This is a genomic window from Streptomyces sp. ATCC 21386 (assembly GCF_018728545.1).
Lineage (GTDB): Bacteria > Actinomycetota > Actinomycetes > Streptomycetales > Streptomycetaceae > Streptomyces.
The window spans coordinates 8485470-8541863 of record NZ_JAAVVL010000001.1; the positions used below are offsets into that span (position 1 = coordinate 8485470).

Consider the following 56394-nt stretch of genomic DNA (forward strand, 5'->3'; position numbering starts at 1 on the left):
TCCCAGCTCGCGACGGTCTCGGTGATCAGGGAGGTGATCTCGGCGCGGTAGGTGGTGACGACGTGCACGGCCGCGCCCTCGACCCACTTGTCCACCTTCGCCTGCGCGCTCGGCTCGGTGGCCATCCGCGTCCCCAGCGACAGCAGGGACGCGCGCACCCGCAGCCGCAGCTCGCTGCGCTCGTCCTCGGCGGCGGACACGATCATCGCCCGTACGGCCGTCCACGCGGAGGCGATCAGATCCTGGACCTCGCCCCGGCCCAGCACCTCGCCCTTCAGCCGCTCCACCCGCGCCCGGGTCTCCGTGTCGGACTGCAGGTCGGTGGCGAAGTCGGTGAGGAAACGGTCCAGGGCGCCGCGCGCCGGGTGCGTGGGCGAGTCGCGCATCTCGGTGGCGAAGCGCAGCAGTTCCTTGTAGACGCGCTCGCCGACCTTGCGGTCCACGAACCGGGGGGTCCAGCCCGGGGCGCCGCCCTCGACGGCGTCCATGACCTGGGTGTCGTGCAGGACCAGCCAGTCGTGGGCGCGGGTGCAGATCAGGTCGACGACCCGGCGGTGGCCGCCGTCGGTGACGACCCGCTCCAGCATCTTGCCGATGCCGGGCGCGATCTCCTGGGCGCCCGCCCGCCGGGTGATCGCCTCCCCGACCACGGCCTGGACGTCCGAGTCGCGCAGCACGGTCAGCGCGCCACGCAGGGCGGTCGCCAGTTCGGCCGTCACCCGGTCGGCGTTCTGCGGCTCGGCGAGCCACGCGCCGAGCCGGCTGCCGATGCCGACGGCCCGCAGCCGCTGCCGTACGACGTCCTGGGAGAGGAAGTTCTCGCCGACGAACTCACCCAGGGACACGCCCAGTTGGTCCTTCTTGGTGGGGATGATCGCGGTGTGCGGGATGGGCAGCCCGAGCGGATGCCGGAACAGCGCGGTCACGGCGAACCAGTCGGCCAGCGCGCCCACCATGCCCGCCTCGGCCGCCGCCGCGACATAGCCGGCCCAGGCGCCCGCGCCCTCGTGCGCGGCCCACTTGGCCAGCACGTAGACCAGCGCCACGAAGAGCAGCAGTCCGGCCGCGATGAGCTTCATCTGCCGGACGCCGCGCTGCTTCTCCTCGTCGGCGGCGCTGAACGTGGTCATGGTGCGGTGCGAGGCGCGCGGCCCGGCGCCCGCCGCCGCCCCGGGTCGCGCTTCTTCCGCTTTCGTACGGTCCATTCACTCCACCCGTTCCCTGTCCCCCGTACACATTGTCCCGTTTCCCGTCTCTTCACCGCTCGGTGACGTGACGTGGACTACTCCAAGACCGACTCCCGGAACGGAACAGGAGTTCCCCGCGTCTGTCCGGGCGGGGGAACCGATGGGGGTTCTCGCAAGCAGCCCCCATCCCATGACGCATCATGGGGTGATCACATCGGAGCCCTGGGGCTCCACAGCCCGAGGAGTCACACACCGCATGACCAAGCAGCACGGTTATGCACTTCTGGCGGCCATCGCCGCCCTGATCGTGGCCGTCTCGGCCGCGATATACGTCGGCGTCGGCATCGACGACGGCACCCCGCGGCAGGAGACCTTCGCCCGCGCGCCCCACAACAGCGCCGCCCCCGCCTCCACCGGCGTCTGGGTCGGCGCCTGGGCCGCGTCGCCGAGCGGGTCGGAGCCGGGCACCGAGCGGGACGGACTCGCCGGCCGCTCGGTGCGCAACGTGGTGCACACGACCGCCGCCGGTACGAGTGCCCGCGTCACCCTGTCCAATCTCTACAGCCAGCAGCCGCTGACCATCAGTCACGCCTCGCTCGCCGTCGCCGCTTCGAGCGACACCCCGGCCGCGGCGGCCGAGACCATGCGCCGCCTCACCTTCGCCGGCAACCCGACGGTCGTCATCGCGGCCGGCCGGCAGGTGGTGAGCGACGCCGTACGGGTGCCGATCCCGCACGACAGCGACGTACTGATCACCACCTACTCCCCGACCCCCTCCGGCCCGGCGACCTACCACGCGCACGCGCGGCAGATCTCCTACACCGCCGAGGGCGACCAGGTCGCGGACGTCACCGGTGAGCCGTACACCACACAGACACTGCACTGGCGGTACGTCACCGCCCTGGACGTGCTGAGCAACGAGTCCGAGGGCACGGTCGTGGTCCTCGGCGACTCGCTCACCGACGGGGTCAGCTCCACCGTCAACGAGAACCGGCGCTGGACGGACGTCCTCTCCGGACGGATCCGCGCGGCCGCCGGCTCCTCCGACACGCCCCGCTACAGCGTCGTCAACGAGGGCATCAGCGGCAACCGCGTCCTGACCGACGGCAACGGACGGCCCGCCGAGAACCCCAGCGGCCTCTCCCGCTTCCAGCGCGACGTGCTCGGCCGTACGGGTGTCAGGGCCGTCGTCATCGACCTCGGCGTCAACGACATCCTGAGGAACCCCGGCCGGGCCGACCCCGTGGCCATCACCGACGGCCTCCGCCGGCTCGTCGAGCAGGCGCACGCGCGGGGCCTGCGCGTCGTCGGCGCCACCCTCATGCCGTTCCACGGCCACCGCGGCTACACCGACCAGCGCGAGTCCGTCCGCCAGGCCGTCAACGCCACCATCCGCTCCGGCGACGTGTACGACGCCTACGTCGACTTCGACAAGGCCCTGCGCGACCCGTACGACCCCCGCAGCCTGCGCCCCGACTACGACTCGGGCGACCACCTGCACCCCAGCGACAAGGGCTACGAGCGCATGGCGGAGGTCTTCGACCTGGAACAACTGAAGGGGTCGGCACCGGCGAAGCTGTGACTGTCACAGCGATACGGGAGGGGGCGCCCCGTCAGGGGCGCGGGGAACTGCGCGAGCGGCCACGGCGCGCCCGCACCCGGCAGGCGGCCTAGTCCCGTCTGCCCCGCCGCCGCTCCCGCTCCGCGTCCCGACGGTCTCGCAGGGCGTCCCGCACCTGCTCCATCGCCTCCCGATGCGCCTCACGCATCGCATGCGTGTGATCGTGATGCGACGCGTGCAACTCCCGGCGCGCCTCCCGGCGTTCCAGCCGCTCCTGCCGCCGCGCCTCCTTCAACCGCTGGCGCTCGGCCTTGGGCACCTTGCGTTCCACCCCCCTCCGTCCCCTTCCCCACCCGCTCCGCCTGCTGCGCGTACATCTGGGCGATGACCGCCTCGATGTCCGGCTCCCGCACGGAGAGATCCACCAGCGGATACGCGGACGCTATCCGGGCCACCAGCGGGGCCGCCGACTCCGAGGCCGGGAACGCCAGCCACTGCCGGGGCCCCTCCACCCGGACGACCCGGGCGGGCGCGGCCTCGATCGGCGGCAGCTCCCTCTCCAGGTCCACGACGAGCGTCCGCTCGCTCTCGCCCACCTCGTGCAGCCCGGTCAGCGGGCCGTCGTACATCAGACGCCCGTGGTCGATGACCATCACCCGGCGGCACAGCTGCTCGATGTCCTGGAGGTCGTGCGTGGTGAGCAGCACGGTCGTGCCCCGCTCGGTGTTGAGGTCCTTGAGGAACTCGCGGACCTTGGCCTTGCTGATGACGTCGAGCCCGATCGTCGGCTCGTCCAGGTACAGCACCTCCGGGTCGTGCAGCAGGGCCGCCGCGATGTCCCCGCGCATCCGCTGCCCGAGCGAGAGCTGCCGTACGGGCACGTCGAGGAGCTCGCCCAGTTCGAGGAGTTCGACACACCGGTCGAGGTTCTCGCGGTAACGGGCGTCCGGGATGCGGTACATGCGGTGCATCAGCGCGTACGAGTCGATGAGGGGCAGGTCCCACCACAGGGTCGTCCGCTGCCCGAACACCACCCCGATCCGCCGGGCCAGCCGCGTCCGTTCCCGGGACGGGTCGATCCCGGCGACCCGCAGCCGCCCCCCGCTCGGCGTCAGGATCCCCGTCAGCATCTTGATGGTGGTGGACTTCCCGGCACCGTTCGGCCCGATGTAGCCGACCATCTCGCCGCGCGCCACCGTGAACGAGATCGAGTCGACCGCCCGCACCTCACGCCGCTCCCGGCGCAGGAACCCGGTTTTCCGGCGGACGTCGAAGACCTTCTCGACGCGGTCGAGTTCGATGAACGCGCTGTCCGCCGCGAACGCGCCGTCCGTCACCAACGCACTGTCTGCCACGCTCAGCTCCCTGTACTTCGATACGAACGCAGCCCCGCCCGCCAGGCGACCCCCGCCAGGGCGCAGCAGGCCACGCCGACCAGCGGGGGCGCGAAGGCCAGCCAGGCCGGCAGGTCGAGGGGGTAGGGGCGGCCCAGGACGTACAGTCCGGGCACCCAGTTGACGAAGGCGAGCGGCAGGACGAAGGTCACCCCGCGCACCAGGTCCTTGGCGAAGAGCGTCGGCGGGTACTGCAGGAGGGTCACGCCCCCGTACGTGAAGGCGTTCTGCACCTCGGAGGCGTCCTGTGCGACGAACTGGAAGGCCGCGCCCGCGACGAACACCGCGCCGAAGATCAGCCCGCCGCTGGCCACCATCAGCGGGATCATCAGCACCTTGGCCGGGGTCCAGGCGATGTCGAGCGTGGTCAGTGCGTAGCCGAGGACGAACAGGCCCTGGGTGATCCGGCCGAGGCGGCGCAGCGCGAACTTGTCGGCAGCGACCTGGGCGAGCACGGGCACGGGGCGGACGAGCAGGGTGTCCAGCGTGCCGTCGCGGACCCGGCGCCCGAGCCGGTCCATCGAGCCGATCATCAGATCCGCGAGGCCGAACGCGACGGCGGAGGTGCCGTACAGCAGGGCGATCTCGGGCAGGCTGAACCCGCCCAGCTCGTCGACCTGGGAGAACATCAGCAGGATCGCGACGAAGTCGAAGGAGGTCGCCGCGAAGTTCCCGAAGGTCGTCATGGCGAAGGACGCGCGGTAGGCCATCGTGGAGCGGATCCACATGGCGGCGATCATGCGGTAGGCCCGCAGCCCGTCGCGGACGCGGCTGTACGTGCCGTACTCGGCGAACGGGTGCTCCCGCTCGGCGCCCGTGACGGGGCGCTCGTCCAGGTCAGCCACCCTGGACCACCACCTTCCGGGTCGCCGCCGACTGGATCAGCCGGCCGACCGCGAGCAGGGCCGCGGCCCAGGCGAGCTGGAAGGCGTACGTCCCCAGCGGGTCGGCCTCGCCGAGAAGGACGTCCGCCGGGGCCTGGAGCAGCGCGGACCAGGGCAGGACGCGGGCGAGGTCGCCGAGCGCGCCGGGGAAGACGTTCAGCGGGAGGAGCATCCCGGAGAAGAAGACTCCGGTGAGCCAGGTGATCTGCATCGCTCCGGCGCCGTCGAGGAGCCAGAAGGCCCACAGCGCGACGATGTAACGGATCGCGAAGCTGACCAGAGCGCCGAGGGCGACCGCGACGAGACAGGCCACCCACGGCAGCGGGCCGGAGGGCAGGGCCAGGTCGAAGAAGAGGGCGCCGCACAGCATGGGCACGACACCGCGTCCCAGCAGCTGGAACAGGGCGCGGCCCATGTCGGCGGCGAGCCACCACAGCTGGAGGTCGACGGGCCGGTACAGGTCGACCGCGATGTCACCCGTCCGGATCCGCTCGATCAACTCCTCCTCGAAGCCGACGCTTCCCAGCACCATGACCGCGAACATCGCCTGGCCGACCCATACATAGGTGAGGGCCTGTGCTTGGTCGTAGCCGCCGAGGTCGGGCTTCTCCTGCCAGAGGGCCAGGTAGGTGTATGCGAGGATGAAGCCGAAGACGGTGTTGGTGAACACCCCCGCGGCGGTGGCCACCCGATATGTCGCGTACCGCCTGAAACCACCGGCGGCGACGGCGGCGTACAACCGCCCTGTGCCCACGAGGAAACCCCCATCCGCTGCGAAGAGTTAGGCGAAAGGCCGAGGCCTGGACCGATTCGGGCCGAAGCGAAGAAGCCTAGTCCGCGGCCGGAGGGTCCTGCTACGCGTTTTCGGGGCGGACAGCGGGGCGGACGGTGGCGCTCATGAGGCGTGCGGGGCACGTGCCGGGATCCGGGAACGGATCGCATGGTGCGAGAGTCTTCACTCAGGGGCACAGAACCGGCCCGGAGTGGGCGCAAAGCGTACGAGTCCGTACGGAAATGAACGTACGACGCGGAAACAGGAGCACGGCAGCACGATGAGCGACGAGCCGCAGCCGAAGCGGAACGGCCCGGGCTGGGCACCGAGAGACCCGGAGCCACGCACTCCGGGCACACCTCAGGGACCCGGTGCCGACGCCGACGCCGCCAGGAAAACGCCCACCGGCGACGCCGGCCCGGCCTCCGGCAAGGGAGCCGCGTCCGACGGACAACCGAACGGCCGTCCTCCGGCGACCGGCGTTTGCGGTCCCGATCTTCCTCCAGGCCAAGAACGGCACCGATACCGGTTCCGGCCCGCGGAACACCCAGGGCCACCCTGGGGATCACACCGGCCGCCCGGAAGCCGGCCCCCGCGCCCTCCCGGCCCGGCGCCGACACGCCCACCCAGGCGCTCGGCGTCATCTCCGCCGAGAAGGCGGGCCCCAGGACCGGCCCCACGGCCGCGACCGCTCCCGCCGCCGCGACCGCGTCCGCCGCCGCACCCGCCGCCGTGCCCGACATCACCCCGGCCCCCGCGGGCGACGGCAAGGGCAAGAAGCCCAAGCGGCCCAAGCGCACCGGCTTCAGGCGCCTGATCCCGACCTGGCGCATGGTGCTCGGCGCCTTCGTGGTCGGCGTCATGCTGATCGTCGGCGCCTTCGTGCTGGGCTACAACATGGTCCACATCCCCAAGCCGCAGGACGCCGCGACCAAGCAGAGCAACGTCTACCTCTACGCGGACGGCACCCAGATCGCCCGCGACGGTGAGGTCAACCGCGAGAACGTCCCGCTGTCGAAGGTCTCCAAGGCCGCCCAGCACGCCGTACTGGCCGCCGAGGACCGCGACTTCTACTCCGAGCCGGCCATCGACCTCAAGGCGATGGTCCGCGCGGCCTGGAACACCGCGACCGGCAAGGGCAAGCAGTCCGGCTCCACCATCACCCAGCAGTACGTGAAGAACTACTACCTGGCCCAGGACCAGACCGTCACCCGCAAGGTGAAGGAGTTCTTCATCGCGATCAAGCTGGACCGCGAGGTCACCAAGGACGAGATCCTGGAGGGCTACCTCAACACCAGCTTCTTCGGCCGCAACGCCTACGGCATCCAGGCCGCCGCCCAGGCCTACTACGGCGTCGACGCCGACGAACTCACCGCCGAGCAGGGCGCGTACCTCGCCGCGCTCGTCAACGCGCCGAGCATGTACGACGTCGTCGCCCACCCGGAGAACAAGGACGCGGCGGTCGCCCGCTGGAACTACGTCCTCGACGGCATGGTGAAGGAAGGCTGGCTCAAGCAGTCCGAGCGCACCGGCGCGAAGTTCCCGATGCCGAAGCAGGCCACCACCTCCACCGCCTTCTCCGGCCAGCGCGGCTACCTCGTCGAGGCCATCAAGTCGTACCTCTACGACCACAAGATCATCGACGAGGAGGCGCTGGAGAACGGCGGTGGCTACCGCATCACCACCACCATCCAGCCCAAGATGCAGAACGCCTTCATCAAGGCCGTCGACGACCAGCTGATGGACAAGCTCGACAAGAAGAACCGCAAGGTCGACAACTACGTCCGCGCCGGCGGTGTCTCCATCGACCCGAAGACCGGCAAGGTCATCGCGATGTACGGCGGCATCGACTACACCAAGCAGTACGTCAACAACGCGACCCGCCGTGACTTCCAGGTCGGCTCCACCTTCAAGCCGTTCGTGTTCACCGCCGCCGTGGAGAACGCCTCCAACACCCAGAGCGGCCAGGCGATCACCCCGAACACCGTCTACGACGGCACCAACAAGCGCCCCGTGACGGGCTGGCCCGGCCCGGCGTACGCCCCCGAGAACGAGGACTACGTCAACTACGGCAACATCTCCGTCCGTCAGGCCACCGAGAGTTCCGTGAACTCGGTGTACGCGCAGATGGCCGTGGACGTCGGCCCCGAGAAGATCGAGAAGACCGCGATCGACCTCGGGCTGCCCAAGAACACGCCGGACATGAACCCGTACCCGTCCATCGCCCTGGGCACCGCCACCGCGAGCATCCTCGACATGACGGAGGCGTACGCCACGCTCGCCAACCACGGCAAGCACGGCACGTACACGATGATCGAGAAGATCAGCAAGGACGGCGAGGTGATCAAGCTCCCGACCACGGAGTCCACCCAGGCCGTCAGCCGCAAGGCCGCCGACACCACGACCTCCGTCCTGCAGAGCGTCGTCCAGAACGGCACCGCCACCGCCGCGCAGGCCTCCGGGCACCCGGTCGCCGGCAAGACGGGCACCGCCGAGGAGGACAAGGCGGCCTGGTTCGCGGGCTACACCCCCGATCTCGCCACCGTCGTCTCCGTGATGGGCCAGGACCCCAAGACGGGCGTCCACAAGCCGCTCTACGGCGCGATGGGCCTGCCCCGCATCAACGGCGGTGGGGCGCCCACCCAGATCTGGGCGCAGTTCACCAAGGCCGCCCTGAAGGGCAAGAAGGTCAAGGAGTTCGACCTCGACCTCCAGGTCGGCGCGGACGTCGTGATCACCCCGCCCAGCACCCCGGCCGACGAGCCCGGCGCCACCGGCGACGAGGAGACCGGCGGCCCCACGGGCGAGGAGGAGACCGGCGGCCCGACGGACGACAGCACCGACACCGGCACCACCACCGGCGGTGGCGGCACCCCGACGACCGACGGCGGCGCGAGTTCCACGGGCGGGGCGACGACGGACGGAGGCACAGCCACCACCGGCGGCACCTCGACCGACGGCGGAGCGACCTCCACCGGCGGAGGGACGGCCGACGGAGGAGCCTCCTCCACCGGCGGAGCCACAGCCGACGGAGGAACGGGCGACGGCGGAGCGAACTCGGGAGGCGATACCTCGGTGGGACCGTTCGGGTAGCGCCGGCCGCGCGTAGGACAACGGCACCAAGCCGGCGACGGTGCCGGCGCAAGCAGAAGGCGGTGGGGGCTGGTGACCATGGTCACCAGCCCCCACCGCCTGTCACAGCAGGCGAATCAGAGACGTATCTCAGAGATACAGGCCCGTGGAGTCCTCCGACCCCTCGAACCGGTCCGCGGCCACGGCGTGCAGATCGCGCTCCCGCATCAGGACGTACGCCACGCCCCGCACCTCCACCTCGGCACGGTCCTCGGGGTCGTAGAGGACCCGGTCGCCGGGCTCGACGGTCCGGACGTTCTGGCCGACCGCGACGACCTCGGCCCAGGCGAGACGCCGGCCGACGGCCGCCGTCGCGGGGATCAGGATGCCGCCTCCGGAACGCCGCTCGCCCTCGGCGGTGTCCTGCCGCACGAGCACACGGTCGTGCAGCATCCGAATGGGCAACTTGTCGTCGTGCTGGGTCTTCTCGCTCACACCCCGAACCTACCTGTCCCCGTCAGACCCGACGACGCCGAGTGCCGAGGGCGAGGAGCCCCACCACCGCGACGACCACGAGGGCGACGGGCACGATGCGCTCGACCCGGGGCGCGCCGTCCTCGTCGACGAACTGGCCCCTGACGTCACCGACCACACGGTTGACCGAGACGTACGCCGCGCCGAGGGTGTGGTCGATGTTGGAGACGACCTTGGCCTTGGCGTCGCCCACGATGGTCCTGGGATGCACCCGCACGCCGATCTCGTCGAGCGTCTCGGCGAGGTTCTCGCGGCGGCGCTTGATGTCCGCCTCGATCTCGGCCGGGGTCCTGATGTCCGAGCTCTCCGCCACCGCGCGGCCTCCCGTAGTCGGTTGTCCCTGAAATCCCTTGGTTCCGCACAGTCTGTCAGCTCCACCCGGCACGGGACCGGCAGGGCCCGCCATTACGCTGGACCGATGAGCGAGCGACTCCAGCCCGGGGACGTGGCCCCCGCCTTCACCCTCCCGGACGCCGACGGCAACGAGGTGTCCCTGTCCGACCACAAGGGCCGCAAGGTCATCGTCTACTTCTACCCGGCCGCCCTGACCCCGGGCTGCACCAAGCAGGCCTGTGACTTCACCGACAACCTGGAGCTCCTCGCGGACGCCGGGTACGACGTGATCGGCATCTCCCCCGACAAGCCCGAGAAACTCGCCAAGTTCCGCGAGAAGGAGTCCCTGAAGGTCACCCTTCTCGGCGACCCCGACAAGACGGTGCTGGAGGCGTACGCGGCCTTCGGCGAGAAGAAGAACTACGGCAAGACCTACATGGGCGTCATCCGCTCCACGATCATCGTCGACGAGGAGGGCAAGGTGGCCCACGCCCTCTACAACGTCCGGGCGACGGGCCACGTGGCCAAACTCATCAAGGACCTGGGCATCTGACCCCGCCCCCCTCTCCACCCGAGAACGGCCCGCACCGCTTCCCCGGTACGGGCCGTTCCGCATTCCGGGCGTGACTGTCCGACTATCGGCTCGTTACTCCGTACGAGGGCACGAACGGATGACCGGAACGGAGGGGTTCGATGGGGGCCAGCGTGTACACAAAGGAGCGCCTGGAGGAGGCGGCTCGGGGGGCACGGACACTGTCGGAGGCCCTGGGGAGGCTGAGGGTGGATCCGAGAGGCTGGAAGCGCCGATACATCCACGAGCGGATGAAGAAGCTCGGAGTGGACGTCTCGCACTTCGAGCGCGAGGGCGCCAAGTGGACACGGGACATCCTTGAGCCGGTGGTCGCCCGCTCAACGAGCGTCAACGATGTGCTGCGGCAGTTGGGGCTCGACCCGGTAGGCGGCCACCACACGAACATCTCCCGCCGCATCAAGGCGTACGGACTGGACACCTCGCACTTCACACCGGTGGCCCGGACGGAGCGGCAGCGGTACAACCAGCGACGCCGCACAGCCGAGGAGATCCTCGTCGAGGACACCTCGGCGCATGCCAGGCGGGTACCGGGCAGCCGTCTCAAGCGGGCGCTGCGCGAGCAGGGCGTGGAGGAGCGTTGCGCCCTGTGCGGTATCGAACCGGTGTGGCTCGGAGAAGCGCTCCCCATCGAGGTCGACCACATCGACGGCGATTGGCGGAACAACCGGATCGAGAACCTGAGACTGCTATGCCCCAACTGCCACTCGACGACCGACAGTTACCGGGGACGCGGCAAACGGCACGGCACGGGCCGAGTGTCATGACCAAGGGCACGCGGTATACCAGGGAGCGGCTAGCGGAAGCAGCCCGTCTATGCGCCGACATCGACGAGGTCATCGCCTTTCTCGGCACACAGCCGTACGAGCGACTCCGAAGCTACCTCACCGGACGGTTCGCTCACTTCGGCATCGACATCTCGCACTTCCGTCCTCACGGCAGACGTCCCCGCCCCACCGAGAGCGAACTGCGAGCGGCGGTAGCGGAGTCGGCATCCCTCGCAGAGGTGCTGCGCCGCTTGGACCGCCCGGGCAACGGCTCGCAGCGCACTCAACTGCGCGGATGGATTGCTGAGCACAAGATCGCCACCTCACACTTTCTAGGGCAGGCCCATCAACGGGGCAAACCCGCCGCCAACGCCAGGCGCCCCGAGGAAGTGCTGGTGCGGCAGAGCGGAACACACCGGACGCAGACCAGGCGCATACGACGCGCCCTTCTAGCAGTCGGCGCACCCGAGGAATGCGCACGATGCGGAGTCGGGCCCGAGTGGCTCGGCAAGCCGATGACACTGGAGGTCGATCACATCAACGGGGACTGGAGCGATAACCGGCGCGAGAACCTGCGGTTGCTGTGCCCCAACTGCCACGCGATCACGAGCACGTGGTGCAGGGGAGGCGGCCGACGCAGTCGCGATGCCCAGTAGAGTAGGCACCGCGTTGCGGGCCCGTATCCCAGCAGGCTAGAGGACGCCGCCTTAGAAGCGGTGCGTCGTGGGTTCAAGTCCCACCGGGCCCACAGAAAAAGGAAGCCCCGCACCTTCGATTCAAAGGTGCGGGGCTCTTCCGTGAAGTCAGCCCAACAGCTCCCGCAGCACCGGCACCAACCCCCGGAACGCCTTGCCCCGGTGGCTGATCGCGTTCTTCTCCTCCGCCGTCAGCTGGGCGCAGCTCCTCGTGTCGCCGTCCGGCTGGAGGATCGGGTCGTAGCCGAAGCCGTTCGTGCCGACGGGGGCATGGCGCAGGGTGCCCCGCAGCTGCCCCTCGACCACCCGCTCCGTGCCGTCCGGCAGGGCCAGGGCCGCCGCGCAGTTGAAGTGGGCGCCGCGGTGTTCGTCGGCGATGTCGCCGAGCTGGGCGAGGAGCAGTTCCAGGTTGGCCTTGTCGTCGCCGTGGCGGCCGGCCCAGCGGGCGGAGAAGATTCCGGGGGCGCCGCCCAGGACGTCGACGCAGAGGCCGGAGTCGTCGGCGATGGCGGGGAAGCCGGTGGCGCGGGCGAGGGCGTGGGCCTTCAGCAGGGCGTTCTCGGCGAAGGTGACGCCGGTCTCCTTGACGTCGGGGACGTCAGGGTAGGCGTCCGCGCCGACGAGGTCGTGGGTCAGACCGGCGTCGGCGAGGATGGCCTTCAGTTCGGTGAGCTTGCCGGCATTGCGGGTGGCGAGGATCAGGCGGGTCATGCCCACCAGTATCGCGATCCCCGCCGCCCGGCTCCGCCGAGTTCGGCCGAGCCCGCCTCCACCGAGTTCCGTGGGGTTACGACGTGCAGACCTTCGTCAGTTCGCCCGCCGCGTCGGTGATGCCGCTGATGTCGGGGGTGGTGTCCCCGTTCTCCACGGCGGTCTGGGTGTCGGTGACGGCCTTCTGGAGCGAGTCGACGGCCTTGTTGACGTCGGCGTTGTCGGTCTTGTCGCCGATGTCGTCGAGGTTCTTGTCGATCGAGGCGAGGGACTCCTCCAGCTGCGTGGGGTCGTCCGCCGCGGTCTGGACGGCCTGCTGGAGGTCGTCCACGCTCTGGGCGATGGCCTCGGCGGTCTGGACGCAGTCCAGGGCCTTGTTCACGGCGTCGCAGCCGGTGGTGAGCCCTACCGTCAGGGCGACGGCGGCTATGGCTCCGGCGATGGTGGTCGTACGACGTCGGCGACTCGCGGCCATGGAACGGTCCTCCCGAGGAACTGGGTGCAGGCCTGACGGCCCCCTGTGTGGTGCATGTACGGCTACTGCTGTGTGGCCGGGTGCACGGTGGTGTGCCGTGCACCCGTATGTGCAAGGACGCCGGCGGGGCCGCCACGGTTGCCGGCGGCGGCTCTCGCTCTTGGCGCGTCCTTTACTTTTCGAGGACCGTATCAAGCGCCTTGCGCTGCAGGAGCGCCAGCTCCGTGCAGCCGGAGACGGCGAGGTCCAGCAAGGAGTTGAGCTCCTCGCGGGCGAACGGCTCGGCCTCGGCGGTGCCCTGGACCTCGACGAAGCGGCCGTCGCCGGTGCAGACGACGTTCATGTCGGTGTCGGCCTTCACGTCCTCCTCGTAGCGGAGGTCGAGGAGGGGGACGCCGCCGACGATGCCGACGGAGACGGCCGAGACGGTGCCGGTGAGCGGCTGGCGGTTGGCCTTGATCAGCTTCTTGCCCTGGGCCCAGGACACGGCGTCGGCCAGTGCGACGTACGCGCCGGTGATGGCCGCCGTGCGGGTGCCGCCGTCGGCCTGGAGGACGTCGCAGTCGAGGACGATGGTGTTCTCGCCGAGCGCCTTGTAGTCGATGACGGCGCGCAGGGAGCGTCCGATGAGGCGGGAGATCTCGTGGGTGCGGCCGCCGATCCTGCCGCGTACGGACTCACGGTCGCCGCGGGTGTTGGTGGCGCGGGGGAGCATCGAGTACTCGGCGGTCACCCAGCCCTCGCCGCTGCCCTTGCGCCAGCGGGGGACGCCTTCGGTGACGGAGGCGGTGCAGAAGACCTTCGTGTCGCCGAAGGAGATGAGGACGGAGCCCTCGGCATGCTTGCTCCACCCGCGTTCGATGGTGACCGGGCGGAGCTGTTCGGGCGTGCGGCCGTCGATTCGAGACATGCCGCTGAGCTTAGGGGGTGTCGTGCGACACCCCCTCATCGCGTTCGGGGCCTCGGGGCCCTACATCATGTCCTCGATCTCCGCGGCGATGGGGTCGGCGTCGGTGCCGATGACGACCTGGATGGCGGTGCCCATCTTGACGACGCCGTGGGCGCCGGCGGCCTTGAGGGCGGCCTCGTCGACGAGGGAGGCGTCATGGACCTCGGTGCGCAGGCGGGTGATGCAGCCCTCGACCTCGTCGATGTTGTCGAGGCCGCCGAGCCCGGCGACGATCTTCTCAGCCTTGGTGGCCATGGCGTCTCTCCCTGATGACCGTGTGGAGCGTGGAGTGCGGAGCGCTTGCGAAGCGTTGCGAATCGTTCGCGACTGGTCTACACCACGCGGGGCATGCCCGCCAAGCGGGCCGGGGAACGCGGTGCGAAGTCCCGGCGACATCACGAAGGCATAAAACGGGAATCGCGGGTTCCTTGGCCGCCCTCCGCCGTGCTACAACAGGTCTACACCACTGAATGGTGTAGACCTCTCCGTGCTGCCCCTCCCCCACACTCCCGTCCCCGGGCGGCGCCCTGCCTTATGGAGGAAGTTGTGACCACGGCCAGCGCCGCTCCCGCGGCCGCAGACAACAAGGGCCCCGGCTGGGGCTCCCGCACGATGGCTGTCATGCAGCGTATCGGCCGCAGCCTGATGCTGCCGGTCGCCGTCCTGCCGGCCGCAGCCCTGCTCGTCCGACTCGGCAGCGCGGACACGTTCGGCAGCGACTCGTTCCCCGGGTTCGTCACCAAGTTCGCGAGCTTCATGGCGGCCGGCGGCGGTGCCATCCTCGACAACATGCCGCTGCTGTTCGCCGTCGGCATCGCGATCGGCTTCGCGAAGAAGTCGGACGGCTCGACCGCCCTGGCCGCGGTCGTCGGTTACCTCGTCTTCCAGAAGGTGCTGGGCACCTTCACCGACTCCAACCTCCCTCAGAAGGCCACGGTCGTCGACGGCAAGGTCGTGATGGTGGACGCGGCGGTCAACGCCGGTGTCCTCGGCGGTGTCGTGATGGGCCTGGTCGTCGCCCTGCTCTACCAGCGCTTCTACCGCACCAAGCTGCCCGACTGGGCCGGCTTCTTCGGCGGTCGCCGCCTCGTGCCGATCCTGGCTGCCCTCGCGGGCCTGTTCATCGGCATCGTCTTCGGGTACATCTGGCCGGTCCTCGGCGCGGGTCTGCACAACTTCGGCGAGTGGCTGGTCGGCTCCGGCGCGGTCGGCGCGGGCATCTTCGGTGTCGCCAACCGCGCGCTGATCCCGGTCGGCATGCACCACCTGCTGAACTCGTTCCCGTGGTTCCAGGCCGGTTCGTACGAGGGCAAGAGCGGTGACATCGCGCGCTTCCTGGCCGGTGACCCGACCGCCGGACAGTTCATGACCGGCTTCTTCCCGATCATGATGTTCGGCCTGCCGGCCGTCTGTCTCGCGATCTACCACGCGGCCCGCCCGGAGCGCCGCGCGGTGGTCGGCGGCATGATGTTCTCCATGGCGCTGACCTCGTTCGTCACCGGTGTCACCGAGCCGATCGAGTTCACGTTCATGTTCATCGCCCCGGTCCTGTACGCCATCCACGCCGTGCTCACCGGTGTCTCCATGGCCCTGACCTGGGCGCTCGGCATGAAGGACGGCTTCGGCTTCTCGGCCGGCGTGATCGACTTCGGCCTCAACCTGGGCATCGCCACCAAGCCCTGGGCCCTGCTCCTGGTGGGTCTGTGCTTCGGCGTCCTCTACTACGTGATCTTCCGGTTCGCGATCGTCCGCTTCAACCTGCCGACCCCCGGCCGGGAGTCGGACGAGGAGCTCGCCGAGCTCCAGAAGGCGGAGGCCAAGTAGCCGCCACGGCTCCCCCTCAGCACGAGGAAGGCCCCCGGAGTCCGCTCCGGGGGCCTTCGCGTACGTCGTGCCGGGCGCCTCGCGGCTCCTCGCGTACGTCGTGCTCGGATCACGCGTATCGCCTACGGCGTACCTCAGACCTCGTACGACACCCTGGGCACCGCCAGCTCCACCGGGCCGTCGTACACCGCGCGGGCGTCGACGAGGTTGACCTGGGGGTCCGTCCACGGCGGGACGTGGGTGAGGACGAGACGGCGGGCGCCCGCCCGTGCGGCCGTCTCACCGGCCTCGCGGCCGTTGAGATGGAGGTCCGGGATGTTCTCCTTGCCGTGTGTGAAGGCGGCCTCGCACAGGAACAGGTCGGCGTCGCGTGCCAGTTCGTCCAGGGTGTCGGTGACGCCGGTGTCCCCGGAGTACGTCAGGACCCGGCCGCCGTGTTCGATGCGGATGCCGTACGCCTCGACGGGGTGGGCGACCCGTTCCGTGTGGACGGTGAACGGGCCGATCTCGAACGTGCTCGGCTTGACCGTGTGGAAGTCGAAGACCTCGCTCATGGAGGAGGCGGACGGGGTGTCGGCGTAGGCCGTGGTCAGGCGCTGCTCGGTGCCTTCGGGTCCGTAGACCGGGATGGGGTCGCAGCGGCCGCCGTCGTGGCGGTAGTACCGTGCGACGAAATACGCGCACATGTCGATGCAGTGGTCGGCGTGCAGATGGCTGAGGAAGATCGCGTCGAGGTCGTAGAGACCGCAGTGGCGCTGCAGCTCGCCCAGGGCACCGTTGCCCATGTCGAGGAGCAGCCGGAAGCCGTCGGCCTCTACGAGGTAGCTCGAACAGGCCGATTCCGCGGAAGGGAACGACCCCGAGCAGCCGACGACGGTGAGCTTCATGAGAGCTGGAACCTCCGCGCTGGCGTGAAGTCGTGACAGTCGTGTCAGTCGTGACGTGCAGACGGGTTGCGTATTGCGGGTGGCGGGGTTGCGAAGGACGGACATGGGTGCAACACGGTTGGTGCGGTCCGTTGAGCGTAAGGCGCAAAAGGGCCGGTCGCTCCTCCGCCAGGGGCCGTTGTGGGCGAACTCACCTGTGCTGTCACCGGTTCGGCTGGTGGTGGGGCCGTCCCGGGGGAGCGGAAGGGGGCGCGTTGTCGGGTGCGGGGGCGTGGGGGCTTGTCGCGCAGTTCCCCACGCCCCGGAAAAGCAGGGGCTGCGCCCCGTGCTTTTCATCCAGCCGCCCCATCGCCTTTCGGGCCCGCAGCCCCGTGGTCTTTCAGGCCCGCAGGGCCTGATCTTTTAGGGGCGCGGGGAACTGCGCGAGAAGCCCCACCGGAGCCGCACCCGCCGACGCACCCCGCGCCCCCACCCGGGAACGCTCCCCTACGCCCAGAGCTGGCCCTGCAGCGTCTCGATGGCCTCTTCCGTCGTCGCGGCGGTGTAGACGCCCGTCGACAGGTACTTCCAGCCGCCGTCGGCGACCACGAAGACGATGTCGGCCGGCTCGCCGGACCTGACCGCCTTGTTGCCGACTCCGATGGCGGCGTGCAGCGCGGCCCCCGTGGAGACGCCCGCGAAGATGCCCTCCTGCTGGAGCAGTTCCCGTGTGCGCGTCACCGCGTCGGCGGAGCCGACGGAGAAGCGGGTGGTGAGGACCGACGCGTCGTAGAGCTCCGGCACGAACCCCTCGTCGAGGTTGCGCAGGCCGTAGACGAGGTCGTCGTAGCGCGGCTCGGCTGCGACGATCCGCACCTCCGGCTTGTGCTCGCGCAGGAAACGGCCCACGCCCATCAGCGTCCCCGTCGTACCGAGGCCGGCGACGAAATGGGTGATGGAGGGGAGGTCCGCCAGGATCTCCGGGCCCGTCGTCGCGTAGTGGGCGCCCGCGTTGTCGGGGTTGCCGTACTGGTAGAGCATCACCCAGTCGGGGTGCTCGGCGGAGAGTTCCTTGGCGACGCGTACGGCCGTGTTGGAGCCGCCTGCGGCCGGGGACGAGATGATCTCGGCGCCCCACATGCCGAGCAGGTCACGCCGTTCCTGCGAGGTGTTCTCGGGCATGACGCAGACCATGCGGTAGCCCTTGAGCTTGGCCGCCATGGCGAGGGAGATGCCCGTGTTGCCCGAGGTGGGCTCCAGGATCGTGCAGCCGGGGGTCAGCCGCCCGTCCTTCTCCGCCTGTTCGATCATGTACAGGGCGGGCCGGTCCTTGACCGAACCCGTCGGGTTGCGGTCCTCCAGCTTCGCCCAGATCCGGACGTCGGCGGACGGCGACAGCCGCGGCAGGCACACCAGAGGGGTGTTGCCCACCGCGGCCAGCGGGGAGTCGTAGCGCATGGGTGATCAGGCCATGCCGCCGGCCACGGCCGGCAGGATCGTCACGTTGTCGCCGTCGGACAGCTTGGTGTTGATGCCCTCCAGGAAGCGGACGTCCTCGTCGTTCAGGTAGACGTTGACGAAGCGGCGCAGTTCACCGCCGTCCACGATGCGCGCCTGGATGCCCGCGTGACGGCTCTCGAGGTCGGTGAACAGCTCGGCGAGGGTGGCACCGGCCCCCTCCACCGCCTTCTGACCGTCGGTGTACTGGCGGAGGATCGTGGGGATGCGGACCTCGATGGCCATGGTGTGCGGCTCCTGTCGGGAGTGGTGGGTCGGTGGCGCGCGGCAGCGCGGAGTGCGTGGTCACACAGGTGTCGGCGCCGCGGCTCACGGCCGTACGGCGGCAGGGGTCGGCGTCAACAGATGGCGCTGGCAAGCCTGCACAGGTCGACGTGCAGCCGCGCCACGAGCAGTGCGCCCGGCGTCTTCTCGCTCACGTCGTCAAAAACCATGCGCTCATCGTATCGATTCCCGGTCCGGGTCCCGGAATGTGATCCCACATTCCGGACGGTTTCGGGCCGGGGAGTGAGACCACGCACCTCAGCGACGGTCCGGTCACCCGCTCGCCCCACCGCTCGGCGACTGTTCGAACGCCGCTCGACCACTGCTCGCCGCCTCCCCTGCGCCGCCCGTACGCCTGTCAGGCGGACTGCCGTACGACGAGTCTCCGGGGCGTTCGACTGAGCATGAGACCTGGCAACAGGACTCACTCCCGCCCAGTCCCTGGGGAACGGTCGATGAAGAGCCGCTTCTGCGGCCGGCCGGCGACGACCGCGATGACGTTGTTGCGGCGGGTGACCAGCTGGCGGGCGGCGGAGTTCGGGACGTAGCCGGGTTCGGCGATGACCTCCCGGACCGCGCGCCTGTTGTGTCAACACCGTCTCCGTCACGGGCAGTTGGTGCGTGCGCGTGCCTACGCCTGGTCAGCACCACCGTAGCCGCGATCGTGCCCGCCGACGGTTCAGTACGCGTCGACGATCCGCACGTCCTCCTCGGTGACCTCGCCCTCGACGATCCGGTACGAGCGGAACTGGAAGTCGCCGAGGCCGTCGGTGTCGGCGGTGGAGACGAGGACGTAGTGGGCGCCGGGCTCGTTCGCGTAGGAGATGTCGGTGCGCGAGGGGAAGGCCTCGGTGGCGGTGTGGGAGTGGTAGATGACCACGGGCTCCTCGTCGCGGTCGTCCATCTCGCGGTAGAGCTTGAGCAGGTCGCCGGAGTCGAACTCGTAGAACGTGGGCGACATGGCCGCGTTCAGCATCGGGATGAAGCGCTCGGGGCGGTCCGAGCCCGCCGGTCCGGCGACGACGCCGCACGCCTCGTCGGGGTGGTCCTTGCGCGCGTGGGCGACGATCTGGTCGACGAGGGCCTGGGTGATGGTCAGCATGTTCGTCAGGATAAGCAGAGGGCCGTCCCGTACCGAAGAGTGGTACGGGACGGCCCACATGCTGGGCGGGGAGGCTCAGTCGAGCGCCTTGACGGCTTCCTGGGCCTCGTCGGCTTCCGGCAAGCCGGCCTTGCGGCGGTTGACGAACTCCAGGAAGGAGTTCAGCTCGCGCTTGACGACCGGGGCCAGCAGATACAGGCCGATGATGTTGAAGACCGAGAGCAGGAACAGGGCCGAGTCGGCCAGGCTGATCAGCGAGTCGAGGGACATCAGGGCGCCGAGGACGACGAACGCGCTCCACAGCGCCTTGAAGGTGACCTCGCTGGCCTTGCTCCGGCCGAAGAGGTACGACCATGCCTTGAGGCCGTAGTAGCCCCAGGTCAGGATCGTGGAGAAGGCGAACAGCAGCACAGCGACGGTCAGCAGGTGCGGGAACCAGGGCAGCACGGTCGCGAAGGCGTCGGAGGTGATGGTGACGCCGCCGATGTCCCCGTTGCCCGCGGCGCGCTCGGCCCAGCTGTCCGGCTTGGCGATGACGATGGTCAGCGCGGTCATGGTGCAGATGACGACCGTGTCGATGAACGGCTCCAGCAGCGCGACCAGGCCCTCGCTCGCGGGGTGCTTGGTCTTGACCGCGGAGTGGGCGATCGGGGCGGAGCCGAGGCCGGCCTCGTTGGAGAAGGCGGCTCGCTGGAAGCCGACGATCAGGGCGCCGATCACACCACCGACGACACCTTCGGGCTCGAACGCACGCCGGAAGATCTCCATGACGGCGTCCGGCACCGCGGTGACGTTGCCGATGATGACGACCAGGCAGGCCACGATGTACATGGCGGCCATCGCCGGGACCAGCTTGCTGGTGACGGAGCCGATGGAGCGGATGCCGCCGAGCAGCACCAGGCCGACCAACGCGGCGACGACCAGACCGAAGAGGACGGCACCGGCGGAGGAGGCCATGAAGCCGTCCTCGCCGCCGAGGGTCCCGGCGACCTGGGCGTAGCTCTGGTTGGCCTGGAAGAGGTTGCCGCCGAACAGGCCGAAGAAGAGGATCATGACCGAGGCGAGGATGGCGAGCACCTTGCCGAGCTTGGCGCCGCCGCTGCCGAAGCGCTCGGCGAGGCCCTTGGGCAGGTAGTGCATCGGACCGCCGGAGACGGTGCCGTCGGCGTGCTCCTCGCGGTACTTCACACCGAGGGTGACCTCGACGAACTTGCTGGCCATGCCGAGCAGACCGCACAGGATCATCCAGAACGTGGCGCCGGCGCCGCCGATGGAGACGGCGATGGCGACACCGGCGATGTTACCGAGGCCGACGGTGCCGGAGACGGCGGCGGTCAGGGCCTGGAAGTGGTTGATCTCGCCGGGCGAGCCGTCCTCGTCATACTTGCCTCGTACGACGTCCACGGCGAGCTTGAACTTACGTACCTGGACCAGCCCGAACCAGGCGGTGAAGATCAGGCCCGCGATCACGAGCCAGCCGACGATGAGCGGGAGCTCGGTGTCCCCTACGGGAACGGTGTAGAAGACGACCTCGCCGACTTCTCTCGCTACCGGTTCGAAGAAATCACTGACGGCGTCGTCAATGGAGTTGGTGATCGAGTCGAGTGACATCTAGCTACCTCGGTGGCGCGGGGACGCGCTGGCGGGTTCGCGCAGCGGTACAGGTGCGGTCGTGAAGCGGACGCCGTTGTCCGCTCGGCGACCGCGGAGTGGTACGGCCCGCGGACCGGGGCCGGGCTTACTCCTGGTCATGCACACCGGCTGTGGCCGGACGATCCGGACGGGGCAGGGGTGTCGTCGCGTCCGGATCCGGGAAGTCTTATCAGGGTTTTACTGATTCTTGGGTGACCCGCATCACGCAGAACGGCCCCAGGAGGCGAAGCCCCTGGGGCGGTGACAGGATCGTTATCCGGTTTTGAGCGTCCTCTGAGCGAACACAGAATCCGCACAATACGGCGGATCTCCGGGCAGCGATGTGCCGGTATCGGCGGCTCGCCGACTCACGCCGTCACCGACATGGCATCCCGGTGTCACGTCACGGCATCAACGTCTCGACGAGCGAGTCCTGGAGACCGCCCAGCCACAGGTACGCCATCACCATCGGCTTGCGCGGGTCCTCGTCCGGGAGCCGGTAGAGGAGGTCGGTGTCCTCCTCGTCGACGACGTCGAGGCGGGAGCCGATGGCCAGCCGCAGGTCGTTGAGGCAGCCGAGCCACTGCCGGGACTCCTGGGTCGACAGCTTGAGCACGGCCCCGCCCTCACCGGTCGCGGCCAGCGCGTCCAGGGAGTGGATCACCGCGAGGGCGTTGTCGCGCTTGCCGGCCCGCAGATCGTTCTCGGTGAAGCGGCGGAACTCCGAGGAGTACGCCCGCTGTTCCTCTGCCTCCCGGGCCGTCGGGGTGCCCTCGGGGTCGCTGTAGGCGTCCGGGAACAGTCGGAGCAGGACGGGGTCCTTGGGCGGTTCGCTCGGGCCCTCGGCGAAGAGTTCGGCGAGCGGGTCGTCGGGTGCGTCCTCGGCGGGCCCCGGCCCGATCAGCTCCAGGAGCTGCACCGCCAGCGAGCGGATGATGGAGATCTCGACCTCGTCGAGCGCGACGGCCGCGCCGCCGCCGGGGAGCGATTCGAATTGTCCTGGCATCAGGTGCGTCGCTACTTCCGGTCCTGCTGGAGGGTGGCCCACAGACCGTAGCCGTGCATGGCCTGCACGTCGCGTTCCATCTCCTCGCGTGTTCCGCTGGAGACGACCGCGCGGCCCTTGTGGTGGACGTCGAGCATGAGCTTGGTGGCCTTGTCCTTCGGGTACCCGAAGTACGTCTGGAAGACATAGGTGACGTAGCTCATGAGGTTCACCGGGTCGTTGTGGACGATCGTCACCCACGGCACGTCGGGTTCAGGTACGGCGAAGACCTCCTCCGCCGACTCGGTCTTCTCGATCTCCATGGGTACGGCTGCCGTCACACGGCCCATGCTGCCACCACAGGGGGGTGCCCGCACAAATGCGGCCCTCCGACCTGGGGCTACGAGAAACGATCCGGCGCGGATCGGCCGGAGACCGACCGGAGACCGACCGGAGAGCGACTGGAAATCGTCAGACTGACGAAATGGGAGTACGATCCCTTGCCATGAACACAGCGGACCTTGGTTTGCCGGTCGACGTCCCCTCGACCGCGCTCTTCACGGACCACTACGAACTCACGATGCTGCAGGCCGCCCTGAAGGCGGGCACGGCCGAGCGGCGATCGGTGTTCGAGGTCTTCACCAGGCGGCTTCCGGAGGGACGCCGGTACGGCGTGGTCGCCGGCACCGGACGGGTGCTGGACGCCGTGGAGAACTTCCGTTTCGACCCGGGCGTCCTCGGCTTCCTGCGCGAGCGCTCCATCGTCAACGCCGAGACCCTCGACTGGCTCGCCGGCTACCGCTTCGGCGGGGACGTGTGGGGCTACCAGGAGGGCGAGGTCTACTTCCCTGGCTCGCCGATCATGCGGGTCGAGGGCACCTTCGCGGAGTGCGTGCTTCTGGAGACCGTGGTCCTGTCCATCCTCAACCACGACTCGGCGATCGCGGCCGCCGCGTCCCGGATGTCCAGCGCCGCAGGCGGGCGCCCGCTGATCGAGATGGGCGCCCGGCGCACGCACGAGCTGGCCGCCGTGGCCGCCTCGCGCGCGGCGTACGTCGGCGGTTTCACCTCCACGTCGGACCTGGCCGCCGGCTTCCGCTACGGCATCCCGACGGTGGGCACCAGCGCCCACGCCTTCACCCTGCTGCACGACCGCGAGCGGGACGCCTTCCAGGCCCAGGTGGACTCGCTGGGCCGGAACACCACGCTGCTCGTCGACACCTACGACGTCACCGAGGCCGTACGGACCGCCGTGGAGATCGCCGGGCCCGAGCTCGGCGCCGTGCGCATCGACTCCGGCGACCTGCTGCTCGTCGCCCACCGGGTGCGGCAGCAGCTGGACGAGCTGGGCGCGACGGACACCCGGATCATCGTGACCTCGGACCTCGACGAGTACGCCATCGCCTCGCTGGCCGCGGCGCCCGTGGACGCGTACGGCGTCGGGACGCAGCTGGTGACCGGCTCGGGGCACCCCACCTGCTCGATGGTCTACAAGCTCGTCGCCCGGGCGGACTCGGCGGACCCCACGGACCCGCTGGTGCCGGTGGCGAAGAAGTCCAGCGGCGGGAAGACCTCCGTCGGGGGCCGCAAGTGGGCGGCCCGGCGGCTGGACGAGCACGGGGTGGCGGAGGCCGAGGTGATCGGCACCGGGCCGGTGCCGGACGACCTCCAGGACCGTCAGCTGCTGGTCCCGCTGGTCAAGGACGGGCGGGTGCTCTCCCGGGAGCCCCTGGACGTCGTCCGCGAACGGCACGTGACCGCGCGGGCCAATCTGCCCCTGTCGGCGACGCAGCTGTCGCGCGGCGAGCCGGTCATCCCGACGGAGTACGTCTGAGGCGCTCGGGTACGTGAGGGGCGGCGGGCGGGCGCACGCTGGGGGTGGGCCGGAGTGAACGTGTCCGGTGCGCTCTCTTGCGAGCCCCCTGGCGCCCGCGTAGTGGGCCCGTGCTCCGGCCCACGCATCGGGCGAGCGCCGGATGCCCCCTCCCGAACAGCTCTCGAAGTCTCTAGGCTCGGAAGTTCGCAGTTTCCCATCGCACCCGTACCCGCGCTCACACCCACACCCGAGAACCGAAGAGTCGTAAGGACACCGACACCATGCGCCGCGCCTTGATCGTCGTCGACGTGCAGAACGACTTCTGCGAGGGGGGCAGCCTCGCGGTGGCCGGCGGTGCCGATGTGGCCGCCGCCATCACCGAGCTGATCGGCCAGGCGGCCGGCCCCGGCTACCAGCACGTGGTGGCCACCCGTGACCACCACATCGCCCCCGGTGGCCACTTCTCCGACAACCCCGACTACGCGCACTCCTGGCCGGCGCACTGTGTCGCCGGCACGGAGGGGGTGGGCTTCCACCCGAACTTCGCCCCGGCGATCGCCTCCGGCGCGGTGGACGCCGTGTTCGACAAGGGGGCGTACGCGGCGGCGTACAGCGGTTTCGAGGGCGCCGACGAGAACGGCGCGTCCCTCGCCGACTGGCTCCGGGCCCGTGACATCACCGAGGTCGACGTCGTCGGCATCGCCACGGACCACTGCGTGCGCGCGACCGCCCTGGACGCCGCCCGCGAGGGCTTCCGCACCCAGGTCCTCCTGGACCTGACGGCAGGAGTCGCCGAGGAGACGACCGAGCGCGCCCTGGAGGAACTCCGCGAGGCGGGCGTGGAACTGTCGGGCAAGCCGGTGGTGTAGCGGCCGGTCCGCTCTGCGGGGCCGGGGCGCACCCCGGCCGCCGGGTGACTCCGCGGCCGCCGGGTGACTCCGCGGCCACAGGCCGGCCCGGCACCGCCGAGATACACCATCGTGGCTGATCACCGCTGCGGCGGACAGGAGTGGCCGAGGAACCCGCTGGAACGACGGTGGCCGTGGTGCCCCGTCGGCAGAGCGTGGCCGTGAGATGCCGCTGGCCGCGCTTCGCGCTGCGGTCGGCGGCGGCGACGGCGACGGCGGTCACACCCGTACCGTCGGCCTCCTCAGGAGCGCTCTGATCGGGTGCCACAGCTCCGGGGTCGTGGAGGCCGGGCACACCGGGGACGTGCGCCATATGAGGCCGTCCGGGTGGTGCAGGACGGCCGTGATCTCGTCCAGGGTCGGAGGCGCCGCGTTGCCGCGGAGGTAGACCGCTCGCATGCCCAGATTGCGGAGCCGGGTCAGGGCCCGGGCCCGGTTCGCGGCGAGGACCAGGACCCGTACGGAGCCGTCGTCCGCCGGGGCCCAGCTGGTGCCCGGAGTGTCCGGCGCCGTCGCCCCCGGCAGGTTCAGGGCGACGACGACATTGCCGTCCGGCAGTTTGCAGAAACCTCCTGCGGCCATGCAGGTCACACCCCCGTGAGCGTCAGAGTCGATGTCGGTGTCAATAAGAAGACCACACCCCGCACCTAAACACGTCCGGCCGCGACCCGCCAAGAGGGTCACGGCCGAACATGCTCTGACCTGCGCAAATGCTGTTTACTTCACCGCGGGGCCCACCTGGACCGAGATCGTGGAGCCATCCTTGGCCTCCTTGACGATCTTGATCTTGGTGTTGGTGTCAGTGATCTTGACACCGGCGAGCGGGGCCGCCTCGTCGTAGTAGGTGTTGGTCCGGTCGTTGAACGTGGACACACCCTTCGACGACGGGATCTTCGTCAGCACGTCCGCGTTGTGCAGCTTCAGACCGTCCGTGCGGTAGAGGCTGAAGGGCGAGTCGTAGGACTGGATCCGGCTGCGCATCACCGTGCCGTCGGCCCACTTCAGCGCCGCCGGGTGCGAGTCGACCGGCAGGAGCAGACCCGTACCGGGGTGCACGCTGGTGTTGTTGTCCGCCTGCGAGGTGTCCCACTTCCAGATCAACAGGCCGTTCTGGTACGGGAAGTGCTCCACCCAGGACGGACGCGTGGTCGAGAAGCCGAAGTTGTACGGGCCGACCTTCAGCGTCTTGTCGTACGACACGTACTGACGGTTCTCGGCGATGTAGTACTGCGCGTAGTCGTCCGTGATCGACGCGCCGATGCGGGAGAAGCCCTTGGCGGTCCAGCCGGCGTCCGCGCTCTCCGCGTCGTCCGAGAAGACGGCGGAACCGTCGGCGGTCACCGTGATCGAGTCGGCCGCGAAGCCCTTCGGGGCCACACCGCCGTCGGTCTGGTAGCGGAAGCGGAGGTCGAACTTCTTGCCCGCGTAGGCGTCCAGGGAGTACGACAGCTTCTTGTACGCGGCCGAGGAGCCGGTCAGTGCGGGCTTGCCGCTGGCGTCGCGCGGGATCGCCGTGCCGTCCACCGTGCCGTCGACGGCGGTCCAGTTGGCGCCGCCGTCGGTCGACACCTCGGTGTAGAGGTAGTCGTACTCGGCCTCGATGTCGTACCAGCCGTCCAGGGTCAGCGCGGCCGAGGACTTGCCCGTGAGGTCCACGGAACGGGTCAGCGTGTTGGCGAGGTTGTCACCGCTGCCGCTCCACCACTGGGTCGAACCCTGCGCGGGCTCGACGATCTCGGTGGTGACCTTCTTCTTCGGCAGCTCGACCACGAGGGCCTGCTTGTCCTTGGTGTTGTACTCCGCCACACCCAGCTTGTGCTTCGACTTCGTCGCGGCCTTCGCCGTGTCGTAGTTGAGCCAGCCGAGCTGGAGCTTGTCCCAGGCGGTCATGTCGCCGGGGAGGTCGCCGATGGCGTCCTTGCCGGTGCCGAGCCAGGAACCGGAGGACATCAGGGTCCAGAAGCCGGTGGAGTTGTCGCCGCCCTGGGTGTCGTAGTGGTCCGGCAGACCGAGGTCGTGGCCGTACTCGTGGGCGAAGACACCGAGTCCGCCGTTCTCCGGCTGGATGGTGTAGTCGCCGACCCAGATGCCGGTGTCACCGATCTTGGCGCCGCCGAGCTTGTTGCCCTCGGGGCCCGTCGCGCCGGCGTCCGAGCCGAACGCGTACCAGCGGTGCGCCCAGATGGCGTCCTCGCCCTGCGCGCCGCCGCCCGCGGACTCGTCCTCACCGGCGTGCACGATCTGGAAGTGGTCGATGTAGCCGTCGGACTCGTTGAAGTCGCCGTCGCCGTCGAAGTCGTAACGGTCCCACTGGTCGAACTCGGCGACGTCCGCCTTGATCTCCGCGTCGGTGCGCCCCGCTGCCTTCTGCTGGGCGACCCAGGACGTGAGACCGTCGCTGACCACGTTCCACACGCTGGAGCAGGTGCTCTGGCCGCAGGCGTTGTTGCCGTAGCGGGCCTCGTTGTAGGGGACCTTGACCCAGTCCGAGACCTCGCCCTCGATCGAGTAGCGGCCCGAGGACTGCTTCTCGTAGTACTTCTTCATCGACTCGGTCTTCTTGCCGGTGCCGAAGTACAGGTCCTGGAAGTGCTTCTGGTCGTAGTCCGCCTGCCAGGCCGTGGAGTTGTCCTGGTTGCGGTCCGGCTTGGCTATCTGGTTGTGCAGCGGGCCGGGGGTGCCGCCGTAGCGGCTGTCGATCTCGTCGCCGAACTCGACCAGGATCGTGAAGATCTTGTCGGTCTTCTCGCGGCCGAGCTCGACGTACTTGCTCTTGCCCTTCTTGCTCTTCAGCTGCACGACCTGCGAGCCCTCGCGGTCCTTGACCGTGGCGTCGCCGGATATGACCTGCTGCAGGGCCTCCTCGCGCTGGGCCTCCTGGGTCTTGCTCAGGGGGCCTTCGAGGTCGTGGTCGTCGGCGTGCTCGTGGTCCGCCGGGTCGTGCCGGTCGACGGACGCCGCCGGAGCGGTGTCCGCGGCCTGCGCCACGGTGAACGCGGACATGGTCGCCGCCGCCGTGGCGACCGCGACGCCGATCGCCGCCGCTCTGTACGTCCAGGGTCTACTGGTCACTTGAGTTCCTCCCCCGCGTACCGTTCGCGCGGAAGGGGGATGGCCCCGATCGTGGAGGAGTCCGCGCGCGGTATACGCGTGTAGTCAAGTGGCGCCATTCGACCGGAGTTTCGACTTAAAAAACAGATCTTGACTTGGTCAGGTCAAGTGGATTATCGGCGTCCAGGGGAAGCGCTTGTTCGTTATCCGGTCGTTACGCGTGCGGCCGTCCGTCGCTCGTCCACCGCTCGCCCGCGCTCTCGTCGGCCTCTCGAACCGGCGCGCATATGCGTCCACTTGCCGGACCCCATGAACCCGTGCGCCCCCTGTGCACCCGGCACCGTGTGTCAGGTCACGCTTACCCGTCGTTCCACTCGGGCACCCTGGCGAATAGAGTCGATTGGCGGAACGCCGGAGGTCGGCAGAAGCCAAGCCGACTGCACCGCTTCGCCTTTGATTCCCACCCGAGGACACGATTGCCATGCCTCGTCCGACGACCGCACAGCTCGCCTACGGCTCCTGCACCGTGATCTTGTCCACCCTCGCCATGCTGCTGCTGTCACAGACGAGTTCCGGCGCGGGCATCACGGTGATCGCCCTGTCCGCCCTGGCCCTGGGCCTGCTCGTCGCGCTGACGGTGCCGTTGCCCAAGTCCGCGCCAGGCGCCTCCGTCCGCCCTGCGGCACGCTCCAGGGCCTCCGCCGCCGCCCCGGCCCGAAGCCGGGTGACCGCGCGGTCCGAGGCCGTACGGGAGCCCGTGCACGAACGGATGGGTTCCTGAACCGGCACTCGGTGACAGCTTGATGAAACGCTTCGGCGGGCCCGTGGTCCACGGACCCGCCGTCGTCGTGCGCCCTCCGTGCCCGCTCGCGCCGCTCAACCGGTGCTGACCACCACCGTCTTGGCCGCCTTGTCGTGCAGGCCCTGCTTGTAGGGCTTGTCGAAGAAGCTCCAGCCGCCCGCGATCGCCGTCCAGATGCAGGCGCAGCAGAAGGCGAAGGGGATCCACAGCACGGCAGCGCGCGTCAGCGCGGTCTGCACGGAGGGCGTGGAGCCGTCGTCGAGGTTCGCCACCCGCAGGCGCAGCAGCTTCTTGCCGAGGGTCTGGCCGTTCCGGACGGTGAAGTACGTGTCGTAGGCGATGTAGAGGACCGCCGCCAGCGCCTCCTGGGCCAGGGACTTGCCGAACTCGAAGTCGTCCGAGTCCACGGTGTACTGGCTGATCCTGAACGCCCAGGCGAGCAGCCCCACCACGATGCCCACCAGGATCATGTCGAGGATGCGCGCGAGCACCCGCTTCCCGCCGTCGGCGAGCGGCGGCATGCCGGAGAGCGGGTCGTTGGAGTACGGCCCGCCGCCATAGGGGTCACCGCCGTACGGACCGCCGCCGTAGGGGGGCGGCTGACTGCCGTACGGCGGTTGCCCGGCGCCTCCCCCGGACGGCGGCTGCTGGGGCGGCGGGTCGTACGGGGAGCCGCCGCCCTGCCGCGGCGGGGGCTGCTGCTTCCTGAACGGGTCGTCGTCCGGGGACTGACCGGAGCCGAAGGGCGGCGGTTCGGTACTCATAGCCCGAGTCGACCGCGAACCCCCCGCCTCCGCATCCGGCACGGGGCCGTCCGGAGTACGGCTCCGGCGAGGAGGTCGGGGGGCGGAGAGGCAGGCGGTGGAGTGGCCGGGGTGCCGGGGTGGAGTGGCCCGGCTAGTCGCCAGCCACGAACGTGTGGGCCGCCTTGTCGTGCCAGCACTGGCGCCACGGCTTGTCCCACACGCACCACAGCAGACCGATCACACCGATGCCCAGCAACCCGGAGACGGTGTGGACGAGCCAGCGCCGCAGTGAGCCCATGAAGGACGGTGGCTCGTGGCCCTCGATGTCCCGGACCTCGATGCCGAACACCCTCTTGCCGAGGGTGCGGCCCCACTTGGCGGTGGGCAGCACCTCGTAGAGGGCGCTGACGAGGAACAGGACGCCCAGGACGATGCCCAGGTAGACGGAGGTCGTGCCGTCGACCAGCCAGACGGTGACCCTCTCGCCGGAGAGCCGGGCCGCGTCGATCTTCTCGTCGATGTGGTCGACCGCCTTGGTGCCGAACGGCACGGCGGCCACGGCCGTGACACCGCCGACGACCAGGCTGTCCACCAGCCGGGCGGCCAGCCGTCTGCCGAGCCCCGCCGGTCTGGCCTCGGCCTGCCGCCGCGCGGCCGCCTGGAAGGGGTCCTCGACGACCGGCTTCCACGGCGCGACCGGCTGCTCCGCGTCGCCCCCGGCCAGCTGGTGCACCTGCTGGGCCCAGGAGGGCTGCCCGCCGCCGAGGCCCACGGCCATCGGGGTGTCGGCGGACTGGGGGGCGGTGGACTGCGGGGGCACACCCGGCGCGAGGTTCGGGGCCGGGGCCGCCTGCGGGGACTGCGGGGCCGGGGGGAAGGCGCCGCCGAACGGGGGATGCTGCGGACCCGGGACGGCAGGGGCGGCCGGGGCCGCCGGAGCGGTCGCCGAGGGAGCCGGGGCCGGGGCGGAGGCCGCTGCCGCCGGGACCGCGGGACCCGACCGCGGACCTTGCGGCGGCACCGACGGGTCCTGCGCGGCGGGCGGCGTCTGCGGGCCCTGCTGAGGACCGGTCGGTGCCGGCGAGGGCGACGAGGACTGCGGGGCGAGGCCCAGGGCCTGCTGGGCGGCGACCTGCGCCGGGGTCAGGGGCGCGCCGAAGGCGGCGGGGGCCACGGGGGCGGCCCCGTCCTGCTGACCCGCGGGCGAGGACGGACGGATCGTCATGGTCCCCTCCGACAGCGCGGATTCCGCGCTGTCCGCCGGATCCGGACGCCCGGGGCCGTTCGGGCGCCGGAAGACCACCGTGCCCGGTGTGGCCCCGGCCTCGTCGTCGTCCGCCGGCGGGATGGTCGCCGTGCCGTCCGTGCTCGCCGTCCGCCCGGGGTCGCCGAAGCCCGGGGAGACGGCGGGCGCGGCCGAGCCGTCGGCGGCGCCGTCCGTGTCCCCCGTGCCGGCCGTACCACCCGCGCCGGCCGAGAGGGAGAGACGGGGGTCGGCGCCGCGGGCGGAACCCCAGGACACCCGACGGTCGTTGTCGCCGCCGAAGCCGGTCTGGCGGGAGCGGTCGGCGCCCCACGCGGAGGCGGGCTCGGGGCGGGAGCCGTGCAGGGCGTTGGGGTCGGCGGCCGCCCTGGCCGCGTCGCCGTCGCCCGCGGGGTCCTCGTCGAAGAAGTGCGGGCCCGTCTCCTCCACGGCGCCGGACGAGCCGGAGCCGGGCGGCGGGGCGAGTGGCTCACCGCCCGAGGGCGCCGGACGGCTCGTACCCGGCACCCAGGCCGCGCCGTTCCAGTACCGGACATATCCAGGAATGGACGGGTCCGGGTAATACCCTTCGCGGGGCCTGTCGTCGCCGGGGGCCGGGGTTGGGGCGCTCATGTCCGTCGTCCCGTATCTGCTCGTGGGTCGGGTGGAGGCATCCAGATCTACCAGACGCCGGCCCGGTCCATGACCGCTGCCTCCGGACCCGCCCCATTCGCCCACGGATCTGCTACGGGCGGAGCGGGAGGCACGGGCGTCCGCGGGCGGTCGGTGGAGTCGTCGGAAAAAAGTTTCGCGAACCCGCGTAATGCCTGGGGGTCCACGCCCCTCTCACTCGTACGGGCCCGCCCACGGGCCCTCCGACGAGAGAGGAACGATCACCATGCGGCACACCGTCGTGGAGCGCGAACTGGAGCTCAGACTCGTCCTGTCGCCCGAGCGCAGCATCCCCGTGCCGGCCAAGCTGGCCTACCGTGGCGACGACCCGTACGCCGTCCACATCACCTTCCACGTCAACTCCGACCGGCCGGTGCACTGGACGTTCGCGCGGGAGCTGCTGGTCGAGGGGGTGTTCCGGCCGTGCGGGCACGGGGACGTGCGGGTGTGGCCGACGAAGGTGTCGGGCCGCAGCGTCGTCCTGATGGCGCTCAGTTCGCCGGACGGGGACGCCCTGCTCGAAGCGCCGGCCGCCGCGGTGTCGGCCTGGCTGGAGCGGACCCTGCGGATGGTCCCGCCGGGCTCGGAGTTCGACATGCTGGGCATCGACGACGGCCTGGCCGAACTCCTCGCCCAGTGAGGCGTGGACCCGAGGAGGGAGAGCGGCGTCAGAACAGCTTGCCCGGGTTGAGGATGTTCAGCGGGTCGAAGACGGACTTCACCGCCCGCTGCATCTCCATGCCCACCGGGCCGATCTCCCGGGCCAGCCACTCCTTCTTGAGGATGCCCACGCCGTGCTCGCCGGTGATCGTGCCACCGAGTTCCAGGCCGAGGGCCATGATCTCGTCGAAGGACTCGCGGGCGCGCCGGGACTCGTCGGGGTCCCCCGCGTCGAAGCAGACGGTGGGGTGCGTGTTGCCGTCGCCGGCGTGTGCGCAGACCCCGATGGTCAGGTCGTACTTCTCGGCGATGCGGTCGACGCCGTCGAGCAGCTCGCCGAGCCTGGAGCGCGGCACGCACACGTCGTCGATCATCGTCGTGCCCTTCACCGCCTCCAGCGCGGTGAGCGACAACCGCCGTGCCTGGAGCAGCAGTTCGGACTCCGCCGCGTCGTCCGCCGGGACGACCTGGGTGGCACCGGCGGCCTCGCACAGCGCGCCGACGGCGGCGAGGTCGGCGGTCGGGTCCGGGGTGTCGAAGGCGGCGAGCAGCAGCGCCTCGGTGGTCTCCGGCAGTCCCATGTGCGCCAGGTCGTTGACGGCCTTCACCGTCGTACGGTCCATGAGTTCGAGCAGTGAGGGGACGTGCCCGCCGGCCATGATCCGGCACACCGCGTCGCAGGCGGCGGCCGCCGACGCGAACTCCGCCGCCAGCACCAGCTGCCGGGGCGGGCGGGGCTTGAGGGCGAGGGTCGCGCGCACGACGATGCCGAGCGAGCCCTCCGAGCCGACGAAGAGCCGCGTGAGGTCGTAACCGGCGACGCCCTTCGCGGTGCGCCTGCCGGTGGACATCAGCCGGCCGTCGGCGAGCACCACGTCCAGGCCGAGGACGTACTCGGCGGTCACCCCGTACTTCACACAGCACAGGCCGCCGGAGGCCGTGCCGATGTTGCCGCCGATGGTGCACATCTCCCAGCTGGAGGGGTCCGGCGGGTAGGAGAGTCCGTGCTCGTCGACCGCGCGGGAGAGGGCCGCGTTGATGACACCGGGTTCGACGACGGCGATGCGGTCGACCGGGTTGATCTCCAGGATGCGGTCCATCTTCGTCAGGGACAGCACGATGCAGCCCTCGGAGGCGTTGGCGCCGCCGGACAGGCCGGTACGGGCGCCCTGCGGGACCACCGGGACGCGCAGTTCGGTGGCGGTGCGCATGACGTGCTGCACCTGTTCGACGGTCCGGGGCAGGACGACGACCGCCGGGGCACCGGCCTCGCAGAAGCTCGCCATGTCGTGTCCGTAGGACGTGGTGACGTCCGGGTCGACGAGGACCGCCTCCGGCGGCAGGCCTCTGAGCAGTCGGTCGACGAGGTTGCCGGTCGTCTCGTCGGGCGGGGCTTGGATACGGCTCATGATCACAGGTTCGCACTCGCGGCCATCGGTGTGAACCCGTCGGCGCGAGCGTTCGGGTGCGGGATGTGGTCGTCGTATTGACGCACAGTGACGGCATGTCTGTGGAGAACGAGGAGCGGGCGGGCCGGGCTGGTGGTGCGTGGCGGGCGGTGCGTGCGGTGCCGTGGCCGGGGTGGGTGTCCGACCGGGGGCAGGCGTGGGGGCGGGCCCGGGGGCGGGGTGGAGGCGTGGTGGGGGCCGTCGTCGGGTGTTTCGTGCTCGGGGGTGTGCTGATGGTGGTGCCGCCGGACGGGGGTGACCGGCGTGACGGGGGCGGCGGCCGGGAGGCGCGGGTCGTGGGCGCGGCCGGGGCCGAGGGCCGGCGGGCCGGGGCCGGCGCGGCTGCCGGGGTGCCCGCCGCGCTGCCCGACGTGGTCGCGACCGTGCGGGAGCGGGAGGCCCGGGTGCGGGCCCGTCCGGGGGACCACGTCTCCTGGGCGATGCTCGGCGTGGCGTACGTCGAGCGGGCGCGCCGGACCGGTGGCGTCACCGACTACCCCCGCGCCGAACGCGCCCTGCGCACCTCGTTGCGGCTCCGGCCGGACGGCAACGCGGACGCCCTCGAAGGTCTCGCCGCCCTCGCGGTGGCCCGGCGTGACTTCCGGGCGGCGGAGCGGTGGGGCGAGGAGGCCGTACGGGTGGCGCCGGGGCGCTGGACCTCGTACGCCCTGCTCATCGACGCGTACGACGGCCTCGGCCGGTACAAGGCGGCCCGTGCGACCCGGGACAGGATGCTCGCCGTCGACTCCGGGCCGGCGGCCAGGGTGCGGGCCGCGAGGGTCTCCTGGGATCAGGGGGCGCGTGAGGACGCGGCGGCGGCGCTCTCGGACGCGGCGGCCGCCGAGACCTCGGCGGCGGGCCCGTCGGCCGCGGGGGCGGCGTGGTGGGTACGGGCCGGGGAACTGGCCTGGGAGCGGGGGGACGCGGAGCATTCCTTGCGCTACTGCGAGGCCGGCGGGTCCGCCGTCGCGGGAAGGGAGCGCGATCCCGTCCCGGAGGCCGGGGCGTGCCGGGCGCGGGCGCTGGCCGCGCTGGGGCGTACGGCGGAGGGGCTACGCGCGTACCGGGCGTCGCTGGCGCGGCGGCCGTCCGCCGAGGTCGCGCTGCGGCTGGGGAAGTTGTACGAGTCGCTGGGGCGGCCGAGGGAGGCGCGGAAGCAGTGGGGCGTGGTGCGGGCGCTGGTGGCGCGGTCCGCCGCGGCCGGGGTCAACGAATCGCTCGTCCTCGGGGCGCTGGAGGCGGATCACGGGGATCCGGCGGAGGCGGTGCGGGTGCTGCGGACGGAGTGGGAGCGACAGCCGGGGTTGCGGGTGGCCGACGCGCTGGGGTGGGCGTTGCACCGGGCCGGGCGGGACGGGGAGGCGCTGGGGTTCGCGCGGCGGGCGACGGACCGGGCGCGGGGTGGGGAGGTGCGGAGTGCGGCCTACGCGTATCACCGGGGGGTGATCGAGCGGGCGGTGGGGTTGGAGGCGGCGGGGCGGCGGCATCTGGAGGAGGCGCGGCGGTTGAATCCGTATGTCGGGGAGGGGGGGAGGTTCGCGTAACGGGGCGGGGGGGCGGGTTCGTTGGCGGGTGCGGGTGCGGGTGCGTGGGGCTTCTCGCGCAGTTCCCCGCGCCCCTGAAAAGCACGGGCTGCGCCCGGTGCTTTTCATCCCGCGGCCCCGTCGCCTTTCAGGCCCGCAGGGCCTGATCTCTTGGGGGCGCGGGGAACTGCGCGAGAAGCCCCACCGGAGCCGCACCCGCCTCGAACCCGTACCCCCGAGCCACCAGGCGCCCCGCCCTACAAGTTGCCCCTCTTCTCCTGCTCCCTCTCGATCGCCTCGAACAGCGCCTTGAAGTTGCCCTTGCCGAACCCCATCGACCCGTGCCGCTCGATGATCTCGAAGAAGACCGTCGGCCGGTCCTGGACCGGCTTGGTGAAGATCTGCAGCAGGTACCCGTCCTCGTCCCGGTCCGCCAGGATCCTGAGTTCGCGCAGGGTGTCGACGGGCACCCTGGTGTCCCCGACCCACTCCCCCAGCGTGTCGTAGTACGAGTCGGGCGTGGCGAGGAACTCGACCCCCGCCGCCCGCATGGTCCGTACCGTCCGCACGATGTCGTTCGTGTTGAGCGCGATGTGCTGGACCCCCGCGCCGCCGTAGAACTCCAGGTACTCGTCGATCTGGGACTTCTTCTTGGCGATGGCGGGTTCGTTGATGGGGAACTTGACCTTGAGCGTGCCGTCCGCCACGACCTTCGACATCAGCGCGCTGTACTCGGTGGCGATGTCGTCCCCCACGAACTCCTTCATGTTGGTGAAGCCCATGACCCGGTTGTAGAACTCCACCCAGTCGTTCATGCGCCCGAGCTCGACGTTGCCCACGCAGTGGTCGATGGCCTGGAACGTGCGCTGGGCGGGCGGCTCGACGAGAGGCTCGGCGGCGACGTACCCGGGGAGGTACGGCCCGTCGTAGCCGGTGCGCTCGACGAGGGTGTGCCGGGTCGTGCCGTACGTGGCGATCGCGGCCAGCACGACCGTGCCGTGCTCGTCCTCCAGCTCGTACGGCTCGGCGACGGAACGGGCGCCGTGTTCGACGGCGTAGGCGTACGCACGGCGGGCGTCCGGGACCTCGATGGCGAGGTCGACCACACCGTCGCCGTGTTCGGCGACGTGCTCGGCGAGGAAGTGGCCCCAGGTGGTGGCGGGTTTGACGACCGAGGTGAGGACGAACCGGGCCGAGCCGTTCTTGAGGACGTAGCTCGCCGTCTCGCGGCTGCCGGTCTCGGGGCCGGCGTAGGCGACCAGGCGCATGCCGAAGGCCGTGGAGTAGTAGTGGGCGGCCTGCTTGGCGTTGCCCACCGCGAAGACGACCGCGTCCATTCCCTCGACCGGGAAGGGATCAGCCTGCCGTGCGGTGCGCGGGACGTCGTGCGTGCCGTGGGTGTGCGCGGAGGTGGCCATGACCGCAGCGTCCTCCGCGCCCACAAGGTGTGCAACAGTTGGCGGATCCGTTGGGCAATCTGTTCAGCGGCAGGCGCGTCGGGCGGCGTGTTCCGCACAGCATGACCACCCCGGGAGGTCTGGTGGCGATCGATCATCTGGACGGGCGGTTGATCGTCCTGCTCGCGCGCGAGCCCCGGATCGGGGTGCTGGAGATGTCGCGGCGGCTGGGGGTCGCGCGGGGCACGGTGCAGGCGCGGCTCGACCGGCTCCAGTCGACCGGCGTCATCCGCGGCTTCGGCCCCGAGGTGGATCCGGCGGCGCTCGGCTACCCGGTCACGGCGTTCGCGACCCTCCAGATCCGGCAGGGACAGGGCGCGGACGTACGGGCGCACCTGGCGACCGTGCCGGAGGTGCTGGAACTGCACACGACCACCGGCAGCGGGGACATGCTGTGCCGGCTGGTGGCCCGTTCGAACGCCGATCTCCAGCGGGTGATCGACCGGGTCGTCGGGATCGACGGCATCGTGCGGGCCGCCACGGCGATCGTGATGGAGAACCCCGTTCCGCTGCGGATCATCCCGCTGGTGGAGCAGGAGGCGCTCCGCGAACGCGCCGACGGACCTCGGGAGACGACGACCTGAAAGCTTGACCGGCCTGAGCGCCTGACTGGCTGGCCTGGCCGGCTCGGCCGGTCTGAAGGGACCGCCGTCAGCAGCTGGGCACCGACCCCTTGCCCGTCTCCAGCGCTACGAGGGAGCCGACCGCGCCCTTCAGGGTCGTCACCGGGATGAGCCGCAGCCCCTTGGGCAGTTCGGCCTTCGCGTCGGCGCACTCGGCCTTGGGGACCAGGAACACGGTGGCGCCGTCACGCCGGGCGGCCTGGGTCTTGAGGGCGACCCCGCCGACCGCGCCCACCTTGCCGGCGGCGTCGATGGTCCCCGTACCGGCGATGACCCGGCCACCCGTGAGGTCGCCGCCGCTGCCGTCGCCGTCGAGCTTGTCGACGATGCCGAGGGAGAAGAGCAGCCCCGCGCTGGGGCCGCCGACGTCGGCGAGCCGCAGGGTGACCTCGATGTCACCGGAGTCCTCGCCGAGGTAGGCGAGCGCGGCCTCGGTGGCTGTGTCCTGGGACTCCTTCATCTCGGCCTCGTTGTGCTCCTGGATCTCCTCGGTGGTGTCACCACTGGGGTAGACCGCTTCGCGGGGCATGACGGCCTGGTCGCTGCGGAACCAGCCGTCGAGCACGTCGCCGAGGCCGACCCGGGCGTCCGGTCCCGTCGCCTCGATCGTCGTCATCCGCAGCTGCCCGCTGGTCTTCCGGGCCTGGGCGCCGCTGATCGTGATCACCGGCTCGCCCTTGTTCTCACCGAGGACGTTCGCCGTCATCCCCGGCTGCGCCACGGAGAACGGCAACGGCGCGAGCGCCACCGTGACGAGCAGCCCCACCACCGGCAGGGAGCTCACGGCTACGGCGACGGGACGCGAAAAGCTGGAGAGACGAGAGAGCACGGAGTCAATCTAACGTGAGGGGTGATTCCGGCCAGGGGGCGGTGGTCCCCCTCGGGCCCGCGACGGGCGCCCACGTGGTTCCGGGCGGGCGCCGAGCCCAGCTGTCAGTTGACGTCCACGTCCTCGAAGAGTTCGAGGAGCTGCGTCAGGACTCGTACGCAGGAGTCGACGTCGGCCGCCGTCAGATCGCCTCCGGCCTGCTTCAGCAGCGCGCTCTCCCGGGCGACCAACGCGTCGATGGCCGTGCGGCCGGTGTCGGTCAGACGGATCAGGGAGGAGCGCTGGTGGGCGGGGTTGGGGATGGCCTCGACGAGGTCCCGCCCGGCCGCCTCGTTGACCATCCGCTGCACGAACTGCCTGCTCAGCGCCAGTGTCCGCCCCATCTGCGGCACGGTCATCGGCTGCTCGGCCATGCGCAACAGCTCCAGGACCGCGCGCACGCCGACAGGGAACCCCTCCTTCCGTTCCTTCAGCTCCAGCGCGCGGGTGGTCCGACGGTAGAGGGGCCCCAGGACGGCGAACACCTCGGACAGCCGCCCGGCGAGCGCGTCGGGCGGCAGCGGCTCATTGGTCTCTGTCACGGGCTCATTGTCTTCCACACCTCCACCGCACCACAGAATGACAACTGGGTTGTCATCTTCTCGGCAACATGACACCTTGGTTGTCATGACTGATGCCTCGCAGGTCCGCACGCACACGTTCCCGTCCGACGACGGTCCCCTCGCCTACCTGGACACCGGCTCCGGCACCCCGCTCGTACTGCTGCACGGCGGCTTCACGGACCACACCATGTGGCGGGACCTGGTACCCGCGCTGACGGCGACCGGTCACCGGGTCATCGCCCCGGACGCGCGAGGGCACGGCGCCTCGGCCAACGCGAGCAAGCCGTTCCGCTTCACCGACGACCTCGCCGCGCTGCTGCGCCACCTGGACACGGGACCGGCGATCCTGGTCGGCATGTCGATGGGCGGCGGCACGGCGGTCGACACGGCGCTGGAACATCCCGACCTGGTACGCGCCCTCGTCGTCAGCGGAGTCGGCACCAGCGAGCCGGAGTACACGGATCCCTGGACCAAGGACAGCGTCGCCCGGTACTACGGCACGCTGATGTCAGGCGACCTGGAGGGCTGGCTCGACGTGGTCGCCGAGGCGGTCGCCGGTCCGCACCGCGAGGTCGACGACCTGGACCCCGACATCGTCCGGCGGGTACGGGAGATGAGCCGGGCCACCGCCCTGAAGCACACCGTCGGCGAGCGGGACTGGCACGTGCCGGTCACGGACACCTGGGCCCGCACCGCCACCCTCACGGTCCCCACCCTCGCCGTCAACGGCGCCCTGGACGCCCCCGACCTCATCGCCATGGCCGAGCGTCTGGTCAAAACGGTCGCCGCGAAGGGCCACACCGTCACCGTCGAGGGCGCCGGGCACTACGTGAACATGGAGCAGCCGGACACCTTCACCGCACACATGCTGGACTGGCTGAGGCGACTGCCCTGACAGGGGGCGTCCGCGTCACCGGAGCGCGTCGGCCACTTCCCGTGCCGCGTCCATCACCCGCGGGCCGACCCGCTCCGGCACCGCGTCCGCCAGCATCACCACGCCCACGCTGCCCTCGACGCCCGTCACCCCGAGCAGCGGTGCGGCGGCCCCGCTCGCCCCGGCCTCCAGCTCGCCGTGCGTGAGCGTGTACCCCGGCCAGTCCCCCGGCTGATCCCGCCCCGACAGGATGGCCCGACCCGCGGCCCCCCGGTCCAGTGAGTGCCGGAAGCCGGCCCGGTACGCCACGTGGTAGTCCGTCCACGTCGGCTCGACGACGGCCACGGCCAGCGCCTCGGTGCCGTCGACGAGTGTGAGGTGGGCGGTCGCCCCTATGTCCTCGGCCAGCGACCGCAGCGCGGGCAGCGCGGCCTCCCGCACCAACGGGTGCACCTGCCGCCCGAGCCGCAGCACCCCCAGCCCCACCCGGGCACGTCCGCCCAGGTCACGGCGGACGAGAGAGTGCTGCTCCAGGGTGGCGAGCAGGCGGTAGACGACGGTCCGGTTGACCCCGAGCTTGTTGGACAGTTCGGTGACGGTCAGCCCGTGGTCGGTGTCGGCGAGCAGCTTGAGGACGCGCAGTCCCCGATCAAGCGTCTGAGAGGTCTCCGCGGTCACGACGCCCACTCCTTCTTGGTGAGGGCGGCGACCCCTGTCACGGCTGATGCGTCACCGGTCCCGTTCGGCGACGCGCTACAGAGGCCGCCGATCGGCTGAACCCGGATGATCCGGGCGGAGTCGCTTCACGGCTGCGCTCCGCGGCGGCGCTGCCACGGGGCGTGTGCGTAGCGGGACAGTAGACGAGCGGGTTCGCTGAGCGGAAGACTCCGTCCAGAATCCGGTCAGTGACCGGTACGGACTACTTCGCTTTGTCGTGAAATATACGGGCGCACGACGCCCGCCACGCACCCCGCAGGACAGGCGCACGCCTCCCTGGAGCGCCCGTTCGGCACGCAATCCGGGGCGCCCACTCGCTACGCGCCCCGGTACGCACCCCTCACTTCATCCGGGTCGCCCACTCCTGCACCTTGGCGATCCGCTGGCGCAGCTGCCCGGCCGTGGCCTCGGCGCTCGGCGGTCCGCCGCACACCCGCCGTACCTCGGTGTGGATGACCCCGTGCGGCTTGCCGCTCTGGTGGGAGTACGCGCCGACCATGCCGTTGAGCTGTTTTCGCAGCTCGAGGAGTTCCTTGTGGGTGACCACGGGCCGCCGGTCGGCGGGCAGCTCCACGAGGTCGGCCTCGGCGTCCGGCTTCTTGCGGCTGTGCGCGATCTGCCGCGCCTGGCGCTTCTGGAGCAGCAGCTGCACCTGGTCGGGTTCGAGGAGCCCCGGGATCCCGAGGTAGTCCTGCTCCTCCTCGCTCCCCGGGTGGGCCTGCATACCGAACTCGGCGCCGTTGTACATGACCCGGTCGAACACGGCGTCGGATTCCAGCGCCTCGAACGGCAGCATGTCCTGCTCGCCGGTGTCCTCGTCCTGCTGCTTCTCCGCCTCCGCGAGGAGCTTGTCCTCCTCGGCGTACGGGTCCTCCTCGCCGGCCTTCTTCGGCTTGTCGAGGGCGTGGTCCCGCTCGACCTCCATCTCGTTGGCGAAGGTGAGCAGGTCGGGCACGGTCGGCAGGAACACGGACGCGGTCTCGCCGCGCCGCCGGGACCGTACGAACCGGCCCACGGCCTGGGCGAAGAACAGTGGGGTGGAGATGGTGGTGGCGTAGACCCCGACGGCCAGCCGGGGCACGTCGACGCCCTCGGACACCATGCGCACGGCCACCATCCACCGGTCGGTGTTGCGGCTGAACTCGTCGATACGGTCCGAGGCACCGGAATCGTCGGACAGGACGACCGTCGCGCTCGTCCCCGTGATCTCCCGGATCAGCTTGGCGTAGGCGCGGGCGGAGTCCTGGTCGGTGGCGATGACGAGGGCGCCGGCGTCCGGGATGGCCTTCCTGACCTCGGTGAGCCGCTGGTCGGCGGCGCGCAGCACGCTCAGCATCCACTCGCCGCGCGGATCGAGCGCCGTCCGCCAGGCCTGGCTGACCGCGTCCTTGGTCATGGGCTCGCCGAGGCGCGCGGCGATCTCGTCGCCCGCCTTGGTGCGCCAGCGCATGTTGCCGCTGTAGGAGAGGAAGATGACGGGCCGCACGACGTTGTCGGCGAGGGCGTTGCCGTAGCCGTAGGTGTAGTCGGCGGAGGACCGCCGGATGCCGTCCGCCCCCTCCTCGTACGTGACGAAGGGGATGGGGTTGGTGTCGGACCGGAAGGGCGTACCGGTGAGCGCGAGCCGACGGGTGGCCGGCTCGAACGCCTCCAGGCAGGCCTCGCCCCAGGACTTGCTGTCACCGGCGTGGTGGATCTCGTCGAGGATCACCAGGGTCTTGCGCTGCTCGCTGCGGTTGCGGTGCAGCATGGGCCGTACGCCCACACCCGCGTAGGTGACCGCGACCCCGTCGTACTCCTTGCTGAGCGGCCCCGCGCTGTACTCGGGGTCGAGCTTGATCCCTATCCGCGCCGCGGCCTCGGCCCACTGCTTCTTCAGGTGCTCGGTGGGCGCCACGACCGTCACCTGCTGCACGACGTGGTGGTGTAGCAGCCAGGACGCGAGCGTCAGCGCGAAGGTCGTCTTTCCGGCGCCCGGGGTCGCGACCGCGAGGAAGTCCCGCGGCTGCTCCTGGATGTACTTCTCCATCGCCCCCTGCTGCCAGGCACGCAGCTTGCTGGCGGTACCCCAGGGGGCACGGCCGGGAAAGGCGGGCGAGAGGTGGTGGTTCGAGGAGGAGGTGGCGGTGGTAGTCACGGTCTCCGGTCTGGGGGTCGAGCGGCTCGGCGGGCAGCCCGGGCGACTCGCGCAGCGACGCGGACACCTCGGCTACGTATGACAACCGGGCCACCCTACCGGCGGGGTGGTCACGCCGACGCGCTCATTCCGCCGGGCCGCCCGAGGATGGGACCGAGGTCACATCGCTACTCGGCGAGGTCGCGCAGCGCCTCGGAAATGACCTTCACCTCGTCGAGAGCGCCGGTCGAAACGGCGATGACCAGGCGCTCCGCCGCGTCGATGTCCGGCCGCAACTGCACCTCGTTCATCGCGAGGAACACGACGCAGGACACCCAGGCCGTGCGCTTGTTCCCGTCGAGGAAGGGGTGGTTGATCGCCAGCGACTGCAACAGCGCGGCCGCCTTGTCGAACAGGTCGGTGTAGGCCTCCTGTCCGAACATCGCGGCCGAGGGGCGGTGCACGGCGGATTCCAGCAGACCGGCATCGCGCACGACGACGGCCTGGTCGTCCACCGCGTGCCCGGCGATGGCCAGCACGTCCTCGGCCGAGAGGTAGACACAGCTCACTTCAGCCGCTCCAGCAGCTCGGCCCACTTGACGGTCTGCTCCTTGGCGGCCTTGCGGACCAGAGCCTCGTGAGCCGTCCTGGCCAGGTAGTCGTCCACGGCCCGCAGCAGTATGGCGTGCATGCTCGTCCCCTCCTCCTCGGCGCGCAGCTTCAGAGCTTCCGTCTGGTCGTCGCGGAGACGCAGGTTCATAGCCATACCAAAACGGTACCACCGGGTGGGGTCACATCGGTACCAGATTCAGCTAGCGGGCCCGCAACCGCGTGGTCACCCAGGCCCCCACCAGCGCCACCCCCGCCATCGGCAGGAACACGGCGACGAAGGCGGCCGGGTGGGACGCGGCTTCGGTGGCCGTGGTGGCCGTGTGCCCCACCGCTCCCCCGCCCAGCGCGGCGAACGCCGCGCCGCCCGCCGCGAGGAGCAGCGCGTTGGTGAGACCGTCGGAGATCTGGAGCGAGGCGGAGTTGGTGCCGGCCTCCTCCGGGGCGGAGAGCTGGAGCAACAGCACGCTGGTGGAGGAGATCACGAGCCCCATCCCGAAGCACCCGAACGCCCAGGCGACGGCCACGGTCCACACCGGGACGGAGTCGACCAGCACCCCCGGCAGCGTGGTGATCGCCGCCGCCACCAGCACCATCCCCACCGTCATCAGCCGCTCCCGGTACGGCTCCACCCGCGCCCGGGCCTGCACCCACGACCCCAGCGCCCAGGTCGCCCCGCCGGCCGCCAGCGAGAACCCGGCGAGCGTCGGCGACAGCCCCCGCTGGGTCACCAGCATCAACGGCACGAACGACTCGGCCGCCACGAACGAGCCCGCCGCCACCCCGCGCAGCAGCACCACCGACGGCAGCCCCCGCACCGCCCGGTACGTCCCCCTCGGCAGCAGCCCCGCCACGGCCGGCACGAGGAGCGCGACCCCCACGACCGCCGGCCCCAGCGACCACCACCGCGGATCCTGAGCCGCGTACTGCAGCAGCCCGGCCCCGAGCGAGATACCGAAGGCGAGCCGGATACGCCGGCGGTCGGAGGAGGGGGCGGCGGTGGCGGAGGCCACCCGGCCGGACGCGGCGGTGACCGGCCCTGACGCGCGCCGTCGTATCTGCGGCAGCGCCAGCCCCAACGGCAGGACCACCAGCGCCGGGATCCCCAGGAACACCCACCGCCAGCCCAGTTGCTCCGTCACCGCGCCTGACGCGAGCGGGCCGACCACGGAGGGGATGACCCAACTGGCCGCGAAGGCCGCCATGATCGAGGGCTGGAGCCGCTCCGGGTACGCGCGCCCGACCACGACGTACAGCGCGACGATCACCAGCCCGCCGCCGAGGCCCTGGACGGCCCGCCCGAGGATGAAGAGCCACATCGCACCGGCCGTCCCCGACAGCACGAGCCCGGTCGCGAAGGCACCGATCCCCGCCGTCAGCGCCCCCAACGGCCCCCGCCGGTCCGCCCACTGACCCGCCAGCACCATCCCGAACAGGCTGGTCGTGAAGTACGCCGAGAACGCGAACCCGTACACCGGGATCCCGTCCAGCTCACGGGCCGCGACCGGCATCGCCGTACCGACCGCCATGGCTTCGAACGCGATCAGCAGCACGACCGAGACGATCCCGACACTGAGCCCTCGGTAGGAGCGGCTCAGCACGCTCTCCTCCCCGTCGGTGACCGGCATCGGGACAGGGCTCTGCGTGACACCAGCGCCACGCGGTTCGGAAGCGGCCATGCGAGCCAGCGTAAGGGGCACAACAGACTTTCGCCCCTGTCCAAAGCCCCCCGTCCCCCAGGACCTTGGTCGTACGACCCCCGGTGCGCCCGCCCGTACGCCCGCCCAGCACCCCCTTCATGAACGGCGTATGGCAGTCCCGTTGCAGCACCCCCGCCGCTCTTGAGCCCCCGCCCACCCCCCCGCCTACGGTCGACACATCGAGTTCGGAGCGACAGGGCCCCACGGGCCCCCGCCCCCAACCCGGCCGTGTGCCCGAGTGGCTTACTGGTCGTTTCAGAATGAGTTGAGTCGCGGGTCTTGTGCTCGCCGATCTTGGTCGGCAGGGTGTCCGGAGTGCGTGCTGATCTTGTTCCTGACGACCTGTGGGAACGGGTGGCCCCGCTCCTGCCGCCCGCTCCCGAGCGGCGCCATCGCTACCCCGGGCGGTTGCGCATTCCCGACCGAGTGGCACTCGCTGGTGTGATGTATGTGCTGCGGACCGGTGTCGCATGGCGTGACGTCCCCGCGGAGACGGTGGGCTGCTCCGGGGTGACGGCCTGGCGCCGGCTGCGGGACTGGACCGAGGCGGGTGTATGGCCGCGCCTGCACGCGGCCCTGCTGACCGAGCTGCGCCGTGCCGGCCTGCTGGACCTGGATGACTGCTCCGTAGACGGGTCGCACGTCCGGGCACTCAAAGGGGGGACCACATCGGCCCCTCACCCGTCGACCGCGCCCGCCCCGGCTCCAAGCACCACCTGATCGTCGACCGCCACGGAACCCCGCTTGCTGTCACGCTCACCGGCGGCAACCGGCACGACATCACCCAGCTCCTGCCGCTGCTGGACGCCGTTCCGCCGATTCGGGGACTGCGGGGCCGCCCCCGCCGCAGGCCCCGGCGCCTGTATGCCGACCGGGGCTACGACTTCGACAGGTACCGCCGCCTGCTGTGGAGGCGCGGCATCAAGCCGTTGATCGCACGACGCGGCGTCGCCCACGGTTCCGGACTGGGCAAGGTGCGCTGGGTGGTCGAGCGTGCCTTCGCCTGGCTGCACCAGTTCAAACGGCTCCGCACCCGATACGAACGACGCGCCGATCTCCACCAGGGCCTGCTCGAACTGGCCTGCAGCCTCATATGCCTGCGCCGCCTACGTGCCTCATCCTGAAATGATCAGTTGGCTGTCCGTGCTGATTCCGGCGGCACCGGAACTCACGAATGTCGAGATCAGCCCGCGCTCGCTGGTCCCGAACGCACCGACATCTAGCCCCGGAACTCCGGAAATGAGCATGTGTTTCACGTACGGCGGGCATTGAGAACGGCCAGCGCGGCTGCGGCGCAGATGGCCATGGTGGTGCCCATGGCGACTGCGGTGACCTGGCCGGGCAGGCTCATGGCGGAGGCGGCGAGGCCGCCGACGAGGAATTGCAGTAGTCCTTGCAGGGAGGAGGCGGCTCCGGCGGCGGAGCCGTGGCCGCTCAGTGCCAGGGATGTGGCGTTGGCCAGCACGATGCCGAGCATGGACACCACCAGGAAAAGGCAGGTCAGCAGCAGCGGTAGCGGGAGGCCTAGCACGGCGCAGGTCAGGACGCCGGCGGAGCCGAGGGTTGCCACGGTCAGACTGACGCGCAGCAGGGTGTGCTCGTCGGCGGCGCGGCCGACGAGCCAGCCGCTGACCTGCCCGAGCAGCACGATGCCCAGACCGTTGAGGCCGAAGACGAGGCTGAACTGCTGGGCCGTGAGCCCGTAGGCGTCTTGCAGGACGAACGACGATCCGGAGATGTAAGCGAACACGGCGGCGAACATCAGTGCCGCGGCGAGCACGTACCGCAGGTAATGGAGGTCGGTGACCAGCGTCCGGAAGGTCCGCAGCGTCGCGCGCAGGTGGGCCGGCGCCCGCTTAGCGTCCGGCAGCGACTCGGGCAGCGCGAAGACGACCGCAAGCAGCAGGACGGCGCCGACGGCGGCGAGCACCAGGAACACCGCGCGCCAGGTGGTGAGCGTCAGCAGTTGGCCGCCGATGACGGGCGCCACGACCGGGGCGACGCCGTTGACGACCATGAGGGTGGAGAAGAACCGGGTCATGGCGGTGCCGGAGAACAGGTCCCGCACGATGGCCCGCGCCAGGACCGTGCCCGCGGCCGCACCCAGCGACTGCAGTATCCGGCCGGCGATCAGGTAGCCGACGGTGGGCGCCAGCGCGCACCACAGCGACCCCGCCAGGTACAGCGCCATACCGGCAAGCAGCGGGCGGCGCCGGCCCCATGCGTCCGACAGTGGACCGACGATTACTTGGAAGAGGGCCAGGCCGACGACGAACGCCGTGAGGGTCATCTGAACCAGCGGCGCGCTGGTGTGCAGCTGGTGGGCCATGCTCGGCATGGCGGGTAGGTACATGTCGATCGTGAGCGCACCGAAGGCGCTCAGCGAGCCGAGCAGCAGTGCCAGCCGCGCCCGGCGCCCCAGGTTCACCGGCTTCGGGACGTCGGTGCTCTCCGCCGTCGCGACCGTCTGCCGATCTTGCGCATCATCATGAGTTATGGGCATATAATTATGGTGACATAACTCAGTAGGATGGTGCCATGCCCCGCGACACAAAAGACGCCGTCGGCGCGGACGCCGGTGGCCCGCTCGCCGACCTCGCCGACCTGATCCTCAACGTCGGCCGGCTGGTGCGTGCCCGGACCCCGGAAGGCCCGCAGGTGGTGACGCTGACCGAGACCGAGCGGCAGGTGATGCGGGTCGTCGACCTGTACCCCGGGGCCGCGCCGAGCGAGATCGCCCGCCGCACCCGGCTGCAGCGCACCAACGTCAGCACGGCGCTGCGCAGCCTCGAGGGCAAGGGGATGGTTTCCCGCGCCGCCACCAACGGCCGCGGCATCGCCGTGCGCCCGACCGAGCGCGCGGCGGCCAACCTCCGGGTGCTGCGCGCCGCCTGGGCACAGGAGCTCGCCGTTATCCTGGGCGACGACCTCGACACGGTCCGGAAATGCACCCACCTGCTCAGCCACCTGGAACAGCGGCTCACCGCCGACGACCAAGGCGGTCCATGACCAGGGTCGTCGAGCGGGCCTGGCCTGGCTCCACCAGTTCAGACGACTGTGGCTCATTCTGAAACCATCAGTTAGGGACTCGCCTGCAAAGCGAGTTACGCGGGTTCGATTCCCGCCACGGCCTCTGACGTCTGACCAGGAAAAACAGAAGGGCGGCACCCATCGAGGTTGCCGCCCTTCTGATCCGTCCGTCTCATTTCTCGTCTCAGTTGCTTCCTGCAGATACGACTCAGCCGCACGAGGGAGCCAACTGATGGTGACCTCATACCTGCAGCCGCCACATCAAGGGTCGTGGGGTCATGAGGCAGCCCCTCCCGCTTGGCCACTTGGGGTCGGTCCGCCAGGTTGCTGGGACTGCTGCACCATGCTGTCTCTAGACGAGCGCATCAGGGAACGATGGCTGAACCCTAGGCTCTTGCTGCCCCAGAGGGCAGCTGGGCCGATGAGAAATACCAGTGCGGCGGGGACTGTCGCAGTGGGAGGGACCCCAAGGCTCGTCGCGATAACGACGAATGCTGCCGCGACTGACGCACCGACGATAACGATCCATGCGTCTTTGCGGCGACTTTCAGGGATCGAGTGCGCCAAGACGGCATCATTCACCACGAGTTGATCTTCGTCAAGCAAACCCTGCCACCGCTGTTCGGCAAGTCGAGCTACGAGGACTCCGACGATTTGCGCAAGCTCTTGACAGGCAGGCGCACCTCGCTTAAGAACTTCCGCACTAGCCGAATGGAGCGCCTGCTGCACTTGCAAGACATGCTGTTGCACGTCCTTCTTTCGCTGGTCCGTCATTCCCGGATAGCCCGCGAGCGCAAAGCTTCCAAGCGCCTTACTGAGAACTGCCACCTCTTGATCCAAGACCAGCGGGGTCGACCGGCCCCTGGGCAGTTCGGCGCACAGAGCGAGGCAGCGAACAGCGAGAACGTACGCCCACGCGAAGCCTTCCTCTCGCATAAAAACGAGAGAAGCGGAACGCGTCATAAAGAAAAAGATCAGAAAAGAAATAAACCCTCCGATAGAGATGGGGGCCATCCCCCAAGGGTCACTCTCCTCGACCGCAGACAAAGAGAAGAGCGAAAACTCAAGAAGAATCACCGAGAAAAGCGCGGAACCTTGTACCCATATCATTACCCTATCGCGCGCTTTTGCTTGCGACTTATACAACCGCTGCACTTCTTGCAGATTCAGAGTGGGCCGAACCTCAAAGTATCTTGCAGCAGCTACAGCTTTTCTCGGATTTCCTTGCAATGCACTCTTGAGCCTGAGTGACTTAGCCAGAGTATGTGGCTGATTCTTCTTACGCCACGGCCGATACAGGCGACCCATGCGGATCGCAATGAACGCAAAACTCCACGCTCCTGCCGGCAGAAACACTAGCCCGAGAATGAAGCGTGTAGCCGTTTCCTTCCACTCCAACTTTCTACCCCCTTGCCCAACTAGCCCTGCTCCACGACATCCTAGCTAGAAGACCGCCGCAGAAAGGACATGTGGCTCAGTGCGCCAAACTTGGTGCACTGAGCCACGTCTTCACTCCCAGATAAGCCCATCTAGTGCCGCATCAGGCAACGTTTGCCCTGTCGACGACCTCGCGGAGGCGTTCGTCGGCGGCGTGCCTGTTCCGCCAGATGATGTAGCGGCGGATCATGCTGCCCTGCTCCTTATGGTTGGCGTGGTCGGTGCCGTCGAGGGTGAAGTAACGCAGGGCGGTGAACTGGGCCTCGATCCGGTTCAGCCACGAGCTGTTGGTGGGGGTGTAGGCGAGCTCGACATTGTTCGTGGTAGCCCAGGTGCCGACTCGCTGGCACTTCTTCGTGGTCAGGTGCGGGGAGAAGTTGTCACAGACGATCGCGATACGGACCTCGGGCGGGTAGAGGGTGCGCAGGTAGCGGCAGAACTCCAGGAATTGGGTGCGCTTCTTGACCGGCTTGATGTGGCCGTAGAGCTTGTCCTTGGCCAGGTCCAGGGCGGCGAACAGGTGCCGCACTCCGCCGTAGCGGTTGTAGGTCGCCCGCCGCCTGCGGCGGGGTTCGCGGTCGGGGTCCTTGTGCCTGCCGCCGCGTTCGGCCCACTGCCGGCCCGGGTGGGGCATCAGGTTGAGCGGGCCGAACTCGTCCATGCAGAAGACGACTTCGGGCTCGCCCGCCTCCGGTATCACCTCGCCGTCGGCGATCGCGTAGAGGTGTTCGACACGGGCCTTCTTGGCCGCGTAGTCGGGGTCGCGGGAAGCCTTCCAGGTCTTCAGGCGTTGAAAGGAGACGCCTTCCTCGCGGAGCACGATGCGCAGGCCCTCGTGGCTGATGTCGTCGACCACCCCCTCAGCAACCAGGAAGTCCGCCAACTTGGTCAGGCTCCAGGTCGAGAACGGAAGGCCGTGCTCGGCCGGCCTGGACTTGGCGATCTTCTTGATCTCGCGACGCTCGGGCAGGGTGAAGGTCTTCGGCCGGCCGCCCTTGTACTTCGGATACAGGGAGTCAAAGCCGTCGGTGTTGAAGTTGTGGATCACATCCCGGACCCGGTCCGCGCTGGTGAACGTCACTTCGGCGATCTTCGCCACCGGCAGGCCCTGGGCGGACAGCAGCACCATCTGGGCCCGCCGCCAGGTCACCACAGACCCGCTGCCACGGCGGATGATCCGCAGAAGCCGCCTGCCCTCGTCATCGTCGATCTCGCGCACGCGTACTCGCTCAGCCACCAGCACAGCTTCCCTGCCGAGCACTGCCGGCGAGGGTCATTCCGTCGGCGTGCCGATCCGAAGCCGGTTGCCGTCAGGGTCGCGCAGCTCAATCTCGCGCGCCCACGGAGCGTCCTTCGCCTGCACACCGAACTCGGAGGCGATGGCCTCGACATCACGAACGCGGAGGTAGACCAACGTGTCGGGGCGGGCGTCTCCCTTGTGCTCCGACAAGAACAACCGCACCCCGCCCCGGGCGACCTCGACGAACGCGGGAAGTCCCGGTTCGAAGCGGTGTTCCCACTGCTTGGCGAAGCCCAGTCGCTCATACCACGCGACCGCCGCAGCAGCGTCCTCGACGCGAAGAATGGGAATGACTTCCTCGTCCATGGCGCCATCGTCGCAGACCGCCCAGGGCGAACGTTGCCTGATGCGGCACTAGCAACGGACAGACGCTCACGTCTCAGTGACGCCTCCGCCCGGCCGTCTCAGTTTCCGTCTCGTTCATCCTCGTACACGACCATCCGGAGGCGTTCGTCACGCTGCCACAGCCCCAACGCCCGGACGGCAATGAACGGCAATGAACGCGTCCGGATCACGCTCTGACCAGCACGGACAAACCTGCAAAGCGAGGTACGTGGGTTCGATTCCCGCCACGGCCTCCCTACGGCGACGGGCCGACCGCTTCTCCAGCGGTCGGCCCGTCGTCGTGTGGCACGGCGGCCTCGCGGCCCGGCCCGGCAGGGTCAGAACTCCGCGCACGCCTCGTTGCGCAGGCGGTCCACCCAGCAACCCGTGGCCGTTTTCTCGTGCTTCTCGCGGTTGAGGAGCCAGAGGGTGAAGGCGAGGGTGGAGAGGTCGGCATCGAGGGGGCAGAGGGCCGACTCGGGTTCGCTCCAGTTGAGGACCGCGCCGGTGGTGCCGTCCACCACGACGCTGTTGCCCTCGACGAAGTGACCGAGGCGGATCAAGTGGGCCGCTCTGGAGGGGAGTCGGTCGGGGGTGAGCGCGTCGGCGCGCTCGTGCGCGTAGTACTCGGCGAGGGTCGGCAGCGGGATGTCCGTGTCGAGGTGGAAGAAGCCGTGGTCCTCGGGCAGACCCATGTTCCGCAGGAAACGGCGGGTCGGCTCGTGGGTGAGCGTGGCCGGGAAGTCGAAGTCCTCGAAGCGCCACACCCTGCTCTGGCCGAACTCCTCGTCCAGCAGCCGGGCCGGCAGGTCCAGCGCCAGTCCGGAGCGGGTGACCGGGCCTCCGGTCAGCACCGCCATGTCGTTGGAAAGGGTCGGATCGCGCAGGTCGTTCAGGTCCGTCAGGCCCATTGTCCCCATCGTCATTGTGTTCATGGCTCCCCCCGGCACGTGGTTCTCGGCGTGCGTCCCCCAGCGGCGGGGACCACCGCACCGCCGAACGGTCGCCGAACGGTCGTCGTCCCCACTTCCAAGAACCTTACGCCGCCCCACTGACAACACCGGCCGTACGCGCGAACACGCACCTCAAGGGCGGTGCAGGAGGCGGCTCGCAGCCGCCTCGCCCGGCCCTACGCCCCCGTCACCACCGCCGCCTGCGGGCGGATCGGCAGCCGGTTCACGGGGCGTCCCGTGGCCGCCCGTACCGCCGCCGCGATGGCCGCCGGCGAGGTCACCACCGGCACCGCGCTGGCCGCCTTCGCGCCGAAGGGGGCGACGACGTCGCGTTCCTCCACCAGCTTGACGAGCCGGATGTCGGGGACGTCGAGGGCGGTGGGCAGGGCGTATCCGGTCAGGTCGGGGTGGCGGACCAGGCCCCGGGGGGTGCGCAGGTTCTCGGTCAGCGCGATGCCGACCCCCTGGGTGACACCCGCCTCGATGCGCGCGGCGAGCTGGTCCGGGTTGAGGATCCGGCCCACGTCCTGGGCGACCGCCAGCTCCACGACCCGTACGGAACCGAGTTCGATGTCGACGTCGACGACCGCGCGGACCGCGCAGAACGCGAGCCCCACGAACGCGTCGCCCTGCCCGGCCTCGTCCAGCGGTTCGGTGGGGTGGGGGCGGCACTGGGCGGTGGCCCAGAGCTCCTTGCCGTCCATCGCCTCCGCGACCGTGGTGGACAACACACCGTCGTACGACGTGATCTTGCCGTCGGTGATCTGCAGCAGCTCCGTGGACATGCCGAATTTGTGGGCGAGGGGTTGCAGCAGTTGCGTGCGGACCATCTTCGCCGCCCGCTCCACCGCGCCGCCCGAGACCCACGTGTGGCGGCCCCGGCAGCTCGGACCGGCCGGCGGCTGGTCGGTGTCGACCTGGGCGATGTGCACCTCGTCGATGCCGAGGGTCTCCTGGACGATCTGCCGGGCGAGGGTGGAGAAGCCCTGGCCGGTGTCGACGGCGGCACACAGCACGGTCGCGATGCCGTCGTGGACCTTCACGGTGGCCGTGGAGACCTCGTCCGCGCCCTCGGCGCCGAGCATGTGGACCATGCCGAGGCCGTAGCCGACGCCGCGCCGGACGGCTCCCGGCTCGCCCGCGCCCTCGGGGCCGCCCGGGAGCAGCCACTCCTCCTCGGGGGTGTCCTTGGGCAGGGCGGGCAGCGGGAACTCCTGGACGGCCTGAAGGAGTTCGGCGACCGGCGCCGGGCAGGTCACCGACTGGCCCGTCGGCAGCATGTCGCCCGTGGACATCACATTGCGCATGCGCAGGTCCGCCGGGTCGATGCCCAGCTTCTTCGCCAGCTTGTCCATCTGCGCCTCGTACGCGGCGCAGACCTGCATCGCACCCTCGCCGCGCACATGGCCGGAGGGCGGGTTGTTGGTGCGGACCGCCCAGCCCTCGATGAAGGCGTTGGGGACGACGTACGGGCCGCAGGCGAAGGAGACGGCGGCGGCCAGCGCCTCCGAGGAGGTGTCGGCGTACGCGCCGGCGTCGAGCAGGATCTGTGCCTCGACCTTGACGAGCTTGCCCTCGGCGTCCGCGTGGTGGCGGTAGCGCAGCAGGGTGGGGTGGCGGTGCGCGTGGCCGAGGAAGGACTCCTCGCGGGTGGCCGTCAGCTTCACCGGGCACCCGGTCTTCAGGGCGAGCAGTCCGAGCGGGAGCTGGAAGCCCTGGTCCTCGCGGTCGGCGGTGGCGCCGGGGACACCGGTGACGACGATCTTGACGCGGTCGGGCGGCAGGCCGTAGCAGGCGGCGGCCGCGTCGCGGTCGGTGTGCGGGTCGGTGGAGGCCACGTACAGCTCGACGCCGCCGTCGGGGCGGGGCACGGCCAGGCCGGCCTCGGCGCCGACGGGGGCCGGGTCCGCGCGGCCGATGCGGTACTGCCCCTCGACGACGACCTCGCCCGCCGCGTTCGGGTCGCCGTGGCGCAGCGGGATGTGGCGGATGAGGTTGCCGTCGGGGTGCAGGGGCTCGGCCTCGAAGGCCTGCTCCGGGTCGATCACCGGGTCGAGGACCTCGTACTCGACGATGACGGCGGCGGCGGCCATCCGCGCGGTGTCGGGGTGGTCGGCGGCGACGGCCGCGATGGGCTCGCCGTGGTGGCGTACGACGTCGGAGGCGAACAGGGGCCGGTCGGCCTTGCCGCGGCCGTGCAGGGCGACGCCCGGCACGTCCTCGTGGGTGACGACGGCCCGTACGCCGGGCATCTCGCGGGCGTGGGTCGTGTCGATGGACACGATGCGCGCGTGCGGGTGGGGCGAGCGGAGCACGGCGGCCCACAGCAGGCCCTCGGCCCACAGGTCGGCCGCGTACGGGAAGGTGCCCTCCGACTTGGCCCGGGAGTCGGCGGACGGCAGGGACGCGCCCAGGCCGTGCGGCAACTGCTCGGGGGCGGGCGCGGTCTCGCCGGGGCCCGTGGGCGTCGCGATGACGGTTTCGTTGCTCACGCCTGGCCTCCGTCCTGGCCGAACGACCGGCCCTGACCGTCGTACGAGTCGTCCTGACCGCCGTACGAGTCGTCCTGACCGCCGAAGGACTGCCCTTGGCCGCCGTAGGTGTCGCCCTGCCCGGCGAAGGACTGGCCCTGACCGCCGTAGGTGTCGCCGCCACCGCCGTACGACTGGTCCTGACCGAAGGACTGGTCCTGCCCGCCGTACGACTGGTCCTGGCCGCCGAACGACTGGCCCTGACCGCCGTAGGTGTCGCCGCCACCGCCGAACGACTGGTCCTGCCCGCCGTACGAGTCGTCCGGGCCGGTGAACGACAGCCCCTGGCCGCCGTAGGACCGGTCGGCGTCGTGCGGGGCCGGTGCGGGTGTCTGCTGGGCGTCGTACGCGGCCGGGTTGACGCCGCCCGCGCCGGGGCCCGCCTGATGCGGGATGCGGGCCTCTTCGGTGTCCGCGGCGGCCTCGTTCTCGGCGGCCGTGTGCGCCTCGCGCTCGGCGACGACGTCACGGACGGCCGCGAGGACGCCCCGGTAGCCGGAGCAGCGGCAGAGGTTGCCGCAGAGCGCCTGGCGGGTCTCCAGGTCGGTGGGGGCGGGGTTGCCCTCCAGGAGGTCGTGCACGGTCATCGCCATGCCGGGCACGCAGAAACCGCACTGCACGGCACCGCACTTGGCGAGGGCCCGCTGCACGTCGGAGGGCCGACCGTCGGCGGCGAGGCCCTCCACGGTGCGCACCTCGCTGCCGGCGGAGGTGACCGCGGGCACCAGGCAGGACGCCACGAGGCGGCCGTCGACCTGCACGTTGCAGGCGCCGCACTCGCCCTGCGAGCAGCCGTCCTTGGCGCCGGCCAGGCCGAGCCGCTCGCGCAGCACGTAGAGCAGCGACTCGCCGATCCAGGCGTCGCTGACGGGCCGCTCCGTGCCGTTGACGCGCAGGACGTAGGAGGCGAGGGGGTGGTCGTCGTGCGGGGGCGGCGTCGGGGCGGCTTCCTCGGCCGCTGCCGGGTCGCCCTCGGTCCCCGAGGCCTCGGCGGACCGGGCGCGGTCCGTGGGCTCGGCGGCCCCGGTGGCCCCCGGCGCGTCGGCGCCCGTCTCCGGCTTCTCGGTCCGCTCGGGGCCCGAGGTCTCCGCGTCGGCCCCGGCGGCCGGCCCAGCGGGCTCCTGGGCGCCTTCCGGGGCCTCCTCGGCGCTCTCCGAACCCTGACCGGCGTACGCGCCCCCGGAGCCCTCAGAAGCCCCGGAAGCCGCGGCGGTCGCCGCAGTCGCGGAGGGCTCACCGGACGCGTCCGGGGCCGCGCCTGGCGCGCTCCCGCCCGTCGCGGGCCCTTCGGGCCGGCGTTCCTCGGCCGGGTGCTCCTCGGCCGGGTGCCCCTCGGTCCGGGCGGGGGGCGGCGGCGCGGTCCACGCCGTGCCGATCTCCTCCGTCGCCCAGGGCGCGGGCGCACCGCCCGGGAGCGTGGCGGGCGGGGTGCCGCCCCACTGCTCGACCAGGGCCGAGGTGCTGAACTCACCGGATTCGTCCGGAAGATCGCCACCAGCGACCGGAATCGACCACTCACCGGTCACATCGTGACCGGGAGCGGTGCCCTCCGGGGCGGCCGGCTCCTCGAACGTCCACTGCCCGGTCGAGCCGGGGTTGTACGTGAACCCGTGCTGCGTGGGCGGCGAGGGCTGCCCGGCGTTCGGGTCGTGCCACTCGGCGCCCCCGGCCGGCATCGTCCAGGTGCCCGGGACGGACGGGTCGGTACCGGCGGTGTGGGCCGTGTCACCGACCTGCCCGGGGTGCACCGGAACCGGGTTGACGGAGTTCGTCGCTATCTGCGGCGGCACGTAGCCGTGGCCGGGCGCGGCCAGCGGGCTGTCGGCGGCGAGCAGCGCGTCGATGCCCCCTTCGGGGAGCTGGACGAACGTGGTGGCGCCGTCGTCGTAGTCGCCCTGCGGCAGCCGCTCCCAGCCGCCCTGGCCCCCCTGCTGCGGGGTGCCCTCTCCGTGCTGGTCGTCGGTCACGACAGTGCCCTCCCCAGTGCTCGTCGGGCCAGCGCGGCGACGGTGCGCCGCAGGTGCAGTACGGCGGGCGGAAGCGGTGCCACGGATCCGTCCACCTCGGGGGCCGGGTCCGGGATGCAGGCGGCGGCCACGTACTCGCCGAAGGCCTGGAGCGCCTCGGGCACCAGGGTGCGCTCGCCGTCCCAGTCGATCAGTTGGCCGACCCACGCCTCCGCGTCCAGCGGGCGCAGCGGCATCGGCGCTATGGCTCCGACGGCGCACCGCACCCCGCGCCGGGCGGGGTCGAGGACGAGGGCGACGGAGGCGACCGCGCGGCCGGGGCCGGTGCGTCCGGTGGCTTTC

General features: G+C 70.5%; 54 protein-coding genes, 2 tRNA genes and 1 pseudogene (2 of these 57 running past the window's edge). 17 read left to right on the top strand and 40 right to left on the bottom strand.

Going from position 1 to position 56394, the window contains the following annotated elements:
* A protein-coding gene (locus GWK25_RS36370) for a DUF445 domain-containing protein (RefSeq protein WP_215455742.1) crosses the window boundary here: on the bottom strand, nt 1-1205 show its 5' portion. Its footprint begins 133 nt before the window's first position; only the first 1205 of its 1338 coding nucleotides appear in the window; the start codon lies at nt 1203-1205; its stop codon lies off the left edge, out of view.
* A 238-nt stretch (nt 1206-1443) separates the two neighbouring features.
* On the opposite strand from GWK25_RS36370, the gene GWK25_RS36375 reads away from it, so the two are divergent.
* Nucleotides 1444-2769, top strand: coding sequence for an SGNH/GDSL hydrolase family protein (locus tag GWK25_RS36375; RefSeq protein ID WP_215455743.1), 1326 nt, complete (start codon nt 1444-1446; stop codon nt 2767-2769).
* Nucleotides 2770-2948: 179 nt separating this feature from the next.
* On the opposite strand, the gene GWK25_RS36380 is transcribed toward GWK25_RS36375, so the two are convergent.
* The 3 genes from GWK25_RS36380 to GWK25_RS36390 are packed head-to-tail and all read right to left on the bottom strand — an operon-like array spanning nt 2949 to nt 5780.
* The gene (locus tag GWK25_RS36380) at nt 2949-4109 is read right to left on the bottom strand and encodes an ATP-binding cassette domain-containing protein (protein WP_251830573.1); all 1161 of its coding nucleotides are present in this window, start codon (nt 4107-4109) and stop codon (nt 2949-2951) included.
* Nucleotides 4106-4987: an ABC transporter permease gene (locus GWK25_RS36385; protein WP_215455744.1), complete on the bottom strand. Its 882-nt coding sequence runs from the start codon at nt 4985-4987 to the stop codon at nt 4106-4108. The genes GWK25_RS36380 and GWK25_RS36385 overlap by 4 nt, the downstream gene beginning before the upstream one ends.
* The gene (locus GWK25_RS36390; protein WP_215455745.1) at nt 4980-5780 is read right to left on the bottom strand and encodes an ABC-2 family transporter protein; all 801 of its coding nucleotides are present in this window, start codon (nt 5778-5780) and stop codon (nt 4980-4982) included. The genes GWK25_RS36385 and GWK25_RS36390 overlap by 8 nt, the downstream gene beginning before the upstream one ends.
* Nucleotides 5781-6530: 750 nt before the next feature.
* Between GWK25_RS36390 and GWK25_RS36395 the strand changes: the two genes are divergently transcribed.
* Nucleotides 6531-8891 (top strand): transglycosylase domain-containing protein, encoded by a 2361-nt coding sequence (locus GWK25_RS36395; RefSeq protein WP_374200711.1) that lies wholly within the window; start codon nt 6531-6533, stop codon nt 8889-8891.
* A gap of 129 nt (nt 8892-9020) precedes the next feature.
* Here GWK25_RS36395 and GWK25_RS36400 read toward each other — a convergent pair whose 3' ends face one another.
* Together GWK25_RS36400 and GWK25_RS36405 are read right to left on the bottom strand one after the other, a co-directional pair.
* On the bottom strand, nt 9021-9365 hold the full coding sequence (locus GWK25_RS36400) for a co-chaperone GroES (protein WP_005486682.1): 345 nt from the start codon (nt 9363-9365) through the stop codon (nt 9021-9023).
* Nucleotides 9366-9387: 22 nt separating this feature from the next.
* Nucleotides 9388-9717, bottom strand: coding sequence for a DUF3618 domain-containing protein (locus GWK25_RS36405; protein ID WP_215455746.1), 330 nt, complete (start codon nt 9715-9717; stop codon nt 9388-9390).
* A 105-nt stretch (nt 9718-9822) separates the two neighbouring features.
* Between GWK25_RS36405 and bcp the strand changes: the two genes are divergently transcribed.
* The 4 genes from bcp to GWK25_RS36425 all read left to right on the top strand — a co-directional run bounded on the left by bcp (nt 9823) and on the right by GWK25_RS36425 (nt 11841).
* Nucleotides 9823-10290, top strand: coding sequence for a thioredoxin-dependent thiol peroxidase (bcp, locus tag GWK25_RS36410; protein WP_215455747.1), 468 nt, complete (start codon nt 9823-9825; stop codon nt 10288-10290).
* Nucleotides 10291-10430: 140 nt separating this feature from the next.
* A complete protein-coding gene (locus GWK25_RS36415) occupies nt 10431-11093 on the top strand; it encodes an HNH endonuclease (RefSeq protein WP_215455748.1) in 663 nt (220 codons plus the stop codon).
* A complete protein-coding gene (locus GWK25_RS36420) occupies nt 11090-11749 on the top strand; it encodes an HNH endonuclease signature motif containing protein (RefSeq protein ID WP_215455749.1) in 660 nt (219 codons plus the stop codon). The genes GWK25_RS36415 and GWK25_RS36420 overlap by 4 nt, the downstream gene beginning before the upstream one ends.
* 17 nt (nt 11750-11766) lie before the next feature.
* Nucleotides 11767-11841: transfer RNA gene (locus GWK25_RS36425), tRNA-Leu, on the top strand.
* Between the two features lie 55 nt (nt 11842-11896).
* Here the strand turns inward: GWK25_RS36425 and rdgB are convergent.
* From rdgB to GWK25_RS36445, 4 genes are all read right to left on the bottom strand, one after another.
* Nucleotides 11897-12499, bottom strand: a complete 603-nt coding sequence (gene rdgB, locus GWK25_RS36430) for an RdgB/HAM1 family non-canonical purine NTP pyrophosphatase (protein WP_215455750.1) — start codon at nt 12497-12499, stop codon at nt 11897-11899.
* A 76-nt stretch (nt 12500-12575) separates the two neighbouring features.
* Nucleotides 12576-12974, bottom strand: coding sequence for a hypothetical protein (locus GWK25_RS36435; protein ID WP_215455751.1), 399 nt, complete (start codon nt 12972-12974; stop codon nt 12576-12578).
* 172 nt (nt 12975-13146) lie between these two features.
* Nucleotides 13147-13884: a ribonuclease PH gene (gene rph, locus GWK25_RS36440; RefSeq protein ID WP_215455752.1), complete on the bottom strand. Its 738-nt coding sequence runs from the start codon at nt 13882-13884 to the stop codon at nt 13147-13149.
* Between the two features lie 60 nt (nt 13885-13944).
* Nucleotides 13945-14178 (bottom strand): glucose PTS transporter subunit EIIB, encoded by a 234-nt coding sequence (locus GWK25_RS36445; RefSeq protein ID WP_045560653.1) that lies wholly within the window; start codon nt 14176-14178, stop codon nt 13945-13947.
* A gap of 291 nt (nt 14179-14469) precedes the next feature.
* Between GWK25_RS36445 and GWK25_RS36450 the strand changes: the two genes are divergently transcribed.
* On the top strand, nt 14470-15747 hold the full coding sequence (locus GWK25_RS36450) for a PTS transporter subunit EIIC (RefSeq protein WP_215455753.1): 1278 nt from the start codon (nt 14470-14472) through the stop codon (nt 15745-15747).
* A 134-nt stretch (nt 15748-15881) separates the two neighbouring features.
* On the opposite strand, the gene GWK25_RS36455 is transcribed toward GWK25_RS36450, so the two are convergent.
* From GWK25_RS36455 to clpS, 9 genes and pseudogenes are all read right to left on the bottom strand, one after another.
* Nucleotides 15882-16634, bottom strand: a complete 753-nt coding sequence (locus GWK25_RS36455) for an MBL fold metallo-hydrolase (RefSeq protein ID WP_215455754.1) — start codon at nt 16632-16634, stop codon at nt 15882-15884.
* Nucleotides 16635-17120: 486 nt separating this feature from the next.
* Entirely contained in the window at nt 17121-18071 is a 951-nt protein-coding gene (locus GWK25_RS36460) for a PLP-dependent cysteine synthase family protein (RefSeq protein ID WP_215455755.1), read from the bottom strand.
* A gap of 6 nt (nt 18072-18077) precedes the next feature.
* Nucleotides 18078-18356, bottom strand: a complete 279-nt coding sequence (locus tag GWK25_RS36465; RefSeq protein WP_215455756.1) for a MoaD/ThiS family protein — start codon at nt 18354-18356, stop codon at nt 18078-18080.
* Nucleotides 18357-18469: 113 nt separating this feature from the next.
* A complete protein-coding gene (locus GWK25_RS44915; RefSeq protein WP_020115562.1) occupies nt 18470-18565 on the bottom strand; it encodes a putative leader peptide in 96 nt (31 codons plus the stop codon).
* Nucleotides 18566-18846: 281 nt separating this feature from the next.
* Nucleotides 18847-18957, bottom strand: a pseudogene (locus tag GWK25_RS44015) (LacI family transcriptional regulator); the annotation flags it as partial.
* Nucleotides 18958-19074: 117 nt separating this feature from the next.
* Entirely contained in the window at nt 19075-19497 is a 423-nt protein-coding gene (locus GWK25_RS36470) for a Mov34/MPN/PAD-1 family protein (protein WP_215455757.1), read from the bottom strand.
* Nucleotides 19498-19572: 75 nt separating this feature from the next.
* Nucleotides 19573-21108, bottom strand: a complete 1536-nt coding sequence (locus GWK25_RS36475) for a sodium:alanine symporter family protein (protein ID WP_215455758.1) — start codon at nt 21106-21108, stop codon at nt 19573-19575.
* Between the two features lie 424 nt (nt 21109-21532).
* On the bottom strand, nt 21533-22135 hold the full coding sequence (locus GWK25_RS36480; protein WP_215455759.1) for a DUF2017 domain-containing protein: 603 nt from the start codon (nt 22133-22135) through the stop codon (nt 21533-21535).
* Nucleotides 22136-22146: 11 nt separating this feature from the next.
* On the bottom strand, nt 22147-22464 hold the full coding sequence (gene clpS / locus GWK25_RS36485) for an ATP-dependent Clp protease adapter ClpS (protein ID WP_215455760.1): 318 nt from the start codon (nt 22462-22464) through the stop codon (nt 22147-22149).
* Between the two features lie 155 nt (nt 22465-22619).
* Here clpS and GWK25_RS36490 point away from each other — a divergent pair, with 155 nt between their 5' ends.
* Nucleotides 22620-23948: a nicotinate phosphoribosyltransferase gene (locus tag GWK25_RS36490; protein WP_215455761.1), complete on the top strand. Its 1329-nt coding sequence runs from the start codon at nt 22620-22622 to the stop codon at nt 23946-23948.
* A 263-nt stretch (nt 23949-24211) separates the two neighbouring features.
* Complete coding sequence (locus GWK25_RS36495; RefSeq protein WP_215455762.1) at nt 24212-24799, top strand: isochorismatase family protein; 588 nt, start codon at nt 24212-24214, stop codon at nt 24797-24799.
* Nucleotides 24800-25057: 258 nt separating this feature from the next.
* Here GWK25_RS36495 and GWK25_RS36500 read toward each other — a convergent pair whose 3' ends face one another.
* Together GWK25_RS36500 and GWK25_RS36505 are read right to left on the bottom strand one after the other, a co-directional pair.
* Nucleotides 25058-25420, bottom strand: a complete 363-nt coding sequence (locus GWK25_RS36500; RefSeq protein WP_215455763.1) for a hypothetical protein — start codon at nt 25418-25420, stop codon at nt 25058-25060.
* A gap of 135 nt (nt 25421-25555) precedes the next feature.
* Nucleotides 25556-27910 carry an immune inhibitor A domain-containing protein gene (locus GWK25_RS36505; protein WP_215455764.1) on the bottom strand — a complete coding sequence of 785 codons (2355 nt, stop codon included), beginning with the start codon at nt 27908-27910 and terminating at the stop codon, nt 25556-25558.
* A 460-nt stretch (nt 27911-28370) separates the two neighbouring features.
* Here GWK25_RS36505 and GWK25_RS36510 point away from each other — a divergent pair, with 460 nt between their 5' ends.
* Complete coding sequence (locus tag GWK25_RS36510) at nt 28371-28670, top strand: hypothetical protein (RefSeq protein ID WP_215455765.1); 300 nt, start codon at nt 28371-28373, stop codon at nt 28668-28670.
* 95 nt (nt 28671-28765) lie between these two features.
* On the opposite strand, the gene GWK25_RS36515 is transcribed toward GWK25_RS36510, so the two are convergent.
* Together GWK25_RS36515 and GWK25_RS36520 are read right to left on the bottom strand one after the other, a co-directional pair.
* Entirely contained in the window at nt 28766-29455 is a 690-nt protein-coding gene (locus tag GWK25_RS36515; RefSeq protein ID WP_215455766.1) for an RDD family protein, read from the bottom strand.
* Nucleotides 29456-29588: 133 nt separating this feature from the next.
* Entirely contained in the window at nt 29589-31313 is a 1725-nt protein-coding gene (locus tag GWK25_RS36520; RefSeq protein WP_215455767.1) for an RDD family protein, read from the bottom strand.
* Between the two features lie 265 nt (nt 31314-31578).
* On the opposite strand from GWK25_RS36520, the gene GWK25_RS36525 reads away from it, so the two are divergent.
* Nucleotides 31579-31992, top strand: coding sequence for an SsgA family sporulation/cell division regulator (locus GWK25_RS36525; RefSeq protein WP_215455768.1), 414 nt, complete (start codon nt 31579-31581; stop codon nt 31990-31992).
* Between the two features lie 28 nt (nt 31993-32020).
* Here GWK25_RS36525 and GWK25_RS36530 read toward each other — a convergent pair whose 3' ends face one another.
* Nucleotides 32021-33427: an FAD-binding oxidoreductase gene (locus tag GWK25_RS36530; RefSeq protein ID WP_215455769.1), complete on the bottom strand. Its 1407-nt coding sequence runs from the start codon at nt 33425-33427 to the stop codon at nt 32021-32023.
* A gap of 89 nt (nt 33428-33516) precedes the next feature.
* Here GWK25_RS36530 and GWK25_RS36535 point away from each other — a divergent pair, with 89 nt between their 5' ends.
* Nucleotides 33517-35004 (top strand): hypothetical protein, encoded by a 1488-nt coding sequence (locus tag GWK25_RS36535; protein WP_251829203.1) that lies wholly within the window; start codon nt 33517-33519, stop codon nt 35002-35004.
* A gap of 236 nt (nt 35005-35240) precedes the next feature.
* Here GWK25_RS36535 and hppD read toward each other — a convergent pair whose 3' ends face one another.
* The gene (gene hppD / locus GWK25_RS36540) at nt 35241-36401 is read right to left on the bottom strand and encodes a 4-hydroxyphenylpyruvate dioxygenase (protein WP_215455770.1); all 1161 of its coding nucleotides are present in this window, start codon (nt 36399-36401) and stop codon (nt 35241-35243) included.
* A 101-nt stretch (nt 36402-36502) separates the two neighbouring features.
* Between hppD and GWK25_RS36545 the strand changes: the two genes are divergently transcribed.
* The gene (locus GWK25_RS36545; protein WP_215455771.1) at nt 36503-37024 is read left to right on the top strand and encodes an Lrp/AsnC family transcriptional regulator; all 522 of its coding nucleotides are present in this window, start codon (nt 36503-36505) and stop codon (nt 37022-37024) included.
* A 67-nt stretch (nt 37025-37091) separates the two neighbouring features.
* On the opposite strand, the gene GWK25_RS36550 is transcribed toward GWK25_RS36545, so the two are convergent.
* Both GWK25_RS36550 and GWK25_RS36555 read right to left on the bottom strand, forming a co-directional pair.
* Nucleotides 37092-37892: a S16 family serine protease gene (locus GWK25_RS36550; protein ID WP_215455772.1), complete on the bottom strand. Its 801-nt coding sequence runs from the start codon at nt 37890-37892 to the stop codon at nt 37092-37094.
* Nucleotides 37893-37996: 104 nt separating this feature from the next.
* Nucleotides 37997-38473 carry a MarR family winged helix-turn-helix transcriptional regulator gene (locus tag GWK25_RS36555; RefSeq protein WP_215455773.1) on the bottom strand — a complete coding sequence of 159 codons (477 nt, stop codon included), beginning with the start codon at nt 38471-38473 and terminating at the stop codon, nt 37997-37999.
* Between the two features lie 85 nt (nt 38474-38558).
* Between GWK25_RS36555 and GWK25_RS36560 the strand changes: the two genes are divergently transcribed.
* The gene (locus tag GWK25_RS36560) at nt 38559-39389 is read left to right on the top strand and encodes an alpha/beta fold hydrolase (RefSeq protein WP_215455774.1); all 831 of its coding nucleotides are present in this window, start codon (nt 38559-38561) and stop codon (nt 39387-39389) included.
* Nucleotides 39390-39404: 15 nt separating this feature from the next.
* Here the strand turns inward: GWK25_RS36560 and GWK25_RS36565 are convergent, their stop codons facing one another.
* The 5 genes from GWK25_RS36565 to GWK25_RS36585 form a co-directional block, all read right to left on the bottom strand.
* Nucleotides 39405-40046 carry an IclR family transcriptional regulator gene (locus GWK25_RS36565; RefSeq protein WP_215455775.1) on the bottom strand — a complete coding sequence of 214 codons (642 nt, stop codon included), beginning with the start codon at nt 40044-40046 and terminating at the stop codon, nt 39405-39407.
* Nucleotides 40047-40425: 379 nt separating this feature from the next.
* Nucleotides 40426-42222 carry a DEAD/DEAH box helicase gene (locus GWK25_RS36570; RefSeq protein ID WP_215455776.1) on the bottom strand — a complete coding sequence of 599 codons (1797 nt, stop codon included), beginning with the start codon at nt 42220-42222 and terminating at the stop codon, nt 40426-40428.
* A 167-nt stretch (nt 42223-42389) separates the two neighbouring features.
* The gene (locus GWK25_RS36575; RefSeq protein WP_215455777.1) at nt 42390-42770 is read right to left on the bottom strand and encodes a type II toxin-antitoxin system death-on-curing family toxin; all 381 of its coding nucleotides are present in this window, start codon (nt 42768-42770) and stop codon (nt 42390-42392) included.
* Nucleotides 42767-42967, bottom strand: coding sequence for a ribbon-helix-helix protein, CopG family (locus tag GWK25_RS36580; RefSeq protein ID WP_037710693.1), 201 nt, complete (start codon nt 42965-42967; stop codon nt 42767-42769). Before GWK25_RS36580 ends, GWK25_RS36575 begins: the two co-directional genes overlap by 4 nt.
* A gap of 46 nt (nt 42968-43013) precedes the next feature.
* Nucleotides 43014-44489: an MFS transporter gene (locus tag GWK25_RS36585; protein WP_215455778.1), complete on the bottom strand. Its 1476-nt coding sequence runs from the start codon at nt 44487-44489 to the stop codon at nt 43014-43016.
* 336 nt (nt 44490-44825) lie between these two features.
* Here GWK25_RS36585 and GWK25_RS36590 point away from each other — a divergent pair.
* Nucleotides 44826-45634, top strand: a protein-coding gene (locus GWK25_RS36590) for an IS5 family transposase (protein WP_215455454.1) whose coding sequence is annotated in 2 segments (ribosomal slippage) — nt 44826-45165 and nt 45165-45634 — 810 coding nt in all. Because the reading frame shifts where the segments join, the coding sequence is not laid out codon by codon here.
* Nucleotides 45635-45762: 128 nt separating this feature from the next.
* On the opposite strand, the gene GWK25_RS36595 is transcribed toward GWK25_RS36590, so the two are convergent.
* Nucleotides 45763-47013, bottom strand: a complete 1251-nt coding sequence (locus tag GWK25_RS36595) for a multidrug effflux MFS transporter (protein ID WP_215455453.1) — start codon at nt 47011-47013, stop codon at nt 45763-45765.
* Nucleotides 47014-47048: 35 nt separating this feature from the next.
* On the opposite strand from GWK25_RS36595, the gene GWK25_RS36600 reads away from it, so the two are divergent.
* Nucleotides 47049-47519, top strand: coding sequence for a MarR family winged helix-turn-helix transcriptional regulator (locus GWK25_RS36600; RefSeq protein ID WP_215455452.1), 471 nt, complete (start codon nt 47049-47051; stop codon nt 47517-47519).
* Nucleotides 47520-47563: 44 nt separating this feature from the next.
* A tRNA-Cys gene (locus GWK25_RS36605) sits at nt 47564-47643 on the top strand.
* A gap of 173 nt (nt 47644-47816) precedes the next feature.
* Here the strand turns inward: GWK25_RS36605 and GWK25_RS36610 are convergent.
* The 7 genes from GWK25_RS36610 to GWK25_RS36640 all read right to left on the bottom strand — a co-directional run.
* Entirely contained in the window at nt 47817-48938 is a 1122-nt protein-coding gene (locus GWK25_RS36610) for a hypothetical protein (RefSeq protein WP_215455779.1), read from the bottom strand.
* Between the two features lie 142 nt (nt 48939-49080).
* Entirely contained in the window at nt 49081-50214 is a 1134-nt protein-coding gene (locus GWK25_RS36615) for an IS630 family transposase (protein WP_308404408.1), read from the bottom strand.
* A gap of 36 nt (nt 50215-50250) precedes the next feature.
* A complete protein-coding gene (locus GWK25_RS36620) occupies nt 50251-50583 on the bottom strand; it encodes a glyoxalase superfamily protein (RefSeq protein WP_060902991.1) in 333 nt (110 codons plus the stop codon).
* Between the two features lie 356 nt (nt 50584-50939).
* Nucleotides 50940-51527 (bottom strand): SUKH-4 family immunity protein, encoded by a 588-nt coding sequence (locus GWK25_RS36625; protein WP_251829204.1) that lies wholly within the window; start codon nt 51525-51527, stop codon nt 50940-50942.
* 203 nt (nt 51528-51730) lie between these two features.
* On the bottom strand, nt 51731-54046 hold the full coding sequence (locus tag GWK25_RS36630; RefSeq protein WP_215455781.1) for a molybdopterin cofactor-binding domain-containing protein: 2316 nt from the start codon (nt 54044-54046) through the stop codon (nt 51731-51733).
* On the bottom strand, nt 54043-56052 hold the full coding sequence (locus tag GWK25_RS36635) for a 2Fe-2S iron-sulfur cluster-binding protein (protein WP_215455782.1): 2010 nt from the start codon (nt 56050-56052) through the stop codon (nt 54043-54045). The genes GWK25_RS36630 and GWK25_RS36635 overlap by 4 nt, the downstream gene beginning before the upstream one ends.
* A protein-coding gene (locus tag GWK25_RS36640) for a xanthine dehydrogenase family protein subunit M (protein WP_184893457.1) crosses the window boundary here: on the bottom strand, nt 56049-56394 show its end. 548 nt of this gene lie beyond the right edge of the window; only the last 346 of its 894 coding nucleotides appear in the window; its start codon lies beyond the right edge, outside the window; it ends in the stop codon at nt 56049-56051. The genes GWK25_RS36635 and GWK25_RS36640 overlap by 4 nt, the downstream gene beginning before the upstream one ends.

Bases quoted from the DNA above. Each gene is read 5' to 3' on its own strand.
- GWK25_RS36375 (WP_215455743.1), top strand. From the start codon at position 1,444: ATGACCAAGCAGCACGGTTATGCACTTCTGGCGGCCATCGCCGCCCTG.
- bcp (WP_215455747.1), top strand. From the start codon at position 9,823: ATGAGCGAGCGACTCCAGCCCGGGGACGTGGCCCCCGCCTTCACCCTC.
- GWK25_RS36415 (WP_215455748.1), top strand. From the start codon at position 10,431: ATGGGGGCCAGCGTGTACACAAAGGAGCGCCTGGAGGAGGCGGCTCGG.
- GWK25_RS36420 (WP_215455749.1), top strand. From the start codon at position 11,090: ATGACCAAGGGCACGCGGTATACCAGGGAGCGGCTAGCGGAAGCAGCC.
- rdgB (WP_215455750.1), bottom strand. From the start codon at position 12,499: ATGACCCGCCTGATCCTCGCCACCCGCAATGCCGGCAAGCTCACCGAA.
- GWK25_RS36435 (WP_215455751.1), bottom strand. From the start codon at position 12,974: ATGGCCGCGAGTCGCCGACGTCGTACGACCACCATCGCCGGAGCCATA.
- rph (WP_215455752.1), bottom strand. From the start codon at position 13,884: ATGTCTCGAATCGACGGCCGCACGCCCGAACAGCTCCGCCCGGTCACC.
- GWK25_RS36445 (WP_045560653.1), bottom strand. From the start codon at position 14,178: ATGGCCACCAAGGCTGAGAAGATCGTCGCCGGGCTCGGCGGCCTCGAC.
- GWK25_RS36455 (WP_215455754.1), bottom strand. From the start codon at position 16,634: ATGAAGCTCACCGTCGTCGGCTGCTCGGGGTCGTTCCCTTCCGCGGAA.
- GWK25_RS36460 (WP_215455755.1), bottom strand. From the start codon at position 18,071: ATGCGCTACGACTCCCCGCTGGCCGCGGTGGGCAACACCCCTCTGGTG.
- GWK25_RS36465 (WP_215455756.1), bottom strand. From the start codon at position 18,356: ATGGCCATCGAGGTCCGCATCCCCACGATCCTCCGCCAGTACACCGAC.
- GWK25_RS44915 (WP_020115562.1), bottom strand. From the start codon at position 18,565: ATGGTTTTTGACGACGTGAGCGAGAAGACGCCGGGCGCACTGCTCGTG.
- GWK25_RS36470 (WP_215455757.1), bottom strand. From the start codon at position 19,497: ATGCTGACCATCACCCAGGCCCTCGTCGACCAGATCGTCGCCCACGCG.
- GWK25_RS36475 (WP_215455758.1), bottom strand. From the start codon at position 21,108: ATGTCACTCGACTCGATCACCAACTCCATTGACGACGCCGTCAGTGAT.
- GWK25_RS36480 (WP_215455759.1), bottom strand. From the start codon at position 22,135: ATGCCAGGACAATTCGAATCGCTCCCCGGCGGCGGCGCGGCCGTCGCG.
- clpS (WP_215455760.1), bottom strand. From the start codon at position 22,464: ATGGGCCGTGTGACGGCAGCCGTACCCATGGAGATCGAGAAGACCGAG.
- GWK25_RS36490 (WP_215455761.1), top strand. From the start codon at position 22,620: ATGAACACAGCGGACCTTGGTTTGCCGGTCGACGTCCCCTCGACCGCG.
- GWK25_RS36495 (WP_215455762.1), top strand. From the start codon at position 24,212: ATGCGCCGCGCCTTGATCGTCGTCGACGTGCAGAACGACTTCTGCGAG.
- GWK25_RS36500 (WP_215455763.1), bottom strand. From the start codon at position 25,420: ATGGCCGCAGGAGGTTTCTGCAAACTGCCGGACGGCAATGTCGTCGTC.
- GWK25_RS36510 (WP_215455765.1), top strand. From the start codon at position 28,371: ATGCCTCGTCCGACGACCGCACAGCTCGCCTACGGCTCCTGCACCGTG.
- GWK25_RS36515 (WP_215455766.1), bottom strand. From the start codon at position 29,455: ATGAGTACCGAACCGCCGCCCTTCGGCTCCGGTCAGTCCCCGGACGAC.
- GWK25_RS36520 (WP_215455767.1), bottom strand. From the start codon at position 31,313: ATGAGCGCCCCAACCCCGGCCCCCGGCGACGACAGGCCCCGCGAAGGG.
- GWK25_RS36525 (WP_215455768.1), top strand. From the start codon at position 31,579: ATGCGGCACACCGTCGTGGAGCGCGAACTGGAGCTCAGACTCGTCCTG.
- GWK25_RS36535 (WP_251829203.1), top strand. From the start codon at position 33,517: ATGTCTGTGGAGAACGAGGAGCGGGCGGGCCGGGCTGGTGGTGCGTGG.
- hppD (WP_215455770.1), bottom strand. From the start codon at position 36,401: ATGGCCACCTCCGCGCACACCCACGGCACGCACGACGTCCCGCGCACC.
- GWK25_RS36545 (WP_215455771.1), top strand. From the start codon at position 36,503: ATGACCACCCCGGGAGGTCTGGTGGCGATCGATCATCTGGACGGGCGG.
- GWK25_RS36560 (WP_215455774.1), top strand. From the start codon at position 38,559: ATGACTGATGCCTCGCAGGTCCGCACGCACACGTTCCCGTCCGACGAC.
- GWK25_RS36580 (WP_037710693.1), bottom strand. From the start codon at position 42,967: ATGGCTATGAACCTGCGTCTCCGCGACGACCAGACGGAAGCTCTGAAG.
- GWK25_RS36585 (WP_215455778.1), bottom strand. From the start codon at position 44,489: ATGGCCGCTTCCGAACCGCGTGGCGCTGGTGTCACGCAGAGCCCTGTC.
- GWK25_RS36595 (WP_215455453.1), bottom strand. From the start codon at position 47,013: ATGCCCATAACTCATGATGATGCGCAAGATCGGCAGACGGTCGCGACG.
- GWK25_RS36600 (WP_215455452.1), top strand. From the start codon at position 47,049: ATGCCCCGCGACACAAAAGACGCCGTCGGCGCGGACGCCGGTGGCCCG.
- GWK25_RS36620 (WP_060902991.1), bottom strand. From the start codon at position 50,583: ATGGACGAGGAAGTCATTCCCATTCTTCGCGTCGAGGACGCTGCTGCG.
- GWK25_RS36625 (WP_251829204.1), bottom strand. From the start codon at position 51,527: ATGACGATGGGGACAATGGGCCTGACGGACCTGAACGACCTGCGCGAT.